Here is a 57,671-nt window from a genome sequence, read left to right on the forward strand (position 1 = left end):
CCGTTCTTGCAGGATATGATGCCTGGCTGGAAATGGATTTGCCGGTTGCCAGAGGAAGTAAAGGAATTGCAGTATTTCCTTCCAAAATTTTCGGGGAAGGAGTTACCCATGTTTATGATATTCAAGATGTAAAGGGACAGGGAATCCGGCCCTGGAACTGGCAGGTGAATGGGACAAACCGCAGACTGCTGGCAAGGGAGCTGTTCCCGGAAATCTACGAACAGGAAAAAAAGTTTAAAAATTCTTTAGACGCCTTTACAAGAACAAATGTTTGGTTTATGATAGAAGAGGAATATGAAATTTTAAAATCCTTGCAGAAGCTGGCTGTCCTTACCGGAGAGGGACAGGAGGTAAAAGAAAACCAGATTACAGAGTTTCTTGTAAACAGTGTCTGTTATGCGGTGGAAAGCCGCTGCGGTATCCGAGATGACACCCTGGATTTTTCTTTTATCTGCGGTTTTTCAGAGAATGAGGAGGTTCTGTACCGGACAGGACGGTTAGTATCCCATTTATCTGGGCGGATTGTGTTACAGATTGCAAGGACCATGAAGAACATAGACCTTGAAAGGAGGCAGTATTATGGAAGGGATCGCAGGAATCCAGTACAGGGAAATGAATGGCGTACAGATACCAGTCTTAGAGGGCGTGATGAGCGAGGAGAAGATACTGGCGTCCCTGAACCGTTACGGCAGGATCGCAGCACAGGAAATGAAGAGAACGGACCAGGCACAATACGAAATGATGCTCCTGTCCGGGAAACTGATGGAGCGGCTTATGAAAATCCAGACAGAAGCGGAGGAATACCACGAGAAACTGGCAGAAAGTCTTCTGAAGACCTGGACCAGAGAGGACAGGACCGACCCTTACAATACGTTGGAAATGACCAACCTTCGGATACAGGCGGACATGGAAGCGCAGAAACAGGTTATGGAGGAGATCATTCACCCCAGGATCGGATAAAACAGGAAAAAACAGAAGAGGATACAGAGAAAGGAACTGCTTCGGCGGTTCCTTTTCTGTCTGGGGAGATAGAACCTGCACAGCCGGAAAACTGGCAGAAAGAGAAAATCCTTCTGGAAATGACAGGGCAGGAGATACCATATAAAATTTATGAGTTTTACCGGAACAATCCAGAGGAAACAGACCGGGAAGCCTATCTTTATGAATTGTATGGAGATGTAAAAAGAGAAGCCCATACAAAAGACGGTATCCTGACCGCAGAAAGCGGTTCCAGTGGTTTTTATATTCTTTGGAGTGAGGGAACTTCCATGAAGGAGGCGTTCTGGTACTGGGACGAAGTTTCTTTGGAAATTGGGAAACGGATTGAAAAAGGGACCTATCTTCCTTTGTTATCTGTATCGGAGGAAGCCTTAGAAAATGGGGAAGAAACAGAGGAAGAAACCTTACAGCCAGAGAAAGTGCAGGAAGTGATTGAGGAAAAGGAACCAATCCCATTAGAAGAGATTGGCATAGCCTTTTATAAACAGAATATCCAGGCGGATATTTTAAAGAAAATGCTCTGTCTGGTCTATACGACCAATCAGCTACCGGAAGAAAAAGACCATTTTTTGAAGATGCTTTTGCTTCGGGAAGTACCGGAAGGCCAGCCTTATTATCTGGTGCGGACAGAACATGGAAGCTATGAGCTTTGTATTCAGGAAAATGGGATTAAGATCACCCTGCCGGAAAGCCAAGATTTTCTGCAGGAACTTTCCTGGGATCAGTTTGGCGGGCTTACTGCACATCTGGCAGAGGAGGACCAGATTGCCTATACCGAAGATTCAGAAACCTTAGAGCAGCAGGAGAATATGTACCGTCTGCTTCCCTGGTTTCCTGCATTATGGGAAGAATATAGCGAAATTCTTAAAAAAGAAGAGCTTTGGCAGGAAGGAAGAACCTCTGTCCAGACAGAAGGTAAGGTAGAAGCCGGAGATTATTATTACCCAGAAGGGTGGCTTCAGTTTACCGGTGGGGATAAAAGCCGGTATCAGAAAAATATCCGGGCGATCCGTATCTTAAAAACACTGGAGCAGGAAGAGAGAAATGCCACAAAAGAAGAACAGGAAATTCTTGCGGGGTATGTAGGGTGGGGCGGGTTGCCAAATGCTTTTAACAGTAAACGCCCGGAGTGGAAAAAAGAATATCAGGAATTGAAGGAACTGTTGACCGCAGAAGAATACGCCCAGGCAAGGGCCAGTGTCAACAGTTCTTTTTATACGCCGCCGGAAGTCGTGCGGGGTGTTTATAAAGCCCTGGAGCAGTTTGGATTCCAGAAGGGAAAAATTCTGGAACCGGCTATGGGGATTGGAAACTTTTTTCATGGTCTTCCGGAAAATATGCAAAAATCCCAGCTTTATGGTGTGGAGATTGATGCCATAAGCGGAAGGATTGCACAAAAGCTCCACCCTTCAGCCAGTATCCAGATCAAAGGATTTGAAAAAACGGAATTTGAGGATAACAGCTTTGATGTGATTGTGGGAAACGTGCCTTTTGGGGACTTCCGCTTGTATGATCCCCGATATAAAAAGATGAAGCTGAAAGTCCATGATTATTTTATCCGGAAAAGCCTGGACCTCCTTCGGCCAGGAGGCATTTTGGCAGTGGTAACTTCAAAAGGAACGTTGGATAAAAATGACAGCACTGTGAGAAAAAATCTGGCAGAACAGGCAGACCTTTTAGGGGCAGTCCGGCTTCCGGCAGATTCTTTTGGAAAGAGCGCCAATACCGCAGTTACCAGTGACCTTTTGTTTTTTCAGAAAAAAGCAGAGCCTTCGATTGGGGAGCCGATCTGGACTTATACAGGGCTTACAGAAGACATGGTGCCGGTGAATGAGTATTATCTGGAACACCCGGAAATGATGCTTGGGAAAATGGTCTGGTTTGAACAGTTTTTCGGGAAAGATTCCAAATATACAGCCCTGGTCAATGAAGCGGAAGACTTTGACCTGGAAAAAGGAATTTTGGACGCAGTTGGAGAGCTTCCTAAAAACTGTTATGAAGAAAGCATAGCAGAAAAAAAGAAGGAAGAGCAGGACGTCTTAGCTGCTTCTCCAGAGATACCTAATTATACGTTTACGGTGATACAGGACGAAGTATATTACCGGGAAGGGGAGTCTTTATACCGGAGCCAGGTAAAGGAAAGTGTGAAGCGTCGGATACGTGCCATGCATAAGATCCGCCTTCTGGTGCGTGAAATTTTACAGATACAGCAGGAAAATTGTTCTGACCAGGAACTGAAAAAGGCACAGGAACAGTTAAACCGTTTGTATGATGCCTTTGTGAAAACGCATGGATATTTCTGTGACCGGACAAATAAAATGGCGTTCCGGCAGGACAATGATTATCCCCTGCTTTCTTCCCTGGAAGTGGTTGACGAGGACAAAAATGTAACCAAAGCTGATATTTTTTACAAAAGGACCATACGCCCCAGAGATGTGATAGACAAAGTGGAAAATGCCCAGGAAGCATTGCATATCAGTCTGTCAGAATATAACCGGGTGGATATTCCCTATATGCTCTCTCTTTATCCGGGAAACAGGAAAGAAATGCTCCAGGAATTAAAAGGGTTAATCTACCAGAACCCGGTACTGGCAAAAGAAGAAGATCCCAATGCAGGGTGGGAAACCGCAGATGAGTATTTAAGCGGCAATGTGCGGCAGAAGCTCCGTACTGCTAGGATTTATGCGCAGAATAATCCCTTGTTTGTAGACAACGTGGAAGCACTGGAAAAGGTACAGCCAAAAGAACTGACAGCGCCTGAGATCAGTGTAAAACTGGGAACAACCTGGATTGAAAATGAGGATTACGAACAGTTTATCTATGAGCTTTTGGAAATCCCGGAGAGCAACCAGAGAAACTATTGCGCTCATAGTGGCCATGCCCTCAAGATTGAGCGCTTAGATGCAGATATGTCTTACCATATTGACAGGGGAAACTTTTTTGGAGGAACCATTCGTACCAGACAAACCTATGGCACAAGATTTATGGATGCGATCAGCATTATAGAGGAACTGTTAAACAGCCGGATTGTGACCATAAGGGATCGGGTGCAGGAAGGGGAAAAAATACGTTATGTGATCAATCGGAAGGAAACCATGCTTGCCAGGGATAAGGCGGAGCAGATAAAAGAAGCCTTCCGGGACTGGATTTTTAAGGAGCCGGAGCGCAGAAAAAAATATGTGGATTTTTACAATGAAACCTTTAACTGCGACAGACAACGAAGCTATGATGGCTCTTATTTAAAACTGCCGGGACTGAACCCTCTGCTAAAGCTGCGTCCTTATCAGAAAAATGCTGTGGCAAGGGCATTGCTGTGTGGAGGAAATACCTTGCTTGCCCATACGGTAGGCGCTGGTAAATCTCTGGAAATGATCTGCATCTGTATGGAGATGAGGAGGCTGGGGCTGGCAACGAAACCCCTTCTTACCGTTCCGAACCACCTGACCTTCCAGATGGGAGCAGAATTTTTGCGCGCCTACCCAGATGCGAAGATCCTGATTACCAGAAAAGAAGATTTTCAGAAGGAAAACCGCAGGCGTATGATTGCCAGAATGGCAACAGGGGATTATGACTGTATTATTATTGGCCATACTCAGTTCCAACGAATTGCCATTTCCCCTGACCGGCAAAGAGCCATGATGGAAGAGCAGGCAGAGCAACTGGTAGAAGCCATTAACCGGGCAAGGGAAGAAGAGGGAAAGAACTGGTCCATAAAGCAGATGGAAAGCAGAAAGAAAAAACTGCTAGAGAAAATCGAAGAACTGAACAATGAAGAAATCAAAGATGATGTGATGTACTTTGAAGAAACGGGCGTAGACGCCTTATTTGTAGACGAAGCACACCTGTTCAAGAACTTGGAAGTTTTTACGAAAATGAACAATGTTGCGGGCCTGGGTTCCAGCGGTTCCCAGAGGGCTATGGATATGCGAATGAAAATCCAGTATATCAACGAAAAAAATCAGGGAAGGGGCGTCATTATGGCAACGGGAACCCCTTTGTCAAATTCTATGGTGGAACTTTATGTGATGCAGTTATATCTGCAGGAAAGGCGGCTTCACGAAAAGGGGATTTACCATTTTGATGCATGGGCTTCTGTGTTTGGGGAAGTTACCAGTTCCCTGGAATTGGCACCGGAGGGTACCGGTTACCGGATGCGGACCAGGTTTAATAAGTTTATCAATCTGCCGGAACTGATACACCTGTTTAAAGAAGTGGCAGACATCATTCTGCCTGATATGCTGGATATTAAGCGGCCAGAATTAAAGGACGGAAAATATAAGGTTATAGTATCGGAAGCCTCTGATTATGTCAAAGAACGTATGCAGGAAATGGTGGAAAGGGCAGAAGCAATCCATAGAGGTGTGGTAGATCCAAAGGACGACAATATGCTCCGGATTACCGGGGAAGCAAGGCTCTTGGGTACAGATTCCCGGCTTTTGGACAGTTATGCTTCGGTAGATTCGGATTCCAAACTGAATAAAGCAGTAGAAAACATTTACCAGGAATATGTACAGTCCCAGGAACAGAAAGGAACCCAGATTGTCTTTTCGGATATTGGGACACCCGGACCTGGAAAAGCATTTACCGTCTATGATTATTTAAAACAGGAACTGATTACCAGAGGTGTTCCAGAGGAAGAAATCTGCTTTATCCATGATGCAAAAACAGATGAACAGAGGGACCGCATGTTTTCCGATGTCAGAGCCGGAAGGAAACGGATTATTATAGGAAGTACCGAAAAACTGGGGGTAGGAACCAATATCCAGACCAGAATGGTGGCGGCTCATCATATCGACTGTCCCTGGAAACCCTCTGATATTGAACAGCGGGAAGGGCGTATTATCCGCCAGGGGAATGAAAATGAGGAAGTCAATATTTACCGCTATGTAACAAAGGGTTCTTTTGATGCTTATTTATGGGGCATTGTAGAAACAAAACAGCGGTTTATCAGCCAGGTATTTACCAGCCGGGAACTGGCAAGGATCTGTGAGGATATAGATGAAACCGTACTAAACTTTGCAGAGATTAAAGCGGTAGCTTCTGAAAATCCCCTGATCATGGAAAAAATACAAGTAGATAATGAAGTAGCACGTCTGAGAATTTTAAAAGCTGCACATGAAGGGAAAAGGTTTGCCCTGCAAGATGCGGTCACTTTCCAGTATCCGAAAAGGATAGAAAGTCTGAAGGGAGAACTGCAATTACTTCAAAAGGATTTGGAGCGCAGGAACCAGGCTATGGAAGTACAACCGGGGTTTGCAATCACGCTGCAGGGAAAAGTTTATGAGAAACACAAAGAAGCAGGCGAAGTTCTGCGTGGGATTATAGAAGGAGTGACGGCTTTTACCAGGTACGAAGTCGGTATGTATAAGGGGTTTCAGGTATCTGTTCAGAATGATATGCTGGGGCCGAGCTTGTTCCTTCAGGGAGAGAAGGAGTATAGTGTGGAGTTAAAAAGCAGTGACTCCGGCAACATGGTTCGTATAGAAAACCGCTTGAATGCCCTTGATAAAGCAGTGGAGGAGGTTCAAAAAGAAATTAAGACCTGCGAAAATGAGATAAAAAATGCAAAGCAGGAATATGAAAAGCCCTTCCCGTATGAGGAGCTTTTAAAAGAGAATATTACCCGGCAGATGGAGATTGATGCAGAACTGGAAATCAAGGACCAGGAGGAGTGTGTGGAAGTGCAGGAGGAAACTAAAAATCTTCCATGCCAGACAGCAGTTCGGTAACGAAAAATAGAGTAGAAAAGGAGATCACAATATGGAATATAATATCAGAGTATATAAACCGGAATTGAAACAGGAAGAAGGAAAAATCAATAACCTGAAAGGATTTGCTACCATTACCTTTGATGAGGCCTTCTGTGTGAAAAGCCTTGCAATTAAAGAGTCCTCGAAAGGAAATCTGTATCTCGATATGCCCCGTTACAGAGATTATGAAACAGGGGAGTATGTTCCTTTTTTCCGGTTTACGGATAAGGAATTTCAAAAGGAAGTGTTGGATACCGTAAGGGAAGCCTATGAGAATATGACAGAAACGAAAACAGACTGTAAGGGCTGTTGGGGAGAGGAAGAGCTGTATTACAATCTGAGTGTAAATCCGGTACAGGGAAGCGATACATTTAAGGCAGATGTAGCCATTCGTCTGCAGGACGTATTGGCAATCCAGCAGCTTCATGTGATCCAGGCATGGAACGGAAAAACTTTTGTAGGTATGCCTCAGAAAAATTCTGCAAAAGGAGAGAGGGAGGATATTGCCCATGCAGTCAATGCAGAATTTAAGGCAGATCTGGAAAGTGCAATCATGGACGAATACAATAAAAAGATGGAATATGCCAAAAGCCAGAAACAGCAGCGAAGAGGGAGATAGGAGCGATTCATAAAAAGACTGGTATTTTTGGAACAATAATGGTAGAATGAAGGAAATATCAGCATGGGAGGAAACAGTATGCCAAGACGTAAAAAAGTAGAAAATCTTTCTCTTGAAGAAATGCTTATGAAGACAGAGCAGGAGATTAAAACAACAGAGGCAGAATTAAAAGAACTGCGTTTGAAAGCAAAAGAACTTAGGAAGAAGATTGAAGATAAACAGAAAGATGAAATCTTTAGCGCCTTACTTGCTTCCGGAAAAACAGTGGAAGAGGTCATGACATATTTAAAATCCGGTAATGAAGAAAAAGCGGAATAAAATAAAGGAAAATGCCGTTACGGGTGATAAACCTGTAGCGGCATTTTTTGTGGTCATAAAAATAATATTTGGTGGACAAAAATAACTATTATTTGTATTGAGTGCTATACTACAAAACATCTAATACATATGGATTAGGAATAAACACAGGGAGGTAAGAAATACATCAATGGTTTCAGAGAAAACAAGAAGTCCCACAAAAATATATTAAGCAAAAGGGAATAGAAATTTTGAAAACACTGTAAAGTGTAAAAAATAGTTAGTGAAAAGAAGAAAGGTTGGGTATAAAAATGAAAATTAACGATTTTAAAGAAAACAATGAAAATAAAAAGGAAGTTATGGAGAAAAAGATGGAAGCCTTAAAGCTGGAAAATATCAATAGTATGTGGTATTTCATTGTTGCAACTCTTAAGGCAGTTGTTGGTAGTAAGGGACACTAATAAAAAAATTGATTTAAAATGGAGGAATTAGAGATGAAAATTAATGAATTTAAAGAAAATAACGAAACAAAAAAAGAGGTTATGGATCAGAAAATGGAGGCCTTAAAACTGGAAAATATTAACAGCATGTGGTACTTCATTGTCGCTACCCTTAAAGCTGTCGTTGGTAGTAAAGGACACTAAATATAAAAAGACGAGAGATTTGTAGACTTATCATATTTTATGAGAAATAGGTGTTTATAGAATGCTTCATATATTTTATAAACACCTATTTGGAAAGGATACTGCAATGAAACTGATTAATTATAGTTTGAAAGTAGGGAAAAAAAAGCTACTTGAAAATGTAAACATTTCATTTGATAAGAAATATATAAACCATATTTTAGGAAGCAATGGCGCTGGAAAATCAAGTTTTGCTAAAACATGTGTAGGAATGTTAGAATTTGAGGGAAAAATTGAAGAAAATCAGGAGGCAATTCTTATTGGAAGCAGTAGTAATATTCCGGCAGAGTTTACTCTTGATGATGTGATAAAATTATTAAAAAAGAAATTTGAAGCACAGAAAATTATGGGTTTATATGACCTGTTAAAATTAAATAAAGTATCTAAAAACTTGCAAATCAAGAAGATGAGTGATGGTCAGAAGCAAAAAATAAAATTATTGGCGTTTTTATCAGCAGACCCTAAAGTGATTATATTAGATGAATTTACAAATGCTTTGGATAAAAATAGTTCTATAGATTTGTATGAATTCCTTATGGAATATAAGAAAACTCATGAAGCGGTTATTATCAATATTACACATAATTTATCTGATTTAGAATATATGGAAGGGAAATACTATTATATTAACAATCTGGAAATTACAGAAATTGCTTCTAAAGACGAGATTGTAGCTATGTATATAAGGGGGGAATAATATGGAAATAAGAAAAAATATAAAAAATCACTTTTTTTTATTTTATTTACTTACTGTAGCAATCTGTTTTGTTCTAGGATATGTACTACTTGTAAGTCTGGATAAGATTTCCAATCCGACAATTAGTGAGCTATACGTTAGCATTTATACGGTAATCACACAGTTTGGAATGCTTATTTTTCCAGTATTGATTATTCAGTCTTTTGTATCAGATTACAAAAATAAAAATATCCTATTTTATAAACTTATGGGATACAATTGGCTTCGCTATTTTTTGACAAAAATTGTGGTGATATTAGCTTGGATGAGTATTATTGTTTTTGGTGGAGTTATAGGTATAAGTATTGTGTATCAGGATTTCTCTTATACTTTGGCAACTTTGTTCTACTTCGAAAGTGCAATTATTTATGAAATATTATTGGCAAGTATGTGGGGATTTTTGTTTAAAAGTGTTATTGGAGCCTATGTAGTAAATTTTGCTTTTTGGTTATTTTCAATGGTGGCTTCGATTGCTAACCCCAAATTGAGCTTTTTGGTTAGGTATGACGCTTCAAATCCTGTTTTCATAAAGTTTAACCAGTACTTTAATACACGAAATAGCGATTATTTGATGATTCAAGAAAATATTTTATATTCAATAGCATTATTTGCTACTGTATTATGTATAATTTTTATTTTTAGAAGGAGATGGGAAAAAAATGGAATTTAAAGGATGTGGAATTTTATTAACTGAAAATTGTAATGCAAGATGTAAAATGTGTTGTGACTCAAGAGGGCTTGTAAGAGGTAAAACTCTTACAATAGAGGAATTAGATTTGATTCTAAAAAATATTAAGGAATGTCCGTCTATAGATCTCATTGGTGTGACTGGCGGTGAACCTATGCTATATCCTGATTTGGTAGAGCATATAATTAATTTTGATTATGGTAGAAAAGTTGGAATTACAATTAAAACTAATGGATTCTGGGGAAAGGACATCAATAAGGCAAGAAATTTTATTGAAAGAAATAAATCTAAGATAAAAATGATTTCCTTTAGTTATGATCAATTTCATAAGGAATTTATTGATTTGCAGAATATCTTAAATATTGTAGATATTGCAAATGATTTAGAGGTAAGTACGGAAATTGTTGGTTGCTTCTTAAAAGATGGTATTCAGCCAGGTGATATTATCAATGAGATGGGGGAACATGCCTTTAAGACAAATTATGCATATCAACCAGTTATTAATACCGGATCAGCAGAGATATTTTCTGATTCCCAGTTTATAAAAGTTATTGATTTGAAGAAACATGAAGCGCGCTGTATTGGACTTTTAGATCGAACATTATTGATTAATGCAAAGTTAGAAGTATATCCATGTTGCTCACAAGTCGTAGAAAATACGCTTTTATTAATGGGAAATTTACATGAAGAGAGCTTGAGTGCAATCATTCAGTCTATAGATTATAATAAGGTTTTACATAAAATCTATACAGAAGGTTTTACACCATTTTTGGAATTATTAAAGAAAAAGAATATAGAATATCCGCAGAGTTTGACTTCTCCGTGTGAGCTATGTGGATTTTTATTTAAAGATGATTGGTTTTTAAGATTGCTGAAGGAAGAAGGATATTTTGAAAATATTTAAATATGAAGAATATACCATAGCTCAGGACAGTAAAAGAGATTTTACGATTGTAGAAAAAAATAATAATTTCTTTAAATTGGATAATGCAACATTTGATTCACTGTTCGGAAAGGAAAAACTGGAGTTCGTAAAAAATGATAAAGATAATATACTATATATGATGGGAATGATTTTCATGATTCTTCTGACATTATATTTATATTTTAGAACTACAACGTATTCTATTATAGATGTAAATTTTCTTCCAGCAACTTTAGTTTTAATAATAAATATATTTATTCATGAACTTGGACATGTATTATTTTTGAAAAAATTTTATCCTAAAAGTCGAGTCAAAATAGGGTTTAAATTTATGTTTATTTGGCCTGCATTTTATGTAGATACTTCATATAGCTATATGGTTTCTAAATACAAAAGGATTGCAATTTATCTGGCTGGAAATTTTATGAATTGTATTTATGTATTGCTTGTACTATTATTTTTTCCAAAACAGCTACCGTATTGTTATTTGGTGATTTCTAATGTGCTGGTGAATTTCATTCCAATAGTAAAAAGTGATGGATATTATGCAGTTGTTACATTATTCAATAAAACAAATATAAAAAAAGACAAAGTAGCTACCACATTAGAAGATGCTATTAGAGGTATAATTATGTTTGGCGTTTTAGGGATTTTTTCATGGTTATCACAATAGGGAGGAAAAATATGGAAAAGATATTATTTACATCAGAATCAGTTACCGAGGGACATCCAGATAAAATTTGTGATGCAATTTCCGATGCGATATTAGATGCACTGATTGAAAAAGATCCAATGAGTCGTGTTGCCTGCGAAACCAGTATAACTACAGGATTAGTATTAGTTATGGGGGAGATAACAACGCAAGCATATATTGATATTCCTCAGATTGTTAGAGAAACCCTTCGTAACATTGGATACACAAGGGGAAAATATGGATTTGATGCTGATACCTGTGGAGTTATTACATGTATTGATGAGCAGTCTAAGGATATTGCACAGGGGGTAAATGAAGCATTAGAAGTAAAAGAGCAGAATGAGTGCGAAAATGCAAAAAGTATGTTAGGTGCCGGTGATCAGGGGATGATGTTCGGTTATGCAACGAATGAAACAGATGAATTTATGCCGTATGCTATTTCGTTGGCTCATAAATTAGCTAGACAGCTTGCGAAAGTCCGCAAAAATGGAACTCTTGCTTATCTTAGACCAGATGGGAAAACGCAGGTTACAGTAGAGTATAATGAGCAAGGGAAACCTGTACGATTAGAAGCGGTGGTTTTGTCTACACAGCACGATCCTGAAATATCTCAGGAACAGATACAAAAAGACATTAAACATTATGTCTTCGATTGTGTTTTACCTCAGAGAATGGTAGATTCTGAAACCAAATTTTACGTAAATCCTACGGGACGTTTTGTAATTGGTGGACCGCATGGTGATAGTGGTTTAACAGGGCGGAAAATTATTGTGGACACATATGGAGGATATGCTCATCATGGCGGCGGAGCTTTTTCTGGAAAGGATTGTACAAAAGTAGATAGGTCAGCAGCATATGCAGCTCGTTATATTGCTAAAAATATTGTAGCGGCAGATTTGGCACATAAATGTGAAATTCAACTTTCATATGCAATTGGTGTAGCAAAGCCAATCTCAATAGGAATTAATACATTTGGAACAGGTGAATTGCCAGAGGATATGTTAATTCATATTATAAGAGATAATTTTGACTTGAGTCCTACTGGTATTATAAAAATGCTTGATTTAAGACAGCCTATATATAAGCAGGTGTCAGCATATGGACATTTTGGAAGATTAGATTTAGATTTACCATGGGAAAGATTAGATAAGGTAGAGGATTTAAAAAAATATAAGAATGATACAGAAAAAGGCACTGATTAGTGCCTTTTGTTATGCGCTGGAGAAGACGAAAAAGAATTCATGGACAAAAATCCCTGAATTTATGGACATAATAAGAAAAAAGCAAAAGGTTTTGCTATAATTCATGACATAGGGAGGGATTAAAAGTGTTAAATAAAGTGTCCAGTAAACTTGCAAAAAGAATAGCAGATGGCTCGGAAAGGAGAAAAGAAGCTGTTTATACTTATGGCATAGAAATTATTTTGTCAACAATGATTGGAATAAGTTCAATATTGATTGTGTCAGGTTTATTACACGAATTTAAATTAGGTGTAATATTCCTATTGGTGTTTGCACCATTGAGAGTATTTACGGGTGGATATCATGCAGTTACATATTTTAGATGCTTTTTGATTAGTAACATTTCGTATTTATTTTTATTACTTTTTAACAATATAATTTATACAAAGCTTCCATTAGAAATATGGTTGATTTTGCTAGTATTAAGTAGTTACTATATTGCTATCCATGCACCGGTGGTTAATGAAAATCAGCCTATTGGTGAAAATAAAAAAAGTCGGTGTAAGATTATGGCTAGGAATATTTTGAACATAAATGTCTTTGCTGCATTATTTTTATCAGTAGTAGATAAAGAGATCATGGGTATGATGGTATTAAGTATTTGTTTGGTAGCAGTATTTATGCTGATTACTGATAAACCTAAATTTTTATTGTATACAAAGAAAGGAGTTATAGGACTATGAAATTTCTTGCTATGTGTATAGAAGCTTGTGCAATATGGGGAGCAAATTGTGCATCTGTTTGTCTTTCATATCAGCCTAAATTACCGGAATGTCTGAAATAAGGTAAAGTTAATACATGTATATAAATAAAAGATGCCAGAGTGTTGATATTCCGGCATCTTTTATGCTAAATGAAGTATATAGGGAGGAATAGAAATGCAGATAAGAGAGAATGGAGTATATATTGAAGCAATTAAATTAGCAGCAGGAAGTGTACAATATAAAGATATATCCGTAAAAGATACATTTATTGATGCTGTTTTTCAGTTGTATCAATACTATCAAAACACAGAAAATATTAAGTATTTAGAAACTTCAATTTTGCATATACAGGCTTATTTAGAAATGGGATTTCCGTATGAAGAAGGGAAAGATGTTTTTGACCTTGTTTTAAAAGAGTTAGGAACTACAAGAGAGTTAAAATTCCCCCAAAAATTTTACTTTGCAAAAAAGGTAAAATTGAATAAAACTCAGGTACGATCTATGATAAAAAAGTGGCCAGCATCTCCGCATCAAGAAATGAAAATAGATGAGGTAGTAGCAGATATTATAACAAAAGTAAAGCAACATGAAACAGGGATTTATTATTATAAATGCGCAGTAACAAAAGACATGTATGAATTGGTAATAAATGAAAAAGAAATGTTTTTCCATGATTTAAGGAGAGGAATTTTTTATACATTTATGATTTAACAAATCACTAGAATCTGCTATAATAAAGTGATTGCTCATAAGGAGGCGTATCATGATTTACATTGCTATATGTGATGATAACGAAAAAACAGTAGAAATATTAAAGAAAAAAGTAATGGAATTTTTAAAAAAGAGTAACGAATTTGCAGACATAACGGTTTATACTCAGAGTGAGAATTTACAATATGATATTCAGGAAGGGAAATATTATGATCTAATCCTTAGTGACATTGAAATGCCTAATATAGACGGTATGAATTTAGCTGCATATGTTAAAAGGTATTTACCGGAAGTGCTAATCATATTTATTACATCACATTTAAAATATGCCGTAGATGCATTTGAATTGTCAATCTTTAGATATATACCCAAAAACTCAATAGGCTCTAGGTTACCACAGGCGTTGAAGGATGCTATCAATATGATAAAGATACAGACAGATGAATTTTATGCAATAAAAACACCAACTAGAGTAGAAAAAATACCTTATCATAAGATTTTGTATATTCAAAGAGAAGGAAAAAATTCTGTAATAACATTATTAGATAATTCAGTGACCAAGGTAAGAAAGAGTCTTACACAGGTGTTTAAAGAATTTCGATCTGATGATTTTGTATATGTTGATCGTGGGGATATTGTTAATCTAGCCCATATTATGGGAATAAAAGATGGAATTGTAGAACTGAAGAATGGAATTCGTTTGCCAGCAAGCCAGGCAAAACTGGAACAAATAAAAACGAAGTTAAGTGACTTCTGGAGTGAACAGATATGAATATTGTATATAATGGAATTGAAATTTTAGCAAGTTCTGTTGAAGTATTTGTATTATATAAAATATATAGTATTTTGTTATATAAGCAACGAGGAAAGCAAAACTTTATATTAGATAGAGAATTAGCAATAATAGGAACTGTATTAATACAAATTTGCAATCATGTATCAATATTTTCTTATTTTACGATTATATTATTTGTATTATATATGAGTATTACCGCTAAAATTATCTACAGGAGAAAGTATATAGAACTATTTTCAATCGCAAGTTTTTATGTATTATGTTTAAGCTGTTTCGACTTTTTGATTTTTACTCTTGTATCGATTTTTTATGGTGGCTATGATACATTTACCGCGCTAGTTTCTACAAGAGGAATTTTACGTGTAGTAATGATTTGTGTTATAAAGTTTTTATGGATACTGCTGTATTTTATGATAAAGAAATATTTATATTCTTTTTCATTGAAGAAGAACTATGTATATACAATTTTAATTATATCCTGTGCGGGATTTTTGGGATTTGTATACTTAGTTAATCAAACATTTAAGGCATTTAATTATACAATGGCAGGTGTGTGGTTTGTATTTATAGCTCTTTGGTCATTACTTTTTTTTACAGTTTATTTTGTAATAGAAAGCAAAGAAGAAAAAATGAAATTAGATTTTGCAGAAATGCGAAATGAACTGCTCGAAGAAAATTATAAAACTATTAATGAAATTTATACAGGTAATGCAAAGCTATACCATGATTTAAATAACCATTTGAATGTATTATATCAGCTTTTAGATGAAGAAAAAACGTTGGAGGCAAAGAATTATATTACAGAAATAAGTCGCCCAATAATGCAATTATCGAAAACTACTTGGACAGGAATAGACGTTGTTGACGTAGTGATTAATAGTAAATTGGGAAAAATGAAGGAAAAAGGAATTACCTGTAATGTGAATGTGGAATTCCCGCAGAATACCAATATTAAACCACATGATATGTGCACAATATTGGCAAACTTATTGGATAATGCGATTGAAGCTTCTGAAAAATTGAAAATACCTGGAAATATTTCGTTGACTATACGCCGGATTAATCACTTTTTACTTATAAAGGTTTCTAATGCGTGTGAAGAAAATAAAGAGTCATTTGCACATTTTCCTTCAACAACAAAGAAAAATAGAGAATTTCATGGTTGGGGACTTCCGAGTGTAAAAGATGCAGTTGAAAAATATAATGGTACACTAAAGTGCATAAATGAGGAAAAACAATTCATAGTAAAAATTATGTTGTTTTTTGAAAAAAATACAAATTAAAATAGCCAAAGTGGGAAATTACAATCTTATTTTTATGTTTTGATGGAAAAACGTAGTAAATGAAATTAAAGACATTTAATTATATTAAAAAAGAATAGTAGGACACTTATAATCGGTGATATAGAGAATAAGAAAAGAATGTTGCAAAAGCGATATTCTTTTTTTTATTCAATATTTTGAAATAGAACGAAACCAAACTCCAATCCTTTCCGTATTGATAAAAAACAGACAGATGGGATTTGGACAATGGATGAAATTATTTTAATGAGAAAACTGAAGAGGAAAGATGAATGGGCATTGGGAAAAATCATTGATTTATATAGTTCCTATATCACATATATCGTCTGGGAATTACTGCATAAAAAAGGTACCAAGGAAGATATAGAGGAGGTGGTTGCAGATACTTTTATTTCCCTATGGCTGACAGCAGAAAGGATTAATTATAAAAAGTACAGCAGTGTCAAATCGTATCTGGGAATGATTGCAAGAAATAAGGCGAAAGATTGGTTAAGAGCTTATCGTGGAGAAATTCTGGAACTTAATGATGATATTCTTTTGATTGATGGTGATGTAGAGCACTTGATTTTACAGAAAGAGCAACAGTTGATCATTGGAAGAACATTGGAGAAATTAAGAGAGACGGATAGAAAAATTTTTATTATGTATTATTATCGGTATAAAAAAATAGAAGAGATTGCAGAAACATTAAAAATGAATCCTCAAACAGTAAAGACCCGTCTGCGGAGAGGAAGAGAAACTCTGAAAAGGATTCTTCTGGAGGAGGGATATGATGCCAGTGAAGTTTAAAATAAGTGAAATGTTTGATAATTCCTGTGAGCTATTTGAAAATGAAATGCAACATAAAAATATTGAAAGTGAGAAGCGAATAAAAGAAATTGTTTTTCTTGAGATAGGTCACACCAAAGCCAAAAGAAATCGCAGGAGATATATAGCTGTTTTGGCAGCGGCAATGGGAATTGGAGGAATCACTGTTGGGGCACATGAAGTTTTAAAATCTGCAGGTGAAATCAAAAATAATGAGGAAGTGGTTTTAGAAAATCAGAACGGACTTGCTTTATATGAAAAGGAAAACAGCGGAGCTATACAAATGGAAGTGGAAACGGACATCATTTTACCAGAAAATTTATATAAAGATGGAATTCCTATTGCAAAATATATTATGGAATTAAAAACAGAGCGTAACGGATCAGTGCCAGAGTGTTATTTGGATAACGGAACCATGATTGTTCTTATAGATTTTGATGGAGATACTTGGAATATGAAAACAGGGGATACTTTTATATTAGATTTCATACAGTCTGATAGTGATGAGAGAGGTAAAGCAAGAACATTGGAGATTGGATATATTTTTAATGGAGAGGTGATAGATGAGAAGGTTATATCAGAAACAGAAAATAAGATAATCCTGGATATTCCTAAATCAGGACAATATGGTGTATATTTAAAAAATGTATCTAGTGACAGAGTGACGATTTCGCAAGGAATATTGACTGTAGAAAGGGGAAAGTGAAAGATGAAAAAAACAAGAATATTTTTTGGAATGTTAGGGCTTATTTGCTTGGTTGCTATGCCAGTTTCAGCAGCCGATAATGTAAGAAATATAACAACTTATAGTATTTGTAGAGAAGATTTATATAAAGATCAGATAGAGGATAGAATGGTACTACAGCAAATTAGTATTGAAAGTGGGAAAACGGTATCCTTTTATGACTCCAATGGCTCTATGTTTTATGTGAGTGGAGGTACTACTGTTACTTTTCGGGTAAACTTGAATGTATCTTCCTCTGTAAAGATGGGGTATATCAATCAGAATGGAAGTAGAACTCAAAAGTATAGCGGTTCAGGAACTTCTCATAAAACATCATTTACAATACCGTCTAGTGGATATTATAGATTCTATGTAACCAATAGTGGATCTAAAACAGTAAAAGTAACGGGAGGTGAAATTAGTTTCTAAAATTATGAGAAGGAAAATATTTAAAATAATAAAGTGGTTGGCTATTGTAATTCTGATTCTATGCTGCATGGGGATCACATGGAACTATTTTTGTAAAAAGAGAGAAATACCAAAGATACAAGCAGCTTATGGCAATGCAGTTAAAGTCAATGGGAAAAAGATGACTGTGGAAATTGCTGGTTTGCAAGCAGAAGAATCCCCCGTTATTGTGTTACTCCCAGGACTGGGATCTCCTTCTCCGGTATTAGAGTTTAGACCGTTAGCTGAGAAATTAGGAAAGACATATAAAGTGATTACAGTGGAGCCTTTTGGCTATGGACTGTCTGATCCCGCAGATACAGAGAGAAGCATAGAGAATATCGTAGAGGAATTACATGCCTGTTTAGAGGAGATTGGAGTTCACCGATATTATCTGATGGCTCATTCTATTAGCGGATTGTATTCCCTGTATTATGCTAATACTTATCCAGAGGAAGTTCGTGGTTTTATAGGGATAGATTCTTCTGTACCAAAGCAAAATGAGAATGAACCCTTTGATACAACAAAATTAAATCTTCTGATGGCCTATTTAAGTAAAACAAAAAATGTGTTGGGAATTAGCCGGATATTTTCAATTGGAAATCCGGAAAAGGCTATCTATGCAGACCAGAATTATTCTTATTCACAGGAAGACTTAGAAGTTTTTCGGATACTTTCCCTTGATAACTCTTATAATAAGACTGTAATGAATGAATTAAAGCAGGTAGAAAAGAATCTGGAGATAGTACAAGATATGAAATTTCCAGAAGAAGTTCCAGTGCTAAATTTTGTTTCAGAAGATAATTGTGAAATTTTTCCAGAATGGGAGAAACTGCATAGAAGTGTGTTGAGCGATAATCAGGAAAATAGATTGGTAATGTTAAAGGGGGGACATTATCTGCATTTTGAGCAGAAGGAAAGAATAAATTATTATGTAGTTAAATTTATAAACTAGACAGAAAATGTCGGTACAGGTGATAGTAAAACCTGTACCGGCATTTTTATTTACAGAAAGGTTACTATTGAGTAGGTACGGACTATCTACTATTTACGTATGAGAAACAGAATAGTCTATTTAAGGTTTAGCACAGCTAATTTATAAAAGAAGCTGCATGATAGGAATTAAGGTTTCTGAATCAATTTCATCGTCAAGATTATTTTCAAACTTACTACTAGAGGTATTTTCCTCGTTGGTATTATTTGAGGATTCTTTAGTAGTGTTTTTTGAATTATTACACATAGGTTTTTCCTCCGTTAATTTTTTTTGTGTGCATTAATATAAAAAGACAGAGCTATACATATTGATAAAATAAAAATTGAAATACCAGTTAATATTAAAAGATGAAAGTAATTAAAATATAAAAAGTGAGAAGCCCTTTCACTAAAAATATTCACAAAAAACATAAGCGCAAAAGCAGGTATAAGCCTAAACCAAACAGCAAATTGTTGATTACGAATGTTTTCTATTTTATAGTATATGACATACTGAACACTACATAATGAAAGACATGTAATGGCAATAATAAATATTATTTTATAATAGCCCATTGAATCATCTATAGAATATTTTCGGCCCGCATAATAAAAAATAATGAAACTTAGTAATGTCGAAAGGAATATATTTATAAAAAGATAACAGTAGCGTGCTAACACCTTTTTCTTTGTAGAAACAGGAAGCATATTATAAAAACAGGATTTATAATATGAGGAAACGTTAAAAGGAACTGTTGAAAAAATAAAAGTCATCATAAAAAGTATTCCTATTGAAAAAGTTGGCATTGCTTTAAAAACTCCTAAATACACTGAGAAAAGTATTGCACATAATATTATAATAATTTGTGATGAAATAAGTCGATAGTCCAATTTGATTAATTTATTCACAATATGTATCCTCCTTTGAGTGATATAATAATATTTGTTCAAGTGTAGGTCTTTTAAAAGACAGGTTATTTGGAAGAAAATCTATATTATCAGAGCGAACTAGTCCTTCCAAATAATTGTCTTTTTGTATGAAACTAACACATTTTTTTTTGAAAAAATCTTGGTGTTGAATTGAACCGGTGATAAGAATGAAATTATCAAGTAGTTCATCATTTGTCCCCATTAATGTGCATTTCCCATCTAAAATCATATATATATAATCAGCTATGTTATCTAATTCTGATAAAATATGGGTGGAAAATAAGACACTGTGTTCGCCATCTTTTATATAGTCCTTTAATATTTGTAAAATTTCTGTTCTAACAACAGGATCTAAACCATTTGTGGCTTCATCTAAAATAAGAATTTCTGGTTTTCTGCTTAAAACGCAAGCAAACATCAGGCGGACTTTCATACCTTTAGAGAAGGTGCCTACGTTCTGGTTACATGGTAATTTCCACAAACTAATATACTCATCAAACGATAATGGGTCAAAAGTCGGATAGAAGTCTTTAAGTATTTTCTTTATTGTATGGATTTTAAAGAAATCTGGAAAATAAAAATCATCAGCAATATAACCGATTGAGTTTCTATAATCCTTTTCTGAATCAGAAAGCTTTTTTCCATTAATATATATAGTGCCAGAATCCGGTAAATATTGATCGGTGATTAGTTTTATGGTAGTTGTTTTTCCAGAACCATTAGGACCTATATATCCTATAATGTAACCTTTAGGCAATTCGAAGTTTATATTATCTAAATAGAAGTTATTAAATGTTTTTGATACATTATTTAGTTTTAAAATACACATATTATTCCTCCTTTTTTGTTTGTAATTCGTTATTGTATATTTTAGAAAAGTCCTCTATTAGTTCATTATATTCTATATCAATATATTGTGCATTGCGAATAGCCAATCTGAGATATTGGTAAATATTATTTTTGTAATAATACTGTATTTCTTTATTTTCCCTGCTACATGTTATGAACCCTTTTCCAGGTAAAGAAGTAATGAAGCCTTCTATTTGTAACTTATTATAAGCATTAGTTACTGTAATAACGCTAATGTCTAAATCTTTTGATAATTGGCGAATAGAAGGAAGAGGAGTATTGGAAGGGATTTTCTCTAAAACAATTTGCTCACGAATCTGTTCCACAATTTGCATGTAAATTGGAAGTTCGGAAGAATTGCTTATTAGTATGGTAAAGTCCATTTTGTGTTCACCTCCTTTGCGAAATATCTGTATATATATAATTATATACGGTTAATAAAAATGTGTCAAGATATAAATAAATATATAGAATGATGAAATATTGTATTATCTTTAAAATTGTATTGCATGTTTGATTAAAATTGGGAATGAAGTAAGATAAAACTTTGTCATTCAATCACAAAAATGGTATATCATGCATTTTGTCTTGTATTAAAATCCATTTTTTGTAAAATATGTTTAACAAACAAATAAATTGTTTAGACGAAAGGAGAGATATGATCATGAGTGCTTTAAAATTTGTAGGGAAGCACATGAAAAGGCATAAAGGGAAAATAATAATTAGCCTTGTGCTATCAATAGTCATATCATTGGTTTCTAGTTTGGGACCCTATATCATGAAATTGATTGTTGACGTTGGTATTCCAGAGGGGAGAATAGAGTATATTCTGATATTATCAAGTATGGCTGTTGCTGTATATTTTTTATACTCTATGGGAAATTTTTTACTATCATATATTTTTACATTACTGAGTGAAACAGTGAATCTTGATATTAAAAAAGAAATTTATAATAAATTGATGTATTATCCGCTTTCATTTTTTGGAAATAAGGAAAAGGGATATATATTGGCAAGAACTAATGAGATCAATTCGATAAAACCACTTTTTTCAAGTACTACATGTAAACTGGGTTTAAGTATTATAGAATTCGTGATTGCATCGGTCTTTTTATTTTCTATAAATACTAGTTTTACTATATGCATTTATCTGTTTTTGCCGATTTATTTTCTTCTAATAAAAATGATGATGAATAAAACCAGATATATAGTCGGAAAGAATATGGAGGAAGTAGCCACTGCAAATGGAACAATACAGCAAGTTCTTTCAGGAATTGAACAGGTAAAAATTTCCAATAAAGAAAAAACAGAGTCGCAGAAAATAAATAATTTGAATGAGCGAATAAGTAAATTATCAACAAAACAGAGCGTATTGCTTAATCTTACATCGGAATCAATAATGTTGATTTGCAATATTATTTCTGTCCTTGTACTAGTTATATCAGCTATTCACATTTCAAAAAACAATATGACAATGGGAGATTATTTTGCTTTTTCAGGATATTTGCCAAAACTATTAGCACCTGTTCAAGCGTTGGCTTCATCACTAATCAGTATTCAGCCAGCTATAGCTTCTTTGAAAAGACTAGTACAGTATTTCTCAGAAAAGATAGAGGTAGAGAACGATCTTCCATATCTGAATATAAGTAATGGACAAATAGTCTTTGAAAATATGTCCTTTAAATACGAAGAAGACAGTAAAATGATAATAAATAAGTTGTCTGTAAAGATTCCTGGGAAAAGTAAAGTACTTATTAAAGGGAGAAATGGAAGCGGAAAAACTACGTTACTTAAATTAATCATGGGATTATATACAAATTATACAGGATACATATATATTGACAATAAAGATATAAAGAATTACAGAAAAGCCAGTATTCGTAATCAAATTAGTATAGTATCTCAAAATATTTTTTTATTTTCAGGAACAGTTAAAGAAAATATTTTATATAGTGTGGATAACTTTACTGATTATGAGTTAGTTGAGGCATTAAAGGATAGTGGCTTGGCTGAAGCCTTTAGAAAAGGTCAATTAAATCTTGAAAGTAATGTAGGGGAAAATGGGATGTTACTATCAGGAGGACAAAGACAAATGATAGCAATTGCTAGGGCGATAATGAAGAAATCTAAAATATTGATATTTGATGAAGCTACATCAAATTTAGATTCAAAAAAGACTGATGATTTATATAAAATGATTCATGAAAAATTTAAAGAAAGTACATGTATTATAGTTTCGCATGATTATATAGATGGAATTCGATTTGATAAAATAATTAACTTAGATAAGGAGAATAAAAATGAAAAAACGAATGACACTGACATTTAAATCAAAAAAAGGAAACGAATATTTATATGATGATTCCACAGGCCTTATTTTACCATGGAGTAAGGAAGATGAAAAAATTTTGAAACAATTGCTAGAAGGTAATAAGACAGAAGATATACTAAAAGATGGTGATGTACACGAAAGTAAAGTGCATTATTTATCCTACTTGTTGGATCAAACTGGAGCCTTTTTGGAAGAGTGTGATATTCGCGTGAAATATCCAGGAGAAGAGGAAATTGTTGACTTTATCGGTAGTAATTTAGCAAGACAATTGATTTTATCAGTAACAGATGATTGTAATTTAAGATGTAAATATTGCATTTATTCAGACGCATATCATTTGACAAAAGATAAAAGTTGTAAGTATATGACAGAGGAAACTGCTAAACGTGCTATTGATTACTTTTTTGAGCTGATTTCACCTCAATTAAGACGTAATCCAAGAAAGAAAATAGGAATCACTTTTTATGGTGGTGAACCTCTTATGAATATGAAAACAATTAAGTACGCTGTGAGATATATTAACCAATTTTATAAAGAAAATGTTTATTATATGCTTACAACAAATGGATTGTTACTGAATGATGCGAATATAAAATTCCTAGCAGAAAACGAAATTGGTTTAGCTATAAGTATTGATGGTCCACAAAAAGAACATGATCGGTTAAGAGTTAAAATTGATGGAAGTGGAAGCTTTGAACAAATTGCAAATAATATTAAAAAGCTGAGTGAAGCATATCCTTATTATTTTCGTACAAGGGTAAATGCGGTTTGCGTTTTTGATCCTAAAACAGATATTGAAAAAGTTGAAGAATTTTACGAAGAGTTGGAAAAAACATATAACATTCCTAGAGCCATATTTGTGAATAAAGTTTCCGATAATGAAACAAATTATTATGATCAATTTTCAGATACCGATAATCAAAAATATGATGATAGAATAAAAAATTTAATGCGTAAATTTCATGAAAAGAAAGTAGCAGATAAAGAAATAAGTTCGTATTTGTCAGCTATAGCAGGTGGGGGACCAATGTCTGTAATAGTTAGGCGGAGAATTGATGAAATTCAAGGACATTGTATTAAGAGCAGTGGAGCATGTATTCCGGGACAGAAAATATGTGTTAATTCATCAGGAATATTTGATATATGTGAAAGAGTTAATGGACATAATTCTATAGGAAATGTTGAACAAGGGATTGACGGAAAAGCAGTTTTAAAAATTATGAAAGAATATAATGAGGTTGCTTTAGAAGACTGTTCTAATTGTCCGATTAAAAAGCTTTGTGGATATTGCTATTTGAATTTTGAAACAGAAAATGGATTTAAAAAGAATAAAGCTGGGTGTGCATTTCATCGTAATGTTGTAAAAACAAATTTATCACGATACGTTTCAATTTATGAAGAAAACCCAAATTGCAGATATTTTCTAGATACAGATACTGCAGAATTAGAAAATAATTAAATGTAATTCAAAGATATAGGAGCTGGAAACAACAAAGAAATGAAATGTAACAGGAAAACGTCCACCGAAAAGTGCTGTTGCAGGAAAGAAGTCAGTAATACAACAAACAAAGAATGAGCCAGTAGTCGGCAGGAATATTTTCCAGAGGGCGTGACCCTGTTTAGGAGCTGAGCTGACACCCTGGTTATGGACAGGCGGGACGAGAGAAGTTAGGACTCGGCATAGACTGATGATCCTGGTAGACATGGGAGGTTCGCTACCGTAGATGGATGGGTATACACAAGGCCATGTAGAACGAAAGACCAAGACGTTTTACTTCGTGTACCCAAAATCCTCTATTTTCGTACCAGATACAGAGAAATGTCCATTCCTATGGCTCCTTCTTCTGAGATATTAATTGATGAAAGATTAAAAAATCCTTGATTTTCAAGGAAAAAGACTTGACTATATAGGGAGGATAATATATGTTTTTCAGATTAAATGCATTTGCATTTTTGGTTGCAGGAGAAAAAGATTATAGTATTTATGATATGAAAAATAACTTTATCTATATGCTTAATCGCGAAGCAGGAATGCTTATTAAAAGGTTAGAAAATAATGTGGACCTGGATACCTTAAAAGAATATGAAAAGCACAAGAATGTGTGTATGGACTTTCTTGGGATGTTGGCTCAAAAAGGACTTGGAGATTTTTTTGAAAATGAAGTTCATATAGAAAAGTTTCGCTTTAATGCACCAATTCAGAAAAAAGGTATGCTTGAACCAGTTCCACAATATGTAAAATGTTATTTAGAGATTAGCAATGAGTGTAATTTGAAATGCTCTTTTTGTGGAAAATCAAAATATATAAATTGGCTGGGATGCCAGAGCTGTTTTAGAAATCAAAATCATCAAGAGGCTAGTATTAAATACGACAAATTAGTAAGTGAACTTGAAGAGATTGGTGTAAAAGAATTGATTTTAGGTGGAAGAGAGCCATTTTGCAAATCAGAAGTTATTTACAAACTTATAGAACAGTGCAAAAAAAACAGTAGAATAAATTTGATAATTACTACGCCTGGAAGTGTTGAAGCAAATGAAATATTAAAAGTTTCCAGTTTATATGAAAAAATAAAATTAAACATTGTTGTTTTTGCCACACGTAGATTTTCTGAGTTTTTGAGTGAAGAAATGCAGGAGTTTATACGAAAACAAGAAAAACTATTCAGCGTACTACACAAGAATAATATACCGTATTCCGTTACTTTACAGATATATGACAAAAATCGGAATTATGCAGAGGCTATTATTAGGGATATTAAAACAGAATTGGGTATAACTCCTATGATAGCTGATATTGTGGACATGGAAAAAAGAGAAAAATTGACACATATTGGAATGAATCAAAAGATGTTATCTCAGTATAGAAATCCGCGAGAATTTTATTTGAGAAAAAGTTATAATCCATGCTTATACGGTGTTTTTTCTATTGATTTATTTGGAAATGTGAATCCGTGTCCGGGAATACATAAAGCATTAGGAAATATAACCGACAATACACTGCATGAAATTCTAAGTAAAGATGACCTTTATTCTTATTGGACTTATTCAAAAGATAAAGTTGTGTATTGCAAGAATTGTTCTATGAGATATTTTTGTTCTGACTGTAGTGTGTTTGAATTAGCGTCTCACGAAAGTTCAAATGTACATAATATGTTTTGTCCGGCAAATATTGAAGAAAAAGCTAGTGATATCTCAAATGTGGAATTCGTTGGTTGGAACAAAGAGTATTTGAGCCTCGACTATTAAACGATTATAATGCTATTTTATAGCTTTATAATAAATAAACGAAAGGAGGAAATGTGATATGGGAGAAGTAATGCCAGTAGATAACTGTTCAGGTACATTGTGCTCAGGATCATGCGCAGCAGGATGTGCAGCAGGATGTCTGGTTGGTGGAGGTAGTACAATTGCCTTCGGAACGCTAGGTGGAACAGCAGGCGGAGCATTAACCGCAAATGCAAATGGTGCTTAATAAGAAAGACTGATTTTGAGTAAAACGAAAGGAGGAAATGCGATATGGGAGAAGTAATGCCAGTAGATAACTGTTCAGGTACATTGTGTTCAGGAACATGCGCAGCAGGATGTGCAGCAGGATGTCTGGTTGGTGGAGGTAGTACAATTGCCTTCGGAACGCTGGGTGGAACAGCAGGCGGAGCATTAACCGCAAATGCAAATGGTGCTTAATAAGAAAGACTGATTTTGAGTAAAACGAAAGGAGAAAATGCGATATGGGAGAAGTAATGCCAGTAGATAACTGTTCAGGCACATTGTGTTCAGGATCATGCGCAGCAGGATGTGCAGCAGGATGTCTGGTTGGTGGAGGTAGTACAATTGCCTTCGGAACGCTGGGTGGAACAGCAGGTGGAGCATTAACTGCGAATGCAAATGGTGCTTGATTATTTTATAAGTAAATTGTTTTAGGGTGTTGCAGAATGCAACACCCTTTTTGTATGTTGAATACGGTTTTGATACATGAAAATCTAGCACATAAGGGGTAGATCGAGGTATAATCCTGCTGAGTATTTCATACAGTTTTAGTATCTATATTATAAGATTCTATGATTTTATTGAGTATTAAGAGGAGATATTCTTTCTTTTCTTCTGGGCATTTATTAATGCTTTGTAAAAAAATACGATCATTAATAGAAGGACCTGTGCCGAACAGAATATATTCGGTTGAAAGGTTTAGAGATTCTGAAAATAAAAAAAGTTTTTCAATTGAAAATCCCCGAAGACCAAATTCAATATCACTGAGAAACTTTGAAGTAATACCCATTATTTCGGAAAGCTGTTCTCTACTCATGTTGAGTTCCTCGCGATGTTTTCTAATCCGTTCACCAATTGCTCTTTTATCAGGTTTTTGCATACAGTATCACCTCCTATGTTTCATATCATTATATTTTATGCTTCCGTGTTCAGAAATAATCTTTAAGCGTTGAATAATAGAACTTAAAGTTGTATATTGATATAAAATGGAAAAGGAGAAGATGTGATGGAATATCAATGTATTGAATGGAGTCAACTTTTAGAGAAAAAAATAAAAGAAAAATGTCCATTATGTATTATAGAGTGGTTTTATGATAAAAATAATTTACAAGGACAGAAAAAGTCTATAGCAAGAGTTGAAATATACTTAATTCAAGTAATTCATGACTTATATTTTTATGGTAAAGTGTTTCATTTTTATATACGAATTCATAAATATAAAGATTGGTATGTTGTACGAATATTTACAAAAAAGAGTTTGTCGCAAAAATTAATAAATAAAATAAATAAGAAATTGAGAAAAAATAAAATCACTATGGTTAATGTTGTATATCATAATCAATATACAGTAATAAAAATGATTTGCTGAGTATTCTGGTGTCCGTGTCTTTACTATTCATGCAGAGAAAACGGAAATTCCTTTTTTGGGAAAACCAATTATCGTGAGATTCTCAGGCTATCAAGCCTAAATTTCAGTCAACAGAATATTGTTGAGCGCTGCGGTGTTTCTAAGAAAACGATTAATTGTGTGCTATAGTGTACTAAAAAATTATCTATATCATAACTATTGGATGCAAATAGTACCGATGCTGTGCTTGTCGAGAAATATCCGGAGCCCTTGTTAGAAGCAGTATGTAAAAGATATTATTCTATATAACATCACTGAGTTATAAAGTTATTAAAAACATTCGTGTAACTAGTTTGCTAACCTAAAATTAAAAGAAGTTCCATTAAAAGATAGGTTTGGTATGCTGGTATATATCGAATTTATTACTGGTACAAACACAGATTGTAGTAAAACGTATATGATCTATGCTTTTGACGTAGAAGCCTATAAACATTATTGCAACACCAAATATGTCTGTCGTTCAGAACTGCTTATTGATCTGGAAATAGCAAGGACAGCAGGTAGCTATATTAAAATCTTGGAAAAATATGTCAATCTATTGATACTGATATCGGATGAATGATTCCTACGGAAGCTTACTGAATTAAGAATAAAAGGATCTCTTGGCTCTGTTCCATTGGAAATGTAAGAAATCTATCAGGATTTTCTACTCTCAGTGTGAGTTCGAAGAATCTAGAAACAACTTGGCGGTGATGTTAGCCTCTGGCAGATACAAACACACCTATCATATCAGCATCACAAGTATAAATGACTTCTAAAGGTTATATAAGAACCTAATCGTAGTTTAACCTGATAATTCGTAGTTTGTCCATTGCTATTGCATTTAAGATAAAAGAAAAATATAATCTTATATGTAATAATATAATAGACACGAAACGGAGGAAGGATCAATGAATGTAAAAAGAGGTATCGCTGAATTTATTGCAAAGATGTCATATAAGGAGGCTGAAAGAAGTGCAAATACAACTTGTGTATTTTTTCATGGGCAGCCTAAAATGCCTCAATGCGTACATAAATTGAGAAAAGAAAAAAATAAAAGATGGTTGAGAGAGTTGTAAAAATACTCATTAAAAACAATATTATACATCAGCAAGATTCAGAATTATACCAATATGGATTGACGTTGTTAATAAAAAAAATATTTCATATAGTTACAATCTTATTATTGGGAACGATTTGCAAAAAATTCATATGTACAGCAGTGTTCTTGGTGGCATATGCCGGTATACGAAAGTATGCCGGCGGATATCATGCAAAAAGTTCGAAAGGATGCTATGCTTGTACAGGGATTGTTACTTCGTTTTCCATACTTCTTTTTTATATTCTTGAATATGTAGAATTATTCGTGATATATATTATTTTAGGTATTTGTGCAGGGGCTATTAGTACTTTTTCTCCACAAGAAACTTCAAATAGACCGTTAAGTCGAGAGGAATTGACAATATATAAGAAAAAAACAATAAAAACTTTAATTATAGAAGGGATAATTTGTCTGTTATCCCTATTTTTTAAGGAAATTATAAATGGAATTATATGTGCTTGGGTTATAGAAACAATTATGTTACTGATTGGGAAAGGAAGACAAAAAACATAAGTGATTTTCTAGATATTATTTATTAAAAATAGTGAAAAATCCTCTTTTTTTAGGTATGATATAAAATTATAAATATACTTGCGTTGGATAACGGAGGTGATACAAATGATAAAAGTAGCTATTTGTGATGATGATAAACAGATATGCAGCAAACTGATTGCTATAGTGAAAGAATATTTTGCCGATATCGGAAGACCTGTGTGGGTGGCTGAATTTACAAGTGGTTTAAAATTATTAAAGGCAAATATTCGTTTTGATGTCATATTTTTAGATATAGATATGCCAGGGCTTAATGGAATAGAAACTGCAAAGAAGTTAAGAAACTGGGATGTAAATAGTAAAATTGTTTATGTAACAAATTACAGTAAATATGCAAGTTGTGCTTATAAAGTACATGCATTTGATTATGTTGAAAAACCAGTGCGAGAAAATAGAATCTTTAACGTTCTAAAAGAAGTTATACATTACTTAGATAATTCAATAGAAAAACAGAAATTTGCATTTACAACAGAAAAAGGAGTTTTGACATTAGAATTAGATGATATATATTATTTTGAGTATATGTCAAGGCGAGTTTTGATTAATACATCACAGGGTGAGTACATAGCTACGTACAGTTTGAAAGAATTGTATGAAAAATTTAATAAATATAATTTTGAATCGCCACATAAGAGCTTTATCATAAACATGCTACACATTAAACGCATCAAAGGGTTTGATATACTTATGGAAAACGGAGGTACTATCCCATTGGCACAGAAACGTGCAGTAGGATTTAAAGCAAAGTTTAATGATTTCTTGCAATCAACATTTGATAAAATTTAAATGGGAGGTGTTTGACGTGCTTCGGCTTATAGGGGTTATGTGTTCCTGTATAGTAACTGGATATGTCTTTTTTGATGTTATGGAATCTTTATATGAAAGAAAATTTAGTTATAATAAACTAACATTTACAGGAATATATGTCATATATGTGATTTTGAGTGTCGGAATAGCATGGTTTGGAATTCCGATATTAAATGTTTTGTTTTCAACACTTTTGTTATACGGATTAAGCAAAAGTTTGTATATAGCACATGATAAAAGTATATTAATTAATTCTGGAATAATAATTATCTATTTGGCAATTGCGGATATAGTGGTAACAGTTATTTTCTCCACAGTGTTACAAAGTAGTACATATAATACTATAACCAATCCTAAATATTTTTTGGTATCAGGTATAGGAAATGCAGTTATTATTTTATGCACATATAAGTTAGTAATACAAATTTTGCAACACTGTCAAATAAATACTATTTCAAGAATTTTACATTTCTATATGATTTTTCTTATGGTTTTTGAATTTAGTATTTTAGGTTATTTCGTCAAACACGAAATAGGGAAAAAAAATAATATAGAATTATTAATTGTAAGTTTTGGGGTGGTAATTCTTGATGCGGGAATTCTTTATTTGTATAAGATGTTATCCAAAAAGGCTACAATGGAAAAAAGAGCAGAATTAGTTGAACAACAATTAGAGATGACGCAGAGGTATTATGAAGGTCTACAAGATAATTATGAACAAATGCAGCAGATACTACATGATACCAAAAAACATATACAAGTTTTGAGTGAACTGACTGGAAACGATAAAACAGATTACGAAAAGGAATTGATTAGTAATATTACAGAAATTCAACCACAATTTTATTGTAGCGATAAAATAGTTTGTGCAATCATATGGAACAAAATGCAGATATGTGAACAGAGAAGAATTGAATTTGAAGTAAATATGCAAGATATTACTTTTGATTTTATGGATAAAACAGATATTACAGCTTTATTTGCTAATTTGTTAGATAATGCTGTAGAAGCGTGCGAAGAAAGCAGTATTCAATGTAAAAAAATCATTTTACGTATCCATAGATTTAAAGAATATATTGTTATAAAGGTGTGTAATACAATAGGTACAAAACCTAAAATTAAAGAAGGGAAGTTGGTTTCAACTAAAAATGGGCATCTCGGTATGGGCATGATGATTTTAGAAAACCTAGCAAATAAATATTGTGGCAATATGGACTATGAATATTCAGATACATATTTTGAAACAAATTTAATTTTATCAGTATACAATGGAATGTGTGAGCGATAGTGTATTAGAATACTCACAATAGGAAATTTGGAACAATGGGTAGGGCACATTATGCTTTGCCCATTGTTTGTATCTAAATAACAAAAAATGTATTATTTGGGATAACGTATAAAGTATCAAGAAAATTGTTAATAGCATAAAATAGTATGATCCAATTTAGTAGACGCTAATGGAGGTGAAAATGAATGCAAACCGTTTTTCCAGAATATAAATCTGAAATTGTATTAGGAAATGGTAAATTTCAACTTGATTCCATGTCATATACTGTTATTTATGAAGAAAAAGAAATCAGTTTAGCTCCCAGGGAATTTGAAGTTCTGTATCTTTTAGCACAAAGACCAAATTGGGTTATTCCAAAGAAGAATATCTATTGTTCGGTCTGGGGGAGTAATTATTATGATGATCAGATTCCGTACAAAACAGTGGAACACGTAGTATGGAAGATACGAAAAAAGATGGGGCATGATATTATAGAAACATTGATCAATGTAGGGTATAGACTAAAAAAGATGTAAAGGCAGGATAGTGTGAGTAAAAGTTTTTATATTCTGATTGAATTTTTGGAAGATACGCCATATAATATTGGCAACTACTAAGAAGGCGCGCACATACGTCATTTGACTAAATATCATGTTGTAACCAGAAATTAATATAAACCCTTACAGAACTTTTGTGGATAATCCAAAGAAAAGGAGGCTGCCTATGAACGTATATGAAGAAATAGATCAGGAAACAATGATGCTGCTTTTAAATTCTTTGTGTAAACGGACAGTGGAAGGAAAACAGATATGGGAAAATATGGAGTATAATCCTATTTCCTTTTTACAAAAAGATATTTATGAAAAAGAAGGTACCTGTATATCACAAATGTTTGAAGCAACGACAGTATTCAATGGTATTGAATATGAATTAGAGCTTTCAGAGTCAATCGAACTTCCGTCTGGCAAGGGAGATATTTTTGGAACCATTTCTTATGAAACAGAAGACGGAGAAGAGAATACGTATGATTTCTCTTTATTTTTTGATGTAGAGAAATATGATGATGCGAATGCGGAAGAATTGCAGGGTATTTTTGGAAACTCAATCATTGTACAGTTTACAGATGCAATGGTGGGAGTATTTGAAAATTCAGATGCGGTAGCGGAGGGATTTGCTTATGCAAGATACTTTCATCAAACAGGAATTGATCCGGAATGGGAAACCAATCCTCTTGTGAAATTGGGTGAGAAACTGATGCAAGAGCACACAATGTTGGATTTTCATAAAATAGTATTGGATACAGATTATAGAAAAAGTTTATGGAAACGACCATGAACCTTCTATAACAGGATACAAATTTTGGGGAAACCATTGATATTTCTTAGGATATCACATATAATATAGTTAAGCCAAAAGGTTTCGTGTAGCGGCACGTAAAAGCTGTACTGCGTCTAGGCAGGGTAAATATTGGGACTATTTTATACTCGAAAGAGTATTACGCCCACACCAGGGAGATACGGTGAGTCCGCACCGGGGACTGAATGATACCGGCGACATTTCAGACATTCGGAAGGGTGTCGCGGCTGACAGCCAGCATAAAACCGCTTTTTAGAACAAAGAGAATGATAAGAGAAGAGGAGGTGCTTTTATATGGCTACATCAAGTATTCTTACCAATGTTGTAATTGAAGATCCGAAAAAAGCAGAAGCATTTGTAGATGCACTTGAAAAGTCCAGTCAAGATCCAGTATGGAAACCTTCTGCACCGTCTATTCCAATATTAGATAGTGTAGAAGAATTACGCAGATTCCTGGGTAGGAAAAGGAACTAAGAGAGATGTATTATGCAGTTGTAAATATTTTAGATTATATAGAACTTATAGGAGAGGAGTCAGTGGTTGATGTCCTCTCCGGTTTTTCGTGTCCGAAGAATAAAGAAATAGAAAATTTTGTCCGGAATAATGCGGTAGAGTTCGCAAAACGGAAGATGTCCATTACTTATCTTTTGTTAGATGAGTATAGCAGGGTTTTGGCAATTTTTGCAATCACACATAAAGCAGTGCAAATCTGGGGAAAAAATCTTTCTTCTACGTTGCAAAAAAAGATACAGCGGTATGCACAAAAAAATGAGAAGACAGATGAATATGCTCTTTCTGCTTTTCTGATCGGTCAGTTTGGAAAAAATTATCAGCATAAAGACGCACCTGTTCCAGATGGCGGAAAGATGATGGAAGCGGTATTGACCATTCTTAAACATGTACAGCGTGAAATTGGCGGTGGCGTTGTGTACTTAGAGTGTGAGGAAAAGCCGGAGCTATTGAATTTCTATCAGAACGAGAAAAACAGATTCCGGAAATTCGGAGAACGTTTATCAGAAAAAGAAAATGTGAATTATATTCAGATGCTACGAATTTTATAAAAAAGAATAAGGATACATAAGGTGCAGGTGATTTCAAAATCTTGGGATCACCTGTTTTTGTATCAAGCACTAATATTCTCTAAAAGATGAAAACTCATATCAAATTATTTCTGACAGAACCAGAGTTTCACATGGTTTTCACTTCAATAGCACATCAATTTCAAAAGAAAATGTTATCTTTTAATCGTAAGCGATGAATAATCACCCGGTCACGACTTCCTGGGAACCTTAAATATTCAGGTTCCCACGTTCTTCAGGTCTTACTTTTTCGATATCTATGATCCCGGTACATCTTTCTTTTATAAAGTCACTCCATGGCAGCAGCTGTTTTATGCCTGCGGGCTCATTTTTATAGTCCGGCATATACAGCAGCAAGGTGTAGAGATAATGATAGATGTTCAGGTTATTGGCTTTCGCTGTTTCTATGAGACTCAATACAATGGCACTTGCCGTTGCTCCATCAGCAGTATCATGAAACAGAAAGTTTTTACGCCCCGTCACATAGGTTTTTGCCCGACGTTCCGCTGCATTATTAGAGATCTCGCATCTTCCATCCAGTAGATAATTCATAAGGGTCTCTTTATGATTAAAGGCATAGTTTACCGCTTTTTCAAGCTTACTCCCGCCAGCAGGCTCCAGGGTTTCCAACCATGTCCAGAATTCATTCCAGATGGCAGGTTCTGTTTCCTGGCGTTTCTGTTTTCGTTCTTCCTGTGGAAGTTCTTTGTAGAGACGTTCCATATAGAAAAGACGGTTACAGAATGCAACTCCTTTTTCGGCAGGGAGCAGGGAACTGTCTTCTGCAGTTCCCTGCGGAGGTTCTGCAAGTTCCTGTTCAGAATTAATGTCCAGAAGTTTCAGCTTTTTCTGACGTGCTTTTGGGACTGCTTCAAAGAACTTACGCCTGCAGTGGGCAAGACAGCAGACCAGGACAACATCTTCGATCCTGCCGTATGCACTATACCCATCACACTGGAGCATCCCAGTGAAACCATGGAGAAATTCTATCGGATAATCCCCGCTCCGTCCGGGTCTGTAATCATACAGGATGATCGGTGGTTTTCCATCAGTCCCGCTCAGGTAGATCCACATATAGGATTTTGAAGTGGCAGTTTTTCCCTCTTCATGAAGCACCTGACAGGGTACCTCGTCTGCATGGAGGATCTCTCTTGCCAGCAGTTCCTGATGCATTACTTCATAGACTGGAGAGAGATATTCCAATGAACAGTAATTGTACCAGTGCGCTGCAGTTTCTCTTGGGACAGGCACCCCTTTTTCCATCCAGTCTTTTGACTGACGGTAAAAGGGAAGGTGCAGAAAGCTTTTCTGGTACATGACCATTGCCACCATATCCGGCGATGCGGGACTATGGGCAAGAAGCGGTGTCGGTGTTTTTGCCTCTACGATCATTGTTTCATCCTCCTGCCGACATACAGGACACATAAGGGTTTCCTGCATGTAATGGACCCTTACCACTTTTGCCGGAGTGATACGCAGTTCTTCCCGGACAAACTTATACCCCAGGTGTTCCATCGGGGAACCACAGTCCGGACAGATCCTTTCTTCCGGGGGAACATCGCAGGAGATCTCTTTTATGGGAAGGGCCTCATACAGATCTGCACGAACAGACTTTTTTCTTCTGGTCCGTGTATGTTCTTTTACAACGGTCACCGTTTCTTCCTCCTGGATTCCTTCCTCCTGATCAGGACGCCTGGTCTTTTCGCTGGATGTTCCAAAGATCTTCCTTTTCAGTTCATCTATCGTCTCGTTCAGGTTCGCAATAGTGCTGCGGAGCTCTTTTATGGTAGCTCTGAGATCCACAATGGTCTGTTCCTGTTCTTTATTCGTGTTTAATAAAAGCTGGATCATATCTTCTGTATCATGAGGCATGGCATTTCCGTCCTTTGTTTTCTTATCCCTATTATAAAAGAAGTACGGGGATATGGCAAACAGACGGGACAGATGGTACTGTCAATCTGACGGTACCTCAGTTGTGGATATCTTTCCTAAAAAAATGAAAGATATGCCTGTATGCTCATTCTTTTAGGAAAGATATCCACCTGCTGTTTTAAAACAGATGTTTTTTTGAGTCTCATCCACATCGCATTCGAAAGGAAAAAAGAAAGCAGTGGATAAGTGTCTGGCGGCTGCCTGCTGTCACGGATATAGAAAATTTAAAATTCTCTGTTTTGCACAAAGGATCAGAAATCTTTTTTTCTGCCTGTGCCTTTGATTGCTTTGGGCTGATCGATGGAAAGACCTTCCATAAGCCACCGGAATTCCTGACGCGTCAAAAGACGGGCTTCCGAAGCATTCCGCGGCCACTGGAACCTGCCGTTTCCGTCAAGCCTTTTCTGGAGCAGCACAAAACCATCCTTATCAAAATGGAGTGCCTTAAGTTTACGGCTATCCCTTCCACAGAAAAGATAAACTGCATTTGCATACGGATCGAGTTCATAAGTATCGCGTATGATAGCCATAAGCCCGTCGAAACTTTTTCGCATATCTGTACGTCCGGTGATAACGAAGATCTTAGACACACCGGACAGATCACCTAACATAAATCCTGCAGCGCTGATAACGTATGAAATATGGTCTCACGGTCTGCTGCGTTGGTGATCTCAATCTGGAAACTGTGATAAGTGATCTTTATAACAGAGTCTGGAATGGTATCCGTTTTGAGCTGCACTGAGGATGGGCAGACTGCCGGTTCCTCAAAAGAAAGCGGTACAACTTCCTGTTTTCCTGAAAAAGAAGAATGGACTGGTTCCGGTATCTCACAGGCTTTTTGTCGAAGTCTTCGTATCTGGTAATAAAAGTTGCTTGTATGGATATGATGTTCCTGACACCAGCATTTATCAGAAAGACCACTGGACCGGCATTCCTGGATCAGATCCAACCATTCTTTATCTGTACGTCTTGGATTTTTTTTAGGCATAAAAATTCAACTCCTGTTTTTTATTTGGAGTGAGATTAGCACAGGTACCAGAAGAACTGAAGTGAAATGGTCCTAAGTGCAAAAAACTGGAAAAGTTATAGAGATACCACTCCTTAGAGGGATTATCTCATAAATTTTGGATACTGAAAAACCGGTGGATTATTCATCGCTTACTTTTAATCCATAGGAAGTTCCTATAAAACGCTTGTAGAAAGGAGGATGTGACATGTTTGAACCATTATCAATGTTAAACGGAACATCATTAGACGAGGCTATGTTGACAGACTTTGTCCCTGCGGCAAGTGCGGGAGGCGCAATTTTAAGTATTATTGTAATTGCGATTGTTCCTATGTAGTTTTGGACAGGGCGGTGGGCAGGTATCTGCCCATCGCTTTGTAGAAAAGGAGGTTATTATGAAGGAATTAGAAAAAGTAGTACAGGAAGAAATGTTTGAAATCGAAGTACAGTACTGTGATCCTGATGATTGTTTACAAGATTGTATGGAGAGTGGATACAATAACTGTACAGCAGTAGTAACTGGTTGGTGGTAAAACTTGCAAATGCAGGCAAAGGCAGTTTAGAAAAAGGCACTAGGTAAGAATAAAATTTTCTGTTATCTAGTGCCTTTTAATGTGAGGGAGAGAAACTATGTATCCACTTCTAGTTGAAAATATGACAGACGAGGAAGCCTATATACAAAATTTAAACATTGAGGTAAATTCCAAAGAAGTTTGCTTTTTTATGTGTGGGGAAAATTTTGGACGGATACTTTTTGAAATCTTTTGCGGATATAGAAAACCGAAAACAGATGAGATATTTGTATGTAATAAAGACTGGCTTGATTTGGACGAAAATAGTCGTTCTCTTTTAAACAGGCGCTTGTTTGGGATAGCGGCAGAAGAGTTTCCGCTGATTGAATTTATGACGATTGAAGAAAATATTTCTATGCCAAGTCTGTTAGACGGAGATAAAACCAATATAGAGGAATTGGTTAAGGCTTTTGACATAGGGTACTTATTACAAAAATATCCTTCGGATCTTAATCATAGAGAAGAAATGAGATGTATCTGTGCGCGTGCCTTTTCCGGAGGCAGGAAGGTTGTTGTGATATTCGATTTATTCAAAAGAATGCAAGAGCAGAGCAAGGCAGAACTTGCAATACTTACTTATCATGCAGCAAAAAGTTTGGGAATATCTGCTCTTTACATAAGTGAAGATTTAGACGAAAATTATGGCGCTTATGATTTTATATACAAATACCGACCGGAGAAAAAGGAATTTTCTATTATTGATTTTCGTGCATGAATGGAGCTGTAGAAATGGAACGTGATAGAGAATGTAGACTGCTGTTAAATGATTTGAACGATATTCTTTCTGAACAATGTTTGGAACAAAGAGTTAGGTGCAGGTATTTGAATGATCCGGTGCAAGAGTTGGCAGAGTGTATCAATCAACTGCTGGATATTTGTGAGAGGGCAGTAACAATGACACTGGATATAGAAAATGATTATCGTACTATGCGGGCGGAACTGCAGAGCAATATCCGAAATCCGCTAAGCTGCATAAAAACAAGTTGCTTTCTAATCAATTCACTTGCAGAAAAAAATATCCAGTCTGAAAAGCTCCAAGAGTATCTTCAAATTATAGAAAAAGCAGCGGAGGATATAGAGAGTGCATTAAAATAACTGATAATTGAAGAAGTGCTGGGCGAGGAGTTTTCGTCCAGTATTTCTTTCTGGAATGAGAAAAGTTGAATTTACAAATCAAGAGGAGACATACACATGAAGTATGTTTTTCCAGAATATAAAGAGAATGTAGTGTTGGGCAACGGGAAATTACAGTTAAATCCAATGTCCTATCAGGTTATCTACGAAGGAAAGGAGATAGACCTGACACCCAGGGAATTTGAAGTTTTATATCTACTGGCTTTAAAGCCAAACTGGGTAATGCCAAAGACAACTATTTATCATTCTGTATGGGGTATTCATTATCATGATGATCAGATACCATACAGAACAGTAGAATATGTGATATGGAAGATAAGAAAAAAGATGGGACATGATATTATCGAAACGTTGGTCAATGTGGGGTATCGGTTGAAAAAGTTATAGTTTTTGGGAGATATAATTGAGATGAAATAGTATGTTATTATTAATGGAGGATTTATTACATGAACGGAAATAAGAAAAGTGCAAAACAGTATCACCAATCTGTAATTACTGCTTTAGAGAAAAAAGTAAATGACATGAAAGATTCCGCTTATTCAGGATTGTATAGTGAAATAGCATTTATCATTGGAATAGCAGTTATCATGATAGATACCTTTTTTCCACCAGAGGAAACGAAAGTTAATTGTGTATGGAAAATAATACTGATAGCTGTATCTATAGTCTGTATGCTTTATTTCGCCAAAAAAGTGAAAACAGTGAATGAAGTGGAAGAAGAGAAAAAGTTTTGGCCGAACTTTTTTATTCAATGGGCAACAAGTTTAGGATATATAAACATGCCTGTAGCTGTGATAGCTATTTTGGTAACCTTTGATAAGGGCAAAGCATGGACATTATTTATGATGGGGGTTGCTGTAATTCTGACAGGTTTAACTTTAATAGAAGCACTTGTAAAAACTTCTAAAATTTTAAAAAAAGAAAATGTTGGTAAGCGGAAATAAGATTGATTAAAAAAATTGAGGTAAAAGGTAGACGGTGTATTTGATATTATTTACATCTTTTTGTTGAAATTTGATAATCATTTTTGGTGATGAATATTACATCATTATTATTCCAATCTGCTGGAAAATACAGATAAAAGGATTATGGATATTTATCTTGAATTCGGATTTGAAAGCCAAAGGACGTTTAACCAGGCGTTTCAGCAGAAGTATGGGAGGACACCTAGCAAATATCGAAAAATATGGTGGGATAATTGAATATTATGAGAGTTGCAGAGAATATATAGGGAAATATTATTTGCGGTTTGAAAGAATTTGGAGCGGATATGCGATTTAGCGCATATCCGCTTTTGACATTGTAGAAAAGATTTTTGTTTTGAACGGTTACGTTGGTAGACAGTAATATTTTTATATGGAAGATGTGAAAAAATAAAACTATTAATATTCTAACAAAAATTACATAGACAGTCGATTTTATTACATGAATAAAATTTCAAGAAATAAAAGGTGTATTATCTAAAATGTAAGGAACAGAAGAAAATAATTCAACCATTTCAATTTAGAATTAGTATCTGTACTGTACAAAATTGATTTATGAAAGGAGAAATAATTATGAGTGAAATGAGAAATCCTATTACAAGAGAAGAAAACTTTAGCAATCCAGCTGGTAACGTTATGATGGAGCTGCAGGAAGCAGATTTAAACAAATTTGTAGCAGGAGCTGGTGAAACCAGAAATTCCGGCGGAGTTTTATGTACAAGTACAGCAGAATGCTATTTTGGTACTTTGCTGAAACCTTGCTGCCCTAAGAAATAAACACAGGTGTTGATAAAGAGGGTAAGCGTTAATTGAAGTTTGTGCAGTACAGATACGAATTGTGAGTTGAAATGGAAAGCAGAATGGGGTGTTTAAGAACATGAATACTGAGAGAGCATCATATTTTACAGAAAGAAGTTATACAACATCAGAAGCAGAAAATAAAAAAGATATATTTGAATATTGGAAAAAGATTTTAGGAGAAGATACATTAAGAGTTGCTGAGAAATGTTATGGTATTGATTTAGTAAAAGTTTTAAATTCTGAAAATTATGTATGTGAAAACAATCACGTGATGTCAGAAATGGAAAAGGTAAAAATAGAATTATTTGAAAAACCAATCAATTATAACTATTCCGGATTCAAAGGAGAAAAATTGGCATTTGATAATTTTTTTATACCTTTAATCAATTACGGAATAGACATATTAAAAAATGGAACAAGTCTTTTTTTGACGGATTCTATTATAGATACATACGCAAATACCTTATTAGAGAGATTAGGGAAGATCAGTCTTGGAATATTAATGTTTGAAATGTATCTTTGTAAGAAGACGGGAAAACTGAATGGAAGAAATTCAGAGGAAGAATACGATTATTATAATAATAATTTTTTAAGTAAGAAATCGTATAAACAGGAGATTTTCAATATATATCCATGTTTACTACGTTCAGTTACAGAAACCGTAGAAAACTTATCTTCTTATTATGTACTTTTATTAGAAAGACTTAATAAAGATAAAAATGAAATTGCGAATAAATTTTGTGGAGGTTTAGAATTTAAAAATGTAGTTGAAATAAGTTCTAATATCTCGGATTCTCATAAAAAAGGGAATAGGGTAAGTATTCTTAAGTTGGATAATGGCACTAAAATTGTGTATAAACCACGTTCATTAAAAATTGAAAAAGTGTATTTCGATTTTCTGGGAAAGATAAATGCTGGTTGTAAATATGAGATGTATGAACCAAAAATATTAGATTGTCAGGAGTATGGTTGGGAGGAATTTGTATATTATAAAAGTTGTAAAACAGAGGATGAAATCAGACGGTATTTTTATAGATTTGGAATATTGATTTTCGGTAGTTATATTCTTAATACAAATGATTTACATGAAGAAAATGTGATTGCCGCAGGAGAATATCCAATTATTATAGATGCAGAAACTATACTAGACAACCGTAGAAGAGGGAGAACAAATTCTGCAAAGGAGGAAATAAATTATATCCTTCATGAGTCAGTATTATACTCAGGTTTATTGCCACACTATAGGTTTTCAAATTTGGGCCAAGGCGTAGATATGAGTGCAATTAAAGGTAGTGAGGGAAAGGAATATCCTATAGTTATTCCTAAAATAGCGGATTTATGTACTTCAAATATGAGATTTGTATATGAACATCCTACAACTGGAGTAAATCAAAATCTTGTTAAATTAGATGGAGAAAATGTATCAGCATTTCATTATCTAAAAGAAATAAATGCAGGATTTGAAGATGCGTATAAATATGTTTTGGAGAACAAAGAAAAGTTTCTTGAATATGCCGACATGTTTGGTAATTTAAATATTCGCCATTTAGTTCAGGATACCCAAAGATATTCTATGTTATTACACACATCTTTTCATCCGGATTTTATGCAAGATGGAAGAGATAGACAAATGTTTTTGTGTAGTTTATTTAAACAGTATGAAGCTACACAAGGAGATAAAGGTGTTGTGAAATGTGAGATAAAAGACATGTTAAACATGGACATTCCATATTTTTATCTCAATACATCAGGTAAATCTCTTTTCGGATCAGAAGGTGAGAAAATCGAAGACTATTTTGAATATACCAGTTTGGAACACTTAAAGAAAAAGATAGTATTGTTAGATGAAGATGATTTAAAAAGGCAATTAATGTTCATGAATATTATTCTGACAGAGATAAACGAATTTCAGGTTGAGGATAAAAAGATAGAGCTTCAACAAATGAAAATGATTCCGCACAGAGAAAAAAATAAGGCTCATCTGTTAAAAGCTGTTCAGAAATTGGCTGATTCTCTTATAAAAACTGCTGTTTTTAATAAAGATAGAACAGAAGTTAATTGGATTGGTGTTACTCTAATAGGAAATGAAGATGACTGCTCATGGGATATAAGACCACTTGGTACCTATTTATATGAAGGAATGTCTGGGCTAGCAATTTTCTTTAACGCATTGTATGCTGTTGATCCCCAAAAGGAGTACCTTATTATATGCAATGCGATTGAAAAGGAATTATTTACATACACAGATGAGATGTGTGAACGAAATGAGGGAATAGAAAATGAAAGCAGTGGCGCCTTTGGTGGAGAAGCGTCTATAATGTACACTTATGAGGTACTGTATAAAATTACAAATAAAGAAAAATATTTGGATTATGCAAAAAAGCACTATAAAATATTAAAGAAAGCGATTACCAGAGATAACAGTTTTGATCTGGTCTATGGTAATGCAGGCGCAGTTATTACATTGATCAATATGTATCAGCTAACTGGAAATAAAGAGTATATCGCTTCGGCAGAAATAGCAGGAGATATAATAGTAAATGCTCAGGAAAAGGAAGGCTCTATTAAAGGCGGATGGAATGGAGATGGAAGAACTTCGCCGTTAGCGGGATTTTCACATGGAGCATCTGGAATAGTTTTAGCACTGGCAAAACTATGGCAGGTAACTCAGAAAGAGGAGTATTTATTATCACTGCTCGATGGCATTAAATTTGAAAATTCTTTATTTGTGAAAGAAAAAGGAAATTGGAAAGACGAAAGGGTATATGCAGGAGAAAAAGCATCTGATGGAGGAAGTTTTACCGTTGCTTGGTGTCATGGCGCTGCAGGCATATTGCTTAGCCGATCTAAAGTAAATGTCATATTGAATGGGCGGTATTCGGATTTGATAGAAAATGATATAAAAGTAGCAGTGAATACAATATTAAAAGAGGGAATTTTAGGAAACAATTGTCTATGTCATGGTAATTTAGGTAATACAGAAATTTTATTTGAATATTTAAAAGACCATTCAGATAAAAAGATAGAAAAATATTATGTAGATATTCGTGATATTATTGCTGAGAATGTATGTAATGGTGTATTTGATTGCGATAATGCGTATCTATATGGATATAAATTGCAAGGATTTATGACAGGACTATGTGGCATGGGATATTCTTTGCTGCGAGATATAAAAAAGGATTTACCTTGTGTAATTGCTCTGGAAGTCTAAAATGATAGTATTGGAAATAATAGAATTTATTATTTCCAATACTAATTTATTATACTAGGGAGGTGTATTTATGCACAAAAAAAGTGTGCCATTGATTCGCCAGATGGGGACAACAGACTGTGGTATAGCAGCATTGACAATGATCTTCCAATATTATAAATATAAGATAGATATTAGTGAATTAAAAGCTACAACAAGTATTGGAAGAAATGGTATGTCTTTAGCAAAAATGAAAGAAATTACGGAAGAACATAATTTTTCATTCAAGGCGTATGGAAACTACGAAACCGAAGAAAATTTGATAAAATGTTTACCGATTATCATGTGTTCAAAAGAAAATCATTATGTTGTAGTTGCGGAGAAAAAATATGGGAAATATATACTTTTAGATCCTTTAAAAGGAAAAGAAAAGGTTGATTATTCATATATTAAAAAGAATTTTTTAGATGTACTTGTATGTGTTCGACCAACAGAAAAGAATTATAAACGTGAGAAACGTGAGTCTTTTCTTATACCTATAAATAAAAGCAAATTATTTCTGGCAAGTATTCTAACGTTGGTTACACAGGGAATTATATTGATTCCACCGCTCATTATAAAAAAAATAGTCAATGAAATAACGTATGATACATTAGGCTTCAATTTTGTAAAATATGCGTTACTGATATTATCAGTGGCATTAAGTTATTTACTTGCAAATTTAGCTAAAAAAAGGGTAATACTTATTTTACAGAATAATATATACAAAGATACTATATTTTTAATGCTGAATAAAATATTTGATATTGATTTAAGTTATTTTGAAAGCCATTCATCAGGAGATATTGAAAATCGCTTTAATAGTGTCAGTGATATATACGAATTTATATCAACAGCTCTAATTTCAACAGTGATAGATGTGGTTACTGCTGTTTTTTGCGGAATAATGATGATAACACAGTCAATACCATTGTTTGCAGTTATAATAGTAATGACTGTTATACAGATAACAATAGTAATGATTTTAAATCAAAAAGCTAGAATAAAGGTTAAAAATTATATTGCAGATCAGAGTGCATTACAGGCACGAATGGTAGAAACTTTGACTAATATCCAGCAAATAAGGTGCATGAGAATAGAGAATATGCTGAGTGATAGTCTGAAACAGGATTATAAGCATTTAATTAAGAGATTACGTGAGCGTGTACAAATAAGTGATATTATGGAGTCGGTGGTGGGGGCTTTTTCAATAGCTTCTTCATTGATACTTTACGTTATAGGAGGATACTTGGTTTGTGATAATAGGTTGGAATTAGGAACGTTAATAGCCTTTGTCACACTTGCCGGATATTTTACAGGTCCATTTCAAACTCTATCTTTGGTGGTACCTCAAATTAATGTTTTAAAGGAAACAATGATTCGTTTAAAAGAGTTAATGAATTATAAATCTAACCGTAAAAATGGTACTCAGCATATTAATTCATTTGAGTCTATGGAAATGCAGCAAGTAACATTTTCTTACTATGGAAGCACGAAGCCAGATGTAGAGAATGTTAGTATGATGCTAAAAAAGGGGGAGAAGATAGCATTTGTAGGAAGTTCAGGAAGTGGAAAGACTACAATTACAAAATTATTATTGAACGTCTTTTCTCATTATCAAGGACAAATTTTAGTAAACGGGGAAGATATAAAACAAATATGCAAAGAGGATATAGATCGGATATTTGCCATAGTTACTCAGGTTCCAATGGCAATGAATGGAACAATTAGAGAAAACGTGGATATTACAAATACGTTGACAGATGAGGAAATATATCATTATTTAGATTTAGTAGAACTGAAAGATGATATAGAAAAATTCCCATTGGGACTTAATACATTTGTGGGAGAAAATGGACAGAACATTTCAGGAGGACAAAAACAGCGTATTGCTATAGCAAGAGCATTGGCACTGAAACCGGAAGTTATTATTTTTGATGAAGCCACAAGCAACTTAGATCCTCTTACAGAACGAAGAATATGTAATAATTTGAAACAACTACATATTACCCAGATTGTAGTTACACATAGACTGAATGCCATACAAGATGCTGATACAATATACGTAGTTGAAAAAGGAAAAATAATTGAATCCGGAACACATGTGGAACTACTTCAGTTAAAGGGAGCATATTATGATAGTGTAAATAATTAAGAACAGGTGAAAGTCAGATAATGGCTTTCACCTGTTCTTTTAAGAGATCTTTTCTTCATACGGATCAATATGTTCAATAGGTATCTCTAATATGACCTTTAAGCCATGAGGAAGTATATTTTCATATTTGATATTTCCGTTATGGGCGGTTAATATTTGGTAAACCAATTTTAGACCAAATCCATGAACAGACTCCCCATTTGAATTGTACATATTATTAGGAAAAATACCACTATTCATTTTTTCTATTTGTGTAGAAGTCATACCGCCACCATTATCAATGACGGAAATAATACAGGTATCATTTTCTTTTAAAATTTCAACTGTTATTTCACAACCATGAGGATTATGATTAATACAATTTTGAATTAGATTGCTTAGCATTCTTGAAAAAAGTTCCGTATCTCCTTTGATCAATACTGGAATCATATCAGATGATGAATGAAAATCAAAAGAATATTTGTTGTCTATTGGTCCATTCATAAAGCCAATGATTACTTGGCGGGCAATCTCCACAGGAGAAAAACTGGTTTTTATTAAAGGCTGCATAGAGTATTCTAGTCTTGAAGTTAAATTTAAATCTGCGATTAGGCTACGGAGTTTTTCGCTTTGTTTACGAATTATACTTGCTTGTAGTTGTACAGGTTGCGAAGCATCTTCATTTTTTTCGATTTCAGAAGCATATCCCAAAATAATAGAAAGAGGTGTCCGGACATCATGCGAAACACCATTAATCCATTCGGCACGCGCCTGTTCTTTTTGTAGAAGATGTTTTCCAGCCTTATTTAGTTCAGCATTTATACTTGAAAGTTCACCTGTTTCTGAAAGGGTAATGGGTTTTCCCTGAGCAATAGAGTCAATACCGTCAATGATTGGCACTATAGATTTTTCTATTTTATGTGTATTACGCCAGAATAATATAAATATCAGTAATATATTAAAACAAATCATTAAAAAGATACCGACTATTAGGCTGTGAATATAATTAATATCTATTGAAAAATTGTATTTTGTTATACTATTAGGTTCGCACCCGATAACCAATAAGCCGGCAGAATGTTCTTGGATAAAAACAGGATATTCTTGTAAGTACCACCGACTAAACTTGGCTATTTGTAAATTTGAATAGGTTCTTGGCAATTCTTCGGGTAAAAATTTTTCCCAAATGACATTTCCTTGTTCGTTTAAAATCATCGCCCAGGCACTTTTATTTTTTAGAATATTTTCTATATAATCAGTAGAAGAAATTGTTCCATCTACATTGAGCGTGATATTTTTGCTAATGGTTTGGACGGGTATATCTGGATCAGTAGAATTATTCCATGCCATGAGTAAAGTCCCACATATTAAAATAATATTTAGTACAAAAAATAAAATCAATATAATAAGGGTGGAAAGAAGATATTTTTTAAAAAAACGCTTGGCAAGCTTCATTATTTTACTCCTTTCACTAGCAATTTATACCCTAGCCCCTTAACTGTTAGCAGTGAAACAGGAGAAGAAGGATTTTTTTCGATTTTTTCTCGAAGATGCCGAATGTGTGTCATGAGGGTAGTTTCATACCCTTGCCACATTTCACCACAAGCAGTTTGGCAAAGAGTTCCTATTGTTACAATGTGATTGGCATTATCTACAAGTTTTAATAATATATTGTATTCTTTAGCAGTCAAAGGAATAATTTTATTTTCACGATGTATTTCTGCCTTATCAATATCTATAAAAGAATTTTCTAATTCTATAATTCGTTTCTCTGTAGGATAACTTCTTTTTAAAATAGCTTGAACACGTAACAATAGTTCTTTAGGCAAAAATGGTTTGATTAAATAATCATCTGCTCCCAATTCAAAACCAGAAAAACGATCTTCGGCTGCATCTTTGGCGGTCAGCATAAGAACCGGAAGTTTACTGAGGGCTCTGATTTCTTGCAATACCTCAAATCCGTCCATACCAGGTAACATAACATCAAGAATAACCATGTCAGGTAGAGTTTCTCTTATTATTTGTAAAGCCATTTCTCCAGATGTTGCGGTCATTATTTTTGTATAGCCTGCTCTTTCAAAGATTGTTTTAATAAGGGTGAGTAGTTCTTGTTCATCATCAACGATAAGTATAAATTTATCATACATATATTTTTATCTCCTAAAATTTTATAGTTTAAATTATTATACATCTTGTGGAAAAAGAAGTATAGAGAAAGAGGAAAATCTCAAGGTTACCTCAAGGTTACTTCAAGGAAATCTCAATGTAGTTGGTATATAATTACAGTATAAAAAAAGGAGGTATAAAAAAATGAGTGAATATATTATTCAAACCAATAATTTAACAAAACAGTATGGAGAGCAAAAGAGTGTTTCTGCAATGAACTTGCATGTGAAAAAAGGAAGAATTTATGGACTGTTGGGACGTAATGGAGCAGGAAAAACGACTACAATGAAAATGCTGTTAGGATTAACAAAACCGACATCGGGAAACATAAAAATATTTGGGAAAAGTATGGAAACCAATAGTAAAGATATTTTACCGCATATAGGTAGTTTAATAGAATCACCAGGATTTTATCCTAATTTGACTGGGACTGAAAATCTTCGTATTTTTGCGGAGCTTAGAGGATTAAATAAAAGTAAGTGTGTAAGAGATGCTTTGGAAGTTGTCGGTTTGCCCTATCGTGATAAAAAGTTATTTGCGGAATATTCACTTGGGATGAAACAACGACTGGCCATTGCATTGGCAGTTATGCACAATCCCAATTTGCTGATATTAGATGAGCCTATTAATGGTTTGGATCCTATAGGTATTGCAGAGGTACGTTCGTTTATTAGAGAGTTATGTGATGTTCAGGGAAAAACTATTTTGATTTCTAGTCACATATTATCAGAGATAGAATTACTGGCAGATGATATAGGGATTATTGATAAGGGAATTTTACTTGAAGAAGAAAGTATGAAAGAATTGGCGAAAAAAAATAGTCGCTATGTCAATTTTATGGTATCGGATAGCCAGCGCGCAGCGGAAATTTTAAGAAAAGAATTTGAATGTGATGATTTTCAAATATGTGATAAAAATAGACTTCAATTATATAATACAACAATCCCTAGATCAGAAATTACTTATGTTTTTGTAAAGCAAGGATTGGAAATTACAGAAGTTCATTTATGCGAAGAAACATTGGAAGATTATTTTAAAAGGGTGACCGGAGGTGAAGGAATTGCTTAAATTAGTTAAGGTTGAATTTCAAAAATTGAAAAGAAAAAAGTTTATTCTTTTAGTAACTTTAGCTGCATTTATGTTTCCGCTTCCATTGGCTTATTTAATGACAACACCAGCTATGATGGAGCAATATATTGATAAAGCGGACGCATTTGACGGACTATTCAATATGGTATTGGGGTATGGAATCCAATTTTTATTACCCTGTATTATCGGAGTAGTAGCTGCTATGTTGTTTTTTATTGAACGTGATAATGATACATTTAAAAATATTAAAACAATCCCATTATCCAGTACGCAAGTAGTTACAGCAAAAATTATAGTGCTATTTATTATAGGCGTTGTATTTTGCATAGCATCAACGGTAGCAACAGTTCTGGTTGGTATGTTTACGTTAGATGTATACGGTTTAGGATACAAAATATTTCTGGCGGTTGAAACAGGAATATTTATTACCGCAGGAACATTACCATTGATTGTTATAGTGGTATTTTTTAGTCGTACTTATGTTTTCTCTGTTTTATTATGTATTTTTTATAGCGTTTTAAATATGAGTGCAACAGCACTTTTCGATGCATTACCTAAGACAATATTATGGTTACTTCCTACGCCGCTTACAACATTTTGGAGTGCTGGAGATATGAAAAGACATGGAATTAATATGAACCTTGAACAAATGAATGGATTAATTCCTTCAACTTTTCAAGTAATATTAATTCTTGGGATTATGGCAGGAATTTCAATACTATTAATTGACTGTTTGTACAAGAAAAGGGGGGAATAAAATTGAGGACTATTGTAAAAACCGAATTATTGAAATTAAAACGTTATCATATTATATGGGCGGGGATAGCTCTTATGCTACTCTCTGTTCTATTGACACTTTTTACTTCTATGGCTAATGATGGATCTGTATGGGATTTTCGATACTTAATAGAGCAGGTAATCAAAAATAATATGTCAATGATTTTCCCAATGTGCATAGCTTTGATTGCTGGATATATTATATCGCGGGAAGAAAAAGACGATGTTTTGAAGAATATTATTACCATTCCAATTTCATTTAAAAAGTTGTTGGTAGGAAAACTTATTGTATGTGCAATGTTATCAATATTATTTGGGCTTATTTGTACAATATTTACGTTAATTGCAGAATGTATAGTTGGTTTTCCTGGATTTACAGTAAATTTGGTAATTCAAGGATTAGTACAAATAACATTGGAAAATTTATTTTTGTATCTAGCGGTATTACCAATTATTGTTATAACAAGCAGACTATCAGGCGGCTTTATGATAGGTGTCATTGTTGCTTTTGTGTATGGATATGGAGGTATGTTTGCAGCAGGAAATATGACATTGGCTAATATATATCCTATTACTGCAAGTCTGGGATTAATTGGGTATAGAAGTTATGATACATCCGTACAATGGAGTTTTCCATTGTGTTTATGTAGCTTGATAATTATTGTTGCTATTTCTGTAATTTTAGTCGCAACAATGAAAGAAAAGGAGAACAAAAAAACTCGTACAAAAACAAAAAAAGTCAAACCAAAGAAAGGGTGGTTATAAGTGAAAAAAAGTTGTTTCTTTATTCTAATGTTTTGCTTGTTATTGTCTGGGTGTTCAAAAGAGGAGGTGTTGGAAAAATATAATGCAGTAGTCGAAAAGGTGGGAGAAGTACAATTAACCAATGATATAAACCTGCAAGGGAAAAGAGATTATGGGGAAGATTATTATACGGGGACATATCAAGCAGAGTACAAAAAATTTTCTGATACAGAATATCTTTTTGGAGGAACAACAATAGAAAGAGCGGCAGGGAAGCAGGTTGAATTGTTTTGTAACCTAGAAATAACAAAAGGAGAAGCTGAAATATTCATTATTTCTGGTAGCAATGAACCTAAAACTTTAATAAAAACAACAGGTACTTATGAAAATACAATAACATTACCAGATGGCAGTAATTATATCGGGATTGTAGGTAATGATTTTTCAGGAACAGTAAAAATAGAAGTGAAATAAAGATAGAAAATGCTAAAAATGGGTAAATTTGGAAGATACCGGTTGGGTTGCATTTTACTGTGGTAAAAAGTATATGAAGAGTGGAATGGCGGTTGTTTAATACTGCCATTCTTTTTTTTGAAAATGCCTCTATGGGAATTATTACACAGCGAATCGAAAAAATTACATGTAGATGGGATAGTACATTAAATATGGTAAAATATAATCATAATATGAGATTGGAGGTATATTCTATGAAGAAACTATTTAAAGTATTCAGCCTAATGCTGGTGGTGATAATGGCTTTTCCATTCTCTGTTATGGCAAGCGAAAATGACCAGCAAAGAAGTGATTTGATTGGTGCAGAAGAAGAGGATTTTGAAAAATTGATTGCAGAAATCCAGAACATTAAGGCTACTCACCCAGATTACTCAGAAGAAATGCTCATGTCTTTTTTGGAAGCCAATCATCAAGATGTGGAAAGAGGGATTATAGATATTTGGAATGCGCTTACAGATTCAGAAAAGAAACTATGTATTCGTTATCCTTTTGATGCCCTAAAGGTAAATAAAGCAAAAAATATTGCTACTTCGCAGACAGAGGCAAAATTTGGGACAAATGGTTTAGGAAACAGAAGTGATGCTTTTCGTCATGGAATTTGGAATGCTGAAATGACTGTTTTAATAGGAAAAGAAAGGGCAGAGTTATTTGCAACTGCTCATGAAGACAAAGATGTTACAGGAACAGAATCAGATGGATATCCAAAAACAGCACATAGAGATATGGACTTACATAACAATGAAGTGGGAAGAGAAATAGGAGAAAAAAATAAAGAAGCTTCTGAAAGTGAAATGGCGGATATTATTTATCAGGAAATATATTCCGCAACAACATCATTTATATGGCTACATGAATAAGATTTGAGCAGTGCGATTGCACTGCTCGTCTTCGTATTTTGCATATTTTGCGTAATTGATTACTTCTATTATTTGTATCGCTATGAATGAAATAGGGTAGCATGATAGTACAACATGATTAAGAGGTAGGCAATTATGGAAAGTCGTATTAAACAATTACGTGAGAAAAGAGGGTTAATACAGGAAATCCTTGCAGTAGAATTAGGGATAACACAGCAAATGTTGAGTAAGTACGAAAGAGATGTTACGTTAATAAAAGTAGATATTCTGAAAAAGATTGCTGCTTACTTCAATGTAACAACAGATTATTTGCTGGGAGTTTCAGATGTAAAAAGAGATTTGAATGGGCAGATGAAAATGAACGAAGTACTAGACGAATATTACGATTTAGTGGAAGTGTATAAAGAGTTAGATCCATGTGATCAGGAGATGATTTGGTCAATTATACAAATAGTAAAAAAAACGAGTGAGAAGAAAAAATCAGCAAACATGCAGAAGAGAGTGGAGTGAATGTTAAATATAGCAATTTGTGATGATGATATTCAAATAACTGGAAAAATCGAAAGACTTCTCCAGGATATAGCTAAAAGAAATTTTGTTGATACTGAAATAGAAGTATTCTGGAATGGAAAGAGTTTAGCAGATGCTATCGCAGCAGGTGAGAGGTATGATGTTATTTATCTGGATATAGAAATGGATAAAGAAGATGGTATTTCGGCAGCTAGAAGAATTAGAACATACGATAAAAATGTGCGAATTATTTATGTTACGAGCCATGAAAGTTATATGAGGGAATCCTTTGAGGTAAGACCGTTTCAGTTTCTTGTAAAACCTGTAACAGATAAAATAATGGAAAAGTGCTTTAAGTCGGTATATGAAGACATTAATAGTGAAGATTTTTATTTTCGCTATAGTTATCAACGTATGAATCATAAAGTACCAATCAAGGATATTTTATATTTTGAAAGCAACAAACGAAAAATATTTATTGTAACGGAACAAGAAATCCTTGAACTGTACGGAAAACTTAATGAGATTGAAGAAACCCTTAAAACATGTAAAATTTCTTTTTTGCGAGTTCATCAGTCTTTTCTGGTGAATTATAAACATATCTCCGGACAATCTTATGATTCTGTAGTAATGGATAATGGACAAAAAATTTCAATCAGTGAAGACCGGAGAAAGATAATTAGTGAACAATATTGTTCTATGGAGGATACGTTTTATGTGGACGAATAGGGTATTAATGTGTGGGATAGATATATTGCTTTGCCTTTGGGCAGTATATTTATTCTTTTTTTATTTCGATATATTTTTTGCTCGTAAGAGAAAAAGGTATTTGTCGGTGATCGGTATAACGCTGTTCGTGATTTGGCAATTTGGAATAACAACGATTATTAGTTTTCCTGCCTACATCAATATTGCTGTGACGATTATGTTTACGTTTTTGGCAGTTATGATGACTTATGAAGGTAGATGGTGGAACAAAGGTGTATTTGTAATTACCTTTAATGCGATTTGGATGTTGATGGAAACCCTGTGCAACTATATTTTGATAACATACTGCCCTCAATATGCTGCAGTTCGCCAAGTAGGCTCTTTTGTTTCAAAAATATTTTTTAATGCAGTAATTCTTGCATTAAAGAAAGTGTTCACAGATGATGATATTAAGGAATTGCCGGTCAGATACAGTATTTTACTTGTGTTGATCCCAACAGGAAGCATTTATATCATGAACAATATATTTATGCTTGGATTTGCAAATAATAATGGACGTACTCGTATAAACTCTACATTTACTGTACTTATTTTACTTGGTATGAACATATTGATATTTTATGTCTATATGAAGTTGGCTGATGATTTGCGGTTAAGGAGAATGGCAGCAGTATATGAACAGCAACTGGAATTATGCGAACGTCATCAGCAAGAAAGAGAACTTTCAATGTTGCAGTTGCGGGATATAAAACACAATATGAAGAATAATCTTATTTCCATTCTTGCTTATGCAGAAAATAAAGAATATGAAAAAATGACAGGTTTTATTGAAGAAATTATGGGAGAGGGCGGTATGGTGATTGCCTCAATATCGAATAGTGGGAATATTGTGATTGATTCACTTATTGGATATTGGTATGTAACTGCCCAAAACAAAAAAATAATTTTTAAAACGGATATTTGTATTCCGATGATAATGCCTTTTAAAGGAGCTGATCTGAGTCTGATATTGGGAAATTTACTGGAAAATGCAGTGGAAGCAGCAGAGAAGGTTGAAGAAAATAAATATATAAATGTCAAAATGAAATTTGATAAAAATAATCTATTATTGTTCGTAGACAATAGTTATAAAGGGAAGCTGTTAAAAACAAGAGATAACCGCTTGAAATCTACAAAGTCAGATGCAGAAAATCATGGAGTAGGTTTAGCCTCTGTGTATCGGGCAGTAGCAAAATATCATGGATCAGTGGTAATAGAGGATTCAGAACCAGGAAAATTTAAAATTCGGATAGTCTTATATAGTAATGTGCAGGAATAATTACATGAACACTCGAAATAATTACATAAAAAATAATGAGAAAGGAAAGAATGGTAAAATGGAAAGATAAATTTGGTATGCGGTATGGGGACTGATATATGGATAGTGTGAAAATATTGCTGTTTAGTGATGATGAGAAACTGTATAACAGTACTGAAAGGATTATTGGGAAAAAACACCAATTAAAATGGTGTACTTATCAACAGTTGGAAAACAATAGATATCCAACGGCAGATGTTGTGATTTTCCATTTTACTAAAGAGATAATAGAGAGGGAAAGGGCATTTGCGGCTATTATAAAAATAAAAGGGAGTTTGGGGCATTTAACGCCTATTCTTGCTATTAGCGAAGGGGGATCAATACAGGATATTTTTTCTATACTGAAAGCAGGAGCTTACGATTATATAGAAACAATAGATAACACACGAAAATATAAGAAAAAGATAGAGAACCTGATTTTATGGAATTGGTATATAAAAAAACATACATCAGCAAAAAAGAGGCAATGTTGAGAAAGAACCGGAGAAACATTGCTTCTTTTTTTCTGCCTTTTTGGGAAAAATTACATCAATACTCGGTTTTTTTACAAGAGAACCGAATGGGAGATTTTTTGTAGTAATGTATTGGTAAACAAATGAAAGGAGATTTTAATTATGAAATCTAAAAATTTAAAAAATCAGCCAGCAAAAGTATTAGCAAATTTATCTCTGAAACTTGGTAAAATGTCAGCGGACAGTGCTTGCTGTTATATTTATCATCAGCCAAAGATGCCAGAAGCATTGAAAAAAATGAAGAAACTTTAATTTTATGGGAAAATTATCGGAAAAAATAACAAGATACGTTATTGATGCCGGTGCAGTTTCAGAGGAGTTGTATGCAGTATATCAATATGGATTTCAGATTGGATTAGAGATGTTAATTTGCCTATTCGTCTGTATGAGTATAGCGATATACTTGCATACAATCCCAGAATTCCTTGTGTCTACAGGTGTTTTTATGTTTTTAAGAACCTATGCTGGTGGTGTACATCTGAATAGCTTTAAGGCTTGTTTTACATGCTCTGTTACTGTTCAAGTTATGATTTTGCAAATTAATAACAAATATCCATTAGAGCTGTTTGTGGCTTGGGGGATTATTTTGGTCAGTTCCATTTGTATATGGAAACTTTCTCCTGTAGAAAACATTAACCATGAGTTGAAAAAAGAAGAAAAGGAACATTGCCGAAAAGTAACAGGTAAAATACTAGGAGCTATTTTCATTGCTGCTGGCTGTTGTACAGCTTTAGGTATGAAAAAATATTTATCCTTGATTGCGTTGACAGCGTTGACCGTTTTTATATCACAATGTATCGGCATCATAAAGTATAAAGTTGAAAAAGAGAAAAATTAGCGGGAATGATAAAATATTATTGTTTCCGCGTTTTTTATTTAAAATGGTAAAACTGTACAGAAATATAGAAAAGACTGTTGTGGGAGGAAAAGATGCAGAATATTTTTTCGGAATACAAAGATACCATAATTGTTGTTGACCTCATGAATCATCAAACAACTGATTTACTTGCCTGTCTCTGAATTAACCTGTATACTGCCATCAGCATACAAAAGGAAAGCGTGTGAAGAAACAGTTAGTCATCCGTCAACGCATCGATATGCACTGTACAGGATGTAAGCAAGAGATATTTACAACCAAGGCATTGGATGAGATCCATAAGGCATCTGCAGGAATCCCACGGATGATCAACCGTGTCTGTGAAAAAGCTTTGATGTATGCGTTTCAAAATCAGAAACGATTAATCGATGATTATATGATCAAGTTCGTTGTGGAACACGAGATGCTTAGGATGGTAACTTCATAAAGCAGGTACCGCCTGGAAACAGGCGGTATTGCCTAACTGACTGGTGACAGAAAGTTAACCAAACGAGCGTCAACTGATGTGAGCAATCTTGTGACATCTCATGAAATCACTAACACATAATATTGAGAAAAGAAAGGGAAAACTTTAGCTTGCTTTTATACCTTTTAGCTTAAAAATCAATTTTAGAAGGATGCCGCGGCTGACAGTCAGCATAAAATTGCTTTGAAAGATAATGGACATGGGATAACAAGATAGAGAAAAAATTATAGAGGAAATTAAGATAGATGTTGACTTGTACAAAAAACATCTGGTAAGTAATAGAGCTTTATATAACGATATCAAGAATTCTTAATAGGATTATAATTAAATAGCACGAAAAGGCAGAAGTGTTTGTATATATAAAAGTTCTTATGAAAATCTTAATAGTTTTTAATGAAAATCATAATGAATAAATAAAGGAAATTTGTTATAATTCAAATTATGGAAAGAGGGTGATGATGGTATGTGCGAAAAAATATTAGTTATAGATGATGAGAAGGATATAGCAAATTTACTGGAAGTTTATTTGCAAAATGAAAATTACATTGTTTATAAATATTACTGTGCTAAAGATGCAATACCTTGTATTGAAAAGGGCGATATAGATCTTGCTATTCTTGATATTATGCTCCCGGATATAAATGGTTTTTCCTTATGTCAGCGTATTCGTGAAAAATATACTTACCCCATTATTATGCTAACTGCCAAAATTGAGGAAACAGATAAAATTACTGGACTTACATTAGGTGCCGATGATTATGTGACAAAGCCATTTCGTCCTTTGGAAGTGGTTGCCAGAGTAAAAGCCCAGCTACGACGCTACAAAAAATATTCATCCGTTACAAGTGAAGAAGGAATAAAGCCAGAACTTTCATACAATAAATTACGATTGAACGTGCAGACACATGAATGTCTATTGGATGGTGAGAATGTGTCGCTGACTCCGACCGAGTTTTCAATTCTTAATGTTTTGTTGGAAAATGCCGGGACGGTTGTAAGCATTGAATATTTATTTCATGCAGTATGGAAAGAGGAATATTATTCAAAAAATAGCAGCACT

67 protein-coding genes (2 of these 67 running past the window's edge) are annotated in these 57,671 nt (G+C 34.2%); 57 read left to right on the top strand and 10 right to left on the bottom strand.

Annotated elements, in window-relative coordinates; genetic code table 11:
* The 18 genes from OCV99_RS00595 to OCV99_RS00680 all read left to right on the top strand — a co-directional run.
* Positions 1-6,728: the 3' portion of an N-6 DNA methylase gene (locus tag OCV99_RS00595; protein WP_055056106.1), read on the top strand. 160 nt of this gene lie to the left of the window's left edge; the window shows 6,728 of its 6,888 coding nt (coding positions 161-6,888); the start codon falls outside the window, past its left edge; it ends in the stop codon at positions 6,726-6,728.
* 31 nt (positions 6,729-6,759) lie between these two features.
* Positions 6,760-7,368, top strand: a complete 609-nt coding sequence (locus tag OCV99_RS00600) for a septation protein SpoVG family protein (RefSeq protein WP_055056105.1) — start codon at positions 6,760-6,762, stop codon at positions 7,366-7,368.
* 78 nt (positions 7,369-7,446) lie between these two features.
* Entirely contained in the window at positions 7,447-7,686 is a 240-nt protein-coding gene (locus OCV99_RS00605; RefSeq protein WP_055056124.1) for a hypothetical protein, read from the top strand.
* A 290-nt stretch (positions 7,687-7,976) separates the two neighbouring features.
* Entirely contained in the window at positions 7,977-8,126 is a 150-nt protein-coding gene (locus OCV99_RS00610) for a hypothetical protein (RefSeq protein WP_155512671.1), read from the top strand.
* Positions 8,127-8,159: 33 nt separating this feature from the next.
* The gene (locus tag OCV99_RS00615) at positions 8,160-8,309 is read left to right on the top strand and encodes a hypothetical protein (RefSeq protein WP_155512670.1); all 150 of its coding nucleotides are present in this window, start codon (positions 8,160-8,162) and stop codon (positions 8,307-8,309) included.
* A 106-nt stretch (positions 8,310-8,415) separates the two neighbouring features.
* Positions 8,416-9,045, top strand: a complete 630-nt coding sequence (locus tag OCV99_RS00620; RefSeq protein WP_055221587.1) for an ATP-binding cassette domain-containing protein — start codon at positions 8,416-8,418, stop codon at positions 9,043-9,045.
* Between the two features lies 1 nt (position 9,046).
* Positions 9,047-9,754, top strand: a complete 708-nt coding sequence (locus tag OCV99_RS00625) for an ABC transporter permease (RefSeq protein ID WP_055056103.1) — start codon at positions 9,047-9,049, stop codon at positions 9,752-9,754.
* Positions 9,744-10,676, top strand: a complete 933-nt coding sequence (locus OCV99_RS00630; RefSeq protein WP_055056102.1) for a radical SAM protein — start codon at positions 9,744-9,746, stop codon at positions 10,674-10,676. Before OCV99_RS00625 ends, OCV99_RS00630 begins: the two co-directional genes overlap by 11 nt.
* Entirely contained in the window at positions 10,663-11,370 is a 708-nt protein-coding gene (locus OCV99_RS00635; protein WP_055056101.1) for a zinc metalloprotease, read from the top strand. The genes OCV99_RS00630 and OCV99_RS00635 overlap by 14 nt, the downstream gene beginning before the upstream one ends.
* Positions 11,371-11,381: 11 nt before the next feature.
* Positions 11,382-12,593: a methionine adenosyltransferase gene (metK, locus tag OCV99_RS00640; protein ID WP_055056100.1), complete on the top strand. Its 1,212-nt coding sequence runs from the start codon at positions 11,382-11,384 to the stop codon at positions 12,591-12,593.
* A 125-nt stretch (positions 12,594-12,718) separates the two neighbouring features.
* Positions 12,719-13,315, top strand: a complete 597-nt coding sequence (locus OCV99_RS00645) for an accessory gene regulator ArgB-like protein (protein WP_055056099.1) — start codon at positions 12,719-12,721, stop codon at positions 13,313-13,315.
* A 195-nt stretch (positions 13,316-13,510) separates the two neighbouring features.
* Complete coding sequence (locus OCV99_RS00650; RefSeq protein ID WP_055056098.1) at positions 13,511-14,047, top strand: hypothetical protein; 537 nt, start codon at positions 13,511-13,513, stop codon at positions 14,045-14,047.
* A gap of 52 nt (positions 14,048-14,099) precedes the next feature.
* Positions 14,100-14,819, top strand: a complete 720-nt coding sequence (locus OCV99_RS00655) for a LytR/AlgR family response regulator transcription factor (protein WP_055056097.1) — start codon at positions 14,100-14,102, stop codon at positions 14,817-14,819.
* On the top strand, positions 14,816-16,126 hold the full coding sequence (locus OCV99_RS00660) for a sensor histidine kinase (RefSeq protein ID WP_055056096.1): 1,311 nt from the start codon (positions 14,816-14,818) through the stop codon (positions 16,124-16,126). Before OCV99_RS00655 ends, OCV99_RS00660 begins: the two co-directional genes overlap by 4 nt.
* A gap of 246 nt (positions 16,127-16,372) precedes the next feature.
* Positions 16,373-16,933, top strand: coding sequence for an RNA polymerase sigma factor (locus OCV99_RS00665; RefSeq protein ID WP_055056095.1), 561 nt, complete (start codon positions 16,373-16,375; stop codon positions 16,931-16,933).
* Positions 16,914-17,657 carry a hypothetical protein gene (locus OCV99_RS00670; RefSeq protein ID WP_155512669.1) on the top strand — a complete coding sequence of 248 codons (744 nt, stop codon included), beginning with the start codon at positions 16,914-16,916 and terminating at the stop codon, positions 17,655-17,657. The genes OCV99_RS00665 and OCV99_RS00670 overlap by 20 nt, the downstream gene beginning before the upstream one ends.
* Before the next feature lie 3 nt (positions 17,658-17,660).
* Entirely contained in the window at positions 17,661-18,104 is a 444-nt protein-coding gene (locus OCV99_RS00675; RefSeq protein WP_055056093.1) for a hypothetical protein, read from the top strand.
* A complete protein-coding gene (locus OCV99_RS00680; RefSeq protein WP_242856464.1) occupies positions 18,088-19,077 on the top strand; it encodes an alpha/beta hydrolase in 990 nt (329 codons plus the stop codon). Before OCV99_RS00675 ends, OCV99_RS00680 begins: the two co-directional genes overlap by 17 nt.
* A 141-nt stretch (positions 19,078-19,218) precedes the next feature.
* Here the strand turns inward: OCV99_RS00680 and OCV99_RS00685 are convergent, their stop codons facing one another.
* Genes OCV99_RS00685 through OCV99_RS00700 form a run of 4 tightly spaced genes read right to left on the bottom strand, consistent with a single transcriptional unit; the run spans position 19,219 to position 21,256 of the window.
* Positions 19,219-19,362 carry a hypothetical protein gene (locus OCV99_RS00685; RefSeq protein WP_155512668.1) on the bottom strand — a complete coding sequence of 48 codons (144 nt, stop codon included), beginning with the start codon at positions 19,360-19,362 and terminating at the stop codon, positions 19,219-19,221.
* A 14-nt stretch (positions 19,363-19,376) separates the two neighbouring features.
* Positions 19,377-20,003 carry an ABC-2 transporter permease gene (locus tag OCV99_RS00690; RefSeq protein ID WP_055056091.1) on the bottom strand — a complete coding sequence of 209 codons (627 nt, stop codon included), beginning with the start codon at positions 20,001-20,003 and terminating at the stop codon, positions 19,377-19,379.
* Positions 19,996-20,853: an ABC transporter ATP-binding protein gene (locus OCV99_RS00695; RefSeq protein WP_055056090.1), complete on the bottom strand. Its 858-nt coding sequence runs from the start codon at positions 20,851-20,853 to the stop codon at positions 19,996-19,998. The genes OCV99_RS00690 and OCV99_RS00695 overlap by 8 nt, the downstream gene beginning before the upstream one ends.
* Position 20,854: 1 nt before the next feature.
* Complete coding sequence (locus OCV99_RS00700; protein ID WP_055056089.1) at positions 20,855-21,256, bottom strand: GntR family transcriptional regulator; 402 nt, start codon at positions 21,254-21,256, stop codon at positions 20,855-20,857.
* 281 nt (positions 21,257-21,537) lie between these two features.
* Here OCV99_RS00700 and OCV99_RS00705 point away from each other — a divergent pair, with 281 nt between their 5' ends.
* The 6 genes from OCV99_RS00705 (at position 21,538) to OCV99_RS00730 (ending at position 27,101) form a co-directional block, all read left to right on the top strand.
* Entirely contained in the window at positions 21,538-23,202 is a 1,665-nt protein-coding gene (locus tag OCV99_RS00705; RefSeq protein WP_055056088.1) for an ABC transporter ATP-binding protein, read from the top strand.
* Entirely contained in the window at positions 23,174-24,664 is a 1,491-nt protein-coding gene (locus tag OCV99_RS00710) for a radical SAM protein (RefSeq protein WP_055056087.1), read from the top strand. The genes OCV99_RS00705 and OCV99_RS00710 overlap by 29 nt, the downstream gene beginning before the upstream one ends.
* A 464-nt stretch (positions 24,665-25,128) precedes the next feature.
* Positions 25,129-26,451: a radical SAM protein gene (locus tag OCV99_RS00715; RefSeq protein ID WP_055056086.1), complete on the top strand. Its 1,323-nt coding sequence runs from the start codon at positions 25,129-25,131 to the stop codon at positions 26,449-26,451.
* Between the two features lie 58 nt (positions 26,452-26,509).
* On the top strand, positions 26,510-26,677 hold the full coding sequence (locus tag OCV99_RS00720; RefSeq protein ID WP_155512666.1) for a hypothetical protein: 168 nt from the start codon (positions 26,510-26,512) through the stop codon (positions 26,675-26,677).
* Positions 26,678-26,721: 44 nt separating this feature from the next.
* A complete protein-coding gene (locus OCV99_RS00725) occupies positions 26,722-26,889 on the top strand; it encodes a hypothetical protein (RefSeq protein WP_155512667.1) in 168 nt (55 codons plus the stop codon).
* 44 nt (positions 26,890-26,933) lie between these two features.
* A complete protein-coding gene (locus tag OCV99_RS00730; RefSeq protein WP_155512666.1) occupies positions 26,934-27,101 on the top strand; it encodes a hypothetical protein in 168 nt (55 codons plus the stop codon).
* 128 nt (positions 27,102-27,229) lie between these two features.
* Here OCV99_RS00730 and OCV99_RS00735 read toward each other — a convergent pair whose 3' ends face one another.
* On the bottom strand, positions 27,230-27,571 hold the full coding sequence (locus OCV99_RS00735; protein ID WP_055056085.1) for a helix-turn-helix domain-containing protein: 342 nt from the start codon (positions 27,569-27,571) through the stop codon (positions 27,230-27,232).
* Positions 27,572-27,697: 126 nt separating this feature from the next.
* On the opposite strand from OCV99_RS00735, the gene OCV99_RS00740 reads away from it, so the two are divergent.
* The 10 genes from OCV99_RS00740 (at position 27,698) to OCV99_RS00780 (ending at position 34,223) form a co-directional block, all read left to right on the top strand.
* Complete coding sequence (locus tag OCV99_RS00740) at positions 27,698-28,060, top strand: hypothetical protein (protein WP_055056084.1); 363 nt, start codon at positions 27,698-27,700, stop codon at positions 28,058-28,060.
* Between the two features lie 379 nt (positions 28,061-28,439).
* Positions 28,440-28,661 carry an ATP-binding protein gene (locus OCV99_RS18330; protein ID WP_055056083.1) on the top strand — a complete coding sequence of 74 codons (222 nt, stop codon included), beginning with the start codon at positions 28,440-28,442 and terminating at the stop codon, positions 28,659-28,661.
* A gap of 328 nt (positions 28,662-28,989) precedes the next feature.
* Positions 28,990-29,157, top strand: a complete 168-nt coding sequence (locus tag OCV99_RS00745; protein WP_081019427.1) for a cyclic lactone autoinducer peptide — start codon at positions 28,990-28,992, stop codon at positions 29,155-29,157.
* Entirely contained in the window at positions 29,139-29,693 is a 555-nt protein-coding gene (locus OCV99_RS00750; RefSeq protein WP_055056082.1) for an accessory gene regulator ArgB-like protein, read from the top strand. The genes OCV99_RS00745 and OCV99_RS00750 overlap by 19 nt, the downstream gene beginning before the upstream one ends.
* Before the next feature lie 105 nt (positions 29,694-29,798).
* Positions 29,799-30,518 (top strand): LytR/AlgR family response regulator transcription factor, encoded by a 720-nt coding sequence (locus OCV99_RS00755; RefSeq protein WP_055056081.1) that lies wholly within the window; start codon positions 29,799-29,801, stop codon positions 30,516-30,518.
* A gap of 16 nt (positions 30,519-30,534) precedes the next feature.
* Positions 30,535-31,827 carry a sensor histidine kinase gene (locus OCV99_RS00760; protein ID WP_055056080.1) on the top strand — a complete coding sequence of 431 codons (1,293 nt, stop codon included), beginning with the start codon at positions 30,535-30,537 and terminating at the stop codon, positions 31,825-31,827.
* A 185-nt stretch (positions 31,828-32,012) separates the two neighbouring features.
* Positions 32,013-32,342 carry a winged helix-turn-helix domain-containing protein gene (locus OCV99_RS00765; protein ID WP_055056079.1) on the top strand — a complete coding sequence of 110 codons (330 nt, stop codon included), beginning with the start codon at positions 32,013-32,015 and terminating at the stop codon, positions 32,340-32,342.
* Positions 32,343-32,529: 187 nt separating this feature from the next.
* Complete coding sequence (locus OCV99_RS00770; RefSeq protein WP_055056078.1) at positions 32,530-33,141, top strand: hypothetical protein; 612 nt, start codon at positions 32,530-32,532, stop codon at positions 33,139-33,141.
* Between the two features lie 315 nt (positions 33,142-33,456).
* The gene (locus tag OCV99_RS00775; protein ID WP_055056077.1) at positions 33,457-33,636 is read left to right on the top strand and encodes a hypothetical protein; all 180 of its coding nucleotides are present in this window, start codon (positions 33,457-33,459) and stop codon (positions 33,634-33,636) included.
* A 5-nt stretch (positions 33,637-33,641) separates the two neighbouring features.
* On the top strand, positions 33,642-34,223 hold the full coding sequence (locus OCV99_RS00780) for a hypothetical protein (protein WP_055056076.1): 582 nt from the start codon (positions 33,642-33,644) through the stop codon (positions 34,221-34,223).
* A gap of 228 nt (positions 34,224-34,451) precedes the next feature.
* Here OCV99_RS00780 and tnpC read toward each other — a convergent pair whose 3' ends face one another.
* From tnpC to tnpA, 3 genes are all read right to left on the bottom strand, one after another.
* Positions 34,452-36,113, bottom strand: coding sequence for an IS66 family transposase (tnpC, locus tag OCV99_RS00785; protein ID WP_055056075.1), 1,662 nt, complete (start codon positions 36,111-36,113; stop codon positions 34,452-34,454).
* Between the two features lie 311 nt (positions 36,114-36,424).
* A complete protein-coding gene (gene tnpB / locus OCV99_RS00790; protein WP_081019426.1) occupies positions 36,425-36,784 on the bottom strand; it encodes an IS66 family insertion sequence element accessory protein TnpB in 360 nt (119 codons plus the stop codon).
* Positions 36,778-37,161, bottom strand: a complete 384-nt coding sequence (gene tnpA, locus OCV99_RS00795) for an IS66 family insertion sequence element accessory protein TnpA (protein ID WP_055056074.1) — start codon at positions 37,159-37,161, stop codon at positions 36,778-36,780. The genes tnpB and tnpA overlap by 7 nt, the downstream gene beginning before the upstream one ends.
* Positions 37,162-37,387: 226 nt before the next feature.
* Between tnpA and OCV99_RS00800 the strand changes: the two genes are divergently transcribed.
* The 10 genes from OCV99_RS00800 (at position 37,388) to OCV99_RS00845 (ending at position 46,056) form a co-directional block, all read left to right on the top strand.
* Complete coding sequence (locus tag OCV99_RS00800; RefSeq protein ID WP_257465767.1) at positions 37,388-37,516, top strand: hypothetical protein; 129 nt, start codon at positions 37,388-37,390, stop codon at positions 37,514-37,516.
* 58 nt (positions 37,517-37,574) lie between these two features.
* A complete protein-coding gene (locus OCV99_RS00805; protein WP_155512665.1) occupies positions 37,575-37,712 on the top strand; it encodes a hypothetical protein in 138 nt (45 codons plus the stop codon).
* A gap of 97 nt (positions 37,713-37,809) precedes the next feature.
* A complete protein-coding gene (locus OCV99_RS00810) occupies positions 37,810-38,466 on the top strand; it encodes a P-loop NTPase family protein (protein ID WP_055056073.1) in 657 nt (218 codons plus the stop codon).
* Positions 38,467-38,480: 14 nt separating this feature from the next.
* Complete coding sequence (locus OCV99_RS00815; protein WP_128865981.1) at positions 38,481-38,846, top strand: hypothetical protein; 366 nt, start codon at positions 38,481-38,483, stop codon at positions 38,844-38,846.
* A gap of 96 nt (positions 38,847-38,942) precedes the next feature.
* On the top strand, positions 38,943-39,272 hold the full coding sequence (locus tag OCV99_RS00820) for a winged helix-turn-helix domain-containing protein (protein ID WP_055056071.1): 330 nt from the start codon (positions 38,943-38,945) through the stop codon (positions 39,270-39,272).
* Between the two features lie 59 nt (positions 39,273-39,331).
* Entirely contained in the window at positions 39,332-39,829 is a 498-nt protein-coding gene (locus OCV99_RS00825) for a hypothetical protein (protein ID WP_055056070.1), read from the top strand.
* 93 nt (positions 39,830-39,922) lie between these two features.
* On the top strand, positions 39,923-40,087 hold the full coding sequence (locus OCV99_RS18175; RefSeq protein ID WP_081019425.1) for a helix-turn-helix domain-containing protein: 165 nt from the start codon (positions 39,923-39,925) through the stop codon (positions 40,085-40,087).
* Between the two features lie 354 nt (positions 40,088-40,441).
* A complete protein-coding gene (locus OCV99_RS00835) occupies positions 40,442-40,645 on the top strand; it encodes a plantaricin C family lantibiotic (RefSeq protein WP_055056069.1) in 204 nt (67 codons plus the stop codon).
* Between the two features lie 100 nt (positions 40,646-40,745).
* On the top strand, positions 40,746-43,883 hold the full coding sequence (locus OCV99_RS00840; protein WP_055056068.1) for a type 2 lanthipeptide synthetase LanM family protein: 3,138 nt from the start codon (positions 40,746-40,748) through the stop codon (positions 43,881-43,883).
* A 70-nt stretch (positions 43,884-43,953) separates the two neighbouring features.
* Positions 43,954-46,056: a peptidase domain-containing ABC transporter gene (locus OCV99_RS00845; protein ID WP_055056067.1), complete on the top strand. Its 2,103-nt coding sequence runs from the start codon at positions 43,954-43,956 to the stop codon at positions 46,054-46,056.
* Positions 46,057-46,095: 39 nt separating this feature from the next.
* Here OCV99_RS00845 and OCV99_RS00850 read toward each other — a convergent pair whose 3' ends face one another.
* Positions 46,096-47,490 (bottom strand): sensor histidine kinase, encoded by a 1,395-nt coding sequence (locus OCV99_RS00850; protein ID WP_055056066.1) that lies wholly within the window; start codon positions 47,488-47,490, stop codon positions 46,096-46,098.
* A complete protein-coding gene (locus tag OCV99_RS00855; protein ID WP_055056065.1) occupies positions 47,490-48,182 on the bottom strand; it encodes a response regulator transcription factor in 693 nt (230 codons plus the stop codon). The genes OCV99_RS00850 and OCV99_RS00855 overlap by 1 nt, the downstream gene beginning before the upstream one ends.
* A gap of 163 nt (positions 48,183-48,345) precedes the next feature.
* On the opposite strand from OCV99_RS00855, the gene OCV99_RS00860 reads away from it, so the two are divergent.
* The 13 genes from OCV99_RS00860 to vanR all read left to right on the top strand — a co-directional run.
* A complete protein-coding gene (locus tag OCV99_RS00860; protein WP_055056064.1) occupies positions 48,346-49,269 on the top strand; it encodes an ABC transporter ATP-binding protein in 924 nt (307 codons plus the stop codon).
* The gene (locus OCV99_RS00865) at positions 49,262-50,047 is read left to right on the top strand and encodes an ABC transporter permease (protein ID WP_055056063.1); all 786 of its coding nucleotides are present in this window, start codon (positions 49,262-49,264) and stop codon (positions 50,045-50,047) included. Before OCV99_RS00860 ends, OCV99_RS00865 begins: the two co-directional genes overlap by 8 nt.
* A gap of 2 nt (positions 50,048-50,049) precedes the next feature.
* Positions 50,050-50,832 (top strand): ABC transporter permease, encoded by a 783-nt coding sequence (locus OCV99_RS00870; RefSeq protein WP_055056062.1) that lies wholly within the window; start codon positions 50,050-50,052, stop codon positions 50,830-50,832.
* Between the two features lie 27 nt (positions 50,833-50,859).
* Positions 50,860-51,285: a hypothetical protein gene (locus OCV99_RS00875; RefSeq protein WP_117467776.1), complete on the top strand. Its 426-nt coding sequence runs from the start codon at positions 50,860-50,862 to the stop codon at positions 51,283-51,285.
* A 233-nt stretch (positions 51,286-51,518) separates the two neighbouring features.
* Entirely contained in the window at positions 51,519-52,181 is a 663-nt protein-coding gene (locus OCV99_RS00880) for a DUF6973 domain-containing protein (RefSeq protein WP_055056060.1), read from the top strand.
* A gap of 135 nt (positions 52,182-52,316) precedes the next feature.
* On the top strand, positions 52,317-52,691 hold the full coding sequence (locus OCV99_RS00885; RefSeq protein ID WP_055056059.1) for a helix-turn-helix domain-containing protein: 375 nt from the start codon (positions 52,317-52,319) through the stop codon (positions 52,689-52,691).
* Complete coding sequence (locus OCV99_RS00890) at positions 52,692-53,420, top strand: LytR/AlgR family response regulator transcription factor (RefSeq protein ID WP_026648513.1); 729 nt, start codon at positions 52,692-52,694, stop codon at positions 53,418-53,420.
* Entirely contained in the window at positions 53,407-54,717 is a 1,311-nt protein-coding gene (locus OCV99_RS00895) for a sensor histidine kinase (protein ID WP_055056058.1), read from the top strand. The genes OCV99_RS00890 and OCV99_RS00895 overlap by 14 nt, the downstream gene beginning before the upstream one ends.
* Before the next feature lie 98 nt (positions 54,718-54,815).
* Complete coding sequence (locus OCV99_RS00900) at positions 54,816-55,229, top strand: hypothetical protein (RefSeq protein ID WP_026648511.1); 414 nt, start codon at positions 54,816-54,818, stop codon at positions 55,227-55,229.
* Between the two features lie 141 nt (positions 55,230-55,370).
* Positions 55,371-55,520: a cyclic lactone autoinducer peptide gene (locus tag OCV99_RS00905; protein ID WP_081019423.1), complete on the top strand. Its 150-nt coding sequence runs from the start codon at positions 55,371-55,373 to the stop codon at positions 55,518-55,520.
* 4 nt (positions 55,521-55,524) lie between these two features.
* The gene (locus OCV99_RS00910; protein ID WP_055056057.1) at positions 55,525-56,106 is read left to right on the top strand and encodes an accessory gene regulator ArgB-like protein; all 582 of its coding nucleotides are present in this window, start codon (positions 55,525-55,527) and stop codon (positions 56,104-56,106) included.
* Between the two features lie 223 nt (positions 56,107-56,329).
* The gene (locus OCV99_RS00915; protein ID WP_055056056.1) at positions 56,330-56,572 is read left to right on the top strand and encodes a hypothetical protein; all 243 of its coding nucleotides are present in this window, start codon (positions 56,330-56,332) and stop codon (positions 56,570-56,572) included.
* Positions 56,573-57,074: 502 nt separating this feature from the next.
* Positions 57,075-57,671, top strand: the 5' portion of a protein-coding gene (gene vanR / locus OCV99_RS00920) for a VanR-ABDEGLN family response regulator transcription factor (RefSeq protein WP_055056055.1). It continues 99 nt past the right edge of the window; 597 of the gene's 696 nt are visible here — the first part of the coding sequence; it begins with the start codon at positions 57,075-57,077; its stop codon lies off the right edge, out of view.

Source organism: Dorea acetigenes, from assembly GCF_025567385.1.
In the GTDB taxonomy this organism is placed as follows: domain Bacteria; phylum Bacillota; class Clostridia; order Lachnospirales; family Lachnospiraceae; genus Claveliimonas; species Claveliimonas acetigenes.

Excerpts from the sequence above, each read along its gene's own strand:
- OCV99_RS00600 (WP_055056105.1), top strand. The coding sequence starts at position 6,760 with ATGGAATATAATATCAGAGTATATAAACCGGAATTGAAACAGGAAGAA.
- OCV99_RS00605 (WP_055056124.1), top strand. The coding sequence starts at position 7,447 with ATGCCAAGACGTAAAAAAGTAGAAAATCTTTCTCTTGAAGAAATGCTT.
- OCV99_RS00610 (WP_155512671.1), top strand. The coding sequence starts at position 7,977 with ATGAAAATTAACGATTTTAAAGAAAACAATGAAAATAAAAAGGAAGTT.
- OCV99_RS00615 (WP_155512670.1), top strand. The coding sequence starts at position 8,160 with ATGAAAATTAATGAATTTAAAGAAAATAACGAAACAAAAAAAGAGGTT.
- OCV99_RS00620 (WP_055221587.1), top strand. The coding sequence starts at position 8,416 with ATGAAACTGATTAATTATAGTTTGAAAGTAGGGAAAAAAAAGCTACTT.
- OCV99_RS00625 (WP_055056103.1), top strand. The coding sequence starts at position 9,047 with ATGGAAATAAGAAAAAATATAAAAAATCACTTTTTTTTATTTTATTTA.
- OCV99_RS00630 (WP_055056102.1), top strand. The coding sequence starts at position 9,744 with ATGGAATTTAAAGGATGTGGAATTTTATTAACTGAAAATTGTAATGCA.
- metK (WP_055056100.1), top strand. The coding sequence starts at position 11,382 with ATGGAAAAGATATTATTTACATCAGAATCAGTTACCGAGGGACATCCA.
- OCV99_RS00650 (WP_055056098.1), top strand. The coding sequence starts at position 13,511 with ATGCAGATAAGAGAGAATGGAGTATATATTGAAGCAATTAAATTAGCA.
- OCV99_RS00655 (WP_055056097.1), top strand. The coding sequence starts at position 14,100 with ATGATTTACATTGCTATATGTGATGATAACGAAAAAACAGTAGAAATA.
- OCV99_RS00660 (WP_055056096.1), top strand. The coding sequence starts at position 14,816 with ATGAATATTGTATATAATGGAATTGAAATTTTAGCAAGTTCTGTTGAA.
- OCV99_RS00665 (WP_055056095.1), top strand. The coding sequence starts at position 16,373 with ATGGATGAAATTATTTTAATGAGAAAACTGAAGAGGAAAGATGAATGG.
- OCV99_RS00670 (WP_155512669.1), top strand. The coding sequence starts at position 16,914 with ATGATGCCAGTGAAGTTTAAAATAAGTGAAATGTTTGATAATTCCTGT.
- OCV99_RS00675 (WP_055056093.1), top strand. The coding sequence starts at position 17,661 with ATGAAAAAAACAAGAATATTTTTTGGAATGTTAGGGCTTATTTGCTTG.
- OCV99_RS00685 (WP_155512668.1), bottom strand. The coding sequence starts at position 19,362 with ATGTGTAATAATTCAAAAAACACTACTAAAGAATCCTCAAATAATACC.
- OCV99_RS00695 (WP_055056090.1), bottom strand. The coding sequence starts at position 20,853 with ATGTGTATTTTAAAACTAAATAATGTATCAAAAACATTTAATAACTTC.
- OCV99_RS00700 (WP_055056089.1), bottom strand. The coding sequence starts at position 21,256 with ATGGACTTTACCATACTAATAAGCAATTCTTCCGAACTTCCAATTTAC.
- OCV99_RS00705 (WP_055056088.1), top strand. The coding sequence starts at position 21,538 with ATGAGTGCTTTAAAATTTGTAGGGAAGCACATGAAAAGGCATAAAGGG.
- OCV99_RS00710 (WP_055056087.1), top strand. The coding sequence starts at position 23,174 with ATGAAAAAACGAATGACACTGACATTTAAATCAAAAAAAGGAAACGAA.
- OCV99_RS00715 (WP_055056086.1), top strand. The coding sequence starts at position 25,129 with ATGTTTTTCAGATTAAATGCATTTGCATTTTTGGTTGCAGGAGAAAAA.
- OCV99_RS00720 (WP_155512666.1), top strand. The coding sequence starts at position 26,510 with ATGGGAGAAGTAATGCCAGTAGATAACTGTTCAGGTACATTGTGCTCA.
- OCV99_RS00725 (WP_155512667.1), top strand. The coding sequence starts at position 26,722 with ATGGGAGAAGTAATGCCAGTAGATAACTGTTCAGGTACATTGTGTTCA.
- OCV99_RS00730 (WP_155512666.1), top strand. The coding sequence starts at position 26,934 with ATGGGAGAAGTAATGCCAGTAGATAACTGTTCAGGCACATTGTGTTCA.
- OCV99_RS00735 (WP_055056085.1), bottom strand. The coding sequence starts at position 27,571 with ATGCAAAAACCTGATAAAAGAGCAATTGGTGAACGGATTAGAAAACAT.
- OCV99_RS00740 (WP_055056084.1), top strand. The coding sequence starts at position 27,698 with ATGGAATATCAATGTATTGAATGGAGTCAACTTTTAGAGAAAAAAATA.
- OCV99_RS18330 (WP_055056083.1), top strand. The coding sequence starts at position 28,440 with ATGCTGGTATATATCGAATTTATTACTGGTACAAACACAGATTGTAGT.
- OCV99_RS00745 (WP_081019427.1), top strand. The coding sequence starts at position 28,990 with ATGAATGTAAAAAGAGGTATCGCTGAATTTATTGCAAAGATGTCATAT.
- OCV99_RS00750 (WP_055056082.1), top strand. The coding sequence starts at position 29,139 with ATGGTTGAGAGAGTTGTAAAAATACTCATTAAAAACAATATTATACAT.
- OCV99_RS00755 (WP_055056081.1), top strand. The coding sequence starts at position 29,799 with ATGATAAAAGTAGCTATTTGTGATGATGATAAACAGATATGCAGCAAA.
- OCV99_RS00765 (WP_055056079.1), top strand. The coding sequence starts at position 32,013 with ATGCAAACCGTTTTTCCAGAATATAAATCTGAAATTGTATTAGGAAAT.
- OCV99_RS00770 (WP_055056078.1), top strand. The coding sequence starts at position 32,530 with ATGAACGTATATGAAGAAATAGATCAGGAAACAATGATGCTGCTTTTA.
- OCV99_RS00775 (WP_055056077.1), top strand. The coding sequence starts at position 33,457 with ATGGCTACATCAAGTATTCTTACCAATGTTGTAATTGAAGATCCGAAA.
- OCV99_RS00780 (WP_055056076.1), top strand. The coding sequence starts at position 33,642 with ATGTATTATGCAGTTGTAAATATTTTAGATTATATAGAACTTATAGGA.
- tnpC (WP_055056075.1), bottom strand. The coding sequence starts at position 36,113 with ATGCCTCATGATACAGAAGATATGATCCAGCTTTTATTAAACACGAAT.
- tnpB (WP_081019426.1), bottom strand. The coding sequence starts at position 36,784 with ATGTTAGGTGATCTGTCCGGTGTGTCTAAGATCTTCGTTATCACCGGA.
- tnpA (WP_055056074.1), bottom strand. The coding sequence starts at position 37,161 with ATGCCTAAAAAAAATCCAAGACGTACAGATAAAGAATGGTTGGATCTG.
- OCV99_RS00800 (WP_257465767.1), top strand. The coding sequence starts at position 37,388 with ATGTTTGAACCATTATCAATGTTAAACGGAACATCATTAGACGAGGCT.
- OCV99_RS00805 (WP_155512665.1), top strand. The coding sequence starts at position 37,575 with ATGAAGGAATTAGAAAAAGTAGTACAGGAAGAAATGTTTGAAATCGAA.
- OCV99_RS00810 (WP_055056073.1), top strand. The coding sequence starts at position 37,810 with ATGTATCCACTTCTAGTTGAAAATATGACAGACGAGGAAGCCTATATA.
- OCV99_RS00815 (WP_128865981.1), top strand. The coding sequence starts at position 38,481 with ATGGAACGTGATAGAGAATGTAGACTGCTGTTAAATGATTTGAACGAT.
- OCV99_RS00820 (WP_055056071.1), top strand. The coding sequence starts at position 38,943 with ATGAAGTATGTTTTTCCAGAATATAAAGAGAATGTAGTGTTGGGCAAC.
- OCV99_RS00825 (WP_055056070.1), top strand. The coding sequence starts at position 39,332 with ATGAACGGAAATAAGAAAAGTGCAAAACAGTATCACCAATCTGTAATT.
- OCV99_RS00835 (WP_055056069.1), top strand. The coding sequence starts at position 40,442 with ATGAGTGAAATGAGAAATCCTATTACAAGAGAAGAAAACTTTAGCAAT.
- OCV99_RS00840 (WP_055056068.1), top strand. The coding sequence starts at position 40,746 with ATGAATACTGAGAGAGCATCATATTTTACAGAAAGAAGTTATACAACA.
- OCV99_RS00845 (WP_055056067.1), top strand. The coding sequence starts at position 43,954 with ATGCACAAAAAAAGTGTGCCATTGATTCGCCAGATGGGGACAACAGAC.
- OCV99_RS00850 (WP_055056066.1), bottom strand. The coding sequence starts at position 47,490 with ATGAAGCTTGCCAAGCGTTTTTTTAAAAAATATCTTCTTTCCACCCTT.
- OCV99_RS00855 (WP_055056065.1), bottom strand. The coding sequence starts at position 48,182 with ATGTATGATAAATTTATACTTATCGTTGATGATGAACAAGAACTACTC.
- OCV99_RS00860 (WP_055056064.1), top strand. The coding sequence starts at position 48,346 with ATGAGTGAATATATTATTCAAACCAATAATTTAACAAAACAGTATGGA.
- OCV99_RS00875 (WP_117467776.1), top strand. The coding sequence starts at position 50,860 with ATGTTTTGCTTGTTATTGTCTGGGTGTTCAAAAGAGGAGGTGTTGGAA.
- OCV99_RS00880 (WP_055056060.1), top strand. The coding sequence starts at position 51,519 with ATGAAGAAACTATTTAAAGTATTCAGCCTAATGCTGGTGGTGATAATG.
- OCV99_RS00885 (WP_055056059.1), top strand. The coding sequence starts at position 52,317 with ATGGAAAGTCGTATTAAACAATTACGTGAGAAAAGAGGGTTAATACAG.
- OCV99_RS00890 (WP_026648513.1), top strand. The coding sequence starts at position 52,692 with ATGTTAAATATAGCAATTTGTGATGATGATATTCAAATAACTGGAAAA.
- OCV99_RS00895 (WP_055056058.1), top strand. The coding sequence starts at position 53,407 with ATGTGGACGAATAGGGTATTAATGTGTGGGATAGATATATTGCTTTGC.
- OCV99_RS00900 (WP_026648511.1), top strand. The coding sequence starts at position 54,816 with ATGGATAGTGTGAAAATATTGCTGTTTAGTGATGATGAGAAACTGTAT.
- OCV99_RS00905 (WP_081019423.1), top strand. The coding sequence starts at position 55,371 with ATGAAATCTAAAAATTTAAAAAATCAGCCAGCAAAAGTATTAGCAAAT.
- OCV99_RS00910 (WP_055056057.1), top strand. The coding sequence starts at position 55,525 with ATGGGAAAATTATCGGAAAAAATAACAAGATACGTTATTGATGCCGGT.